The 57,671-nt window shown below is 53.8% G+C and carries 52 protein-coding genes and 1 tRNA gene (1 of these 53 running past the window's edge); 21 read left to right on the forward strand and 32 right to left on the reverse strand.

Features of this window, described 5'->3' with window-relative positions:
- Positions 1 to 459: 459 nt before the first annotated feature.
- The 5 genes from CIK95_RS12815 (at position 460) to CIK95_RS06035 (ending at position 7,775) form a co-directional block, all read left to right on the forward strand.
- Positions 460 to 681, forward strand: coding sequence for a hypothetical protein (locus CIK95_RS12815; RefSeq protein ID WP_144007755.1), 222 nt, complete (start codon positions 460 to 462; stop codon positions 679 to 681).
- Positions 682 to 1,365: 684 nt separating this feature from the next.
- Positions 1,366 to 2,772 carry an aminopeptidase P family protein gene (locus CIK95_RS06020; protein WP_022310719.1) on the forward strand — a complete coding sequence of 469 codons (1,407 nt, stop codon included), beginning with the start codon at positions 1,366 to 1,368 and terminating at the stop codon, positions 2,770 to 2,772.
- Positions 2,773 to 2,798: 26 nt separating this feature from the next.
- Positions 2,799 to 4,004, forward strand: coding sequence for an aminopeptidase C (locus CIK95_RS06025; RefSeq protein WP_094386027.1), 1,206 nt, complete (start codon positions 2,799 to 2,801; stop codon positions 4,002 to 4,004).
- Between the two features lie 152 nt (positions 4,005 to 4,156).
- On the forward strand, positions 4,157 to 5,887 hold the full coding sequence (gene recJ / locus CIK95_RS06030; protein ID WP_094466535.1) for a single-stranded-DNA-specific exonuclease RecJ: 1,731 nt from the start codon (positions 4,157 to 4,159) through the stop codon (positions 5,885 to 5,887).
- Positions 5,874 to 7,775, forward strand: coding sequence for an ATP-dependent DNA helicase RecQ (locus CIK95_RS06035; RefSeq protein ID WP_094466536.1), 1,902 nt, complete (start codon positions 5,874 to 5,876; stop codon positions 7,773 to 7,775). The genes recJ and CIK95_RS06035 overlap by 14 nt, the downstream gene beginning before the upstream one ends.
- Positions 7,776 to 7,784: 9 nt before the next feature.
- Here CIK95_RS06035 and CIK95_RS06040 read toward each other — a convergent pair whose 3' ends face one another.
- The 4 genes from CIK95_RS06040 to CIK95_RS06055 form a co-directional block, all read right to left on the reverse strand.
- Positions 7,785 to 8,552, reverse strand: a complete 768-nt coding sequence (locus CIK95_RS06040; protein WP_094466593.1) for an acyl-[acyl-carrier-protein] thioesterase — start codon at positions 8,550 to 8,552, stop codon at positions 7,785 to 7,787.
- Positions 8,553 to 8,642: 90 nt separating this feature from the next.
- Positions 8,643 to 9,701 carry an OmpA family protein gene (locus tag CIK95_RS06045; RefSeq protein WP_094466537.1) on the reverse strand — a complete coding sequence of 353 codons (1,059 nt, stop codon included), beginning with the start codon at positions 9,699 to 9,701 and terminating at the stop codon, positions 8,643 to 8,645.
- Between the two features lie 216 nt (positions 9,702 to 9,917).
- Positions 9,918 to 10,376, reverse strand: coding sequence for a MaoC family dehydratase (locus CIK95_RS06050; RefSeq protein WP_022310725.1), 459 nt, complete (start codon positions 10,374 to 10,376; stop codon positions 9,918 to 9,920).
- A 33-nt stretch (positions 10,377 to 10,409) separates the two neighbouring features.
- Complete coding sequence (locus CIK95_RS06055; protein WP_094466538.1) at positions 10,410 to 11,285, reverse strand: M48 family metallopeptidase; 876 nt, start codon at positions 11,283 to 11,285, stop codon at positions 10,410 to 10,412.
- 153 nt (positions 11,286 to 11,438) lie between these two features.
- Here CIK95_RS06055 and CIK95_RS06060 point away from each other — a divergent pair, with 153 nt between their 5' ends.
- The gene (locus tag CIK95_RS06060; protein ID WP_144007756.1) at positions 11,439 to 11,660 is read left to right on the forward strand and encodes a hypothetical protein; all 222 of its coding nucleotides are present in this window, start codon (positions 11,439 to 11,441) and stop codon (positions 11,658 to 11,660) included.
- Positions 11,661 to 11,737: 77 nt separating this feature from the next.
- Here CIK95_RS06060 and CIK95_RS06065 read toward each other — a convergent pair whose 3' ends face one another.
- Positions 11,738 to 13,894: a S8 family serine peptidase gene (locus CIK95_RS06065; RefSeq protein ID WP_094466540.1), complete on the reverse strand. Its 2,157-nt coding sequence runs from the start codon at positions 13,892 to 13,894 to the stop codon at positions 11,738 to 11,740.
- 126 nt (positions 13,895 to 14,020) lie between these two features.
- On the opposite strand from CIK95_RS06065, the gene CIK95_RS06070 reads away from it, so the two are divergent.
- Positions 14,021 to 14,671: a peptidylprolyl isomerase gene (locus CIK95_RS06070; protein ID WP_094466541.1), complete on the forward strand. Its 651-nt coding sequence runs from the start codon at positions 14,021 to 14,023 to the stop codon at positions 14,669 to 14,671.
- Positions 14,672 to 14,702: 31 nt separating this feature from the next.
- Positions 14,703 to 15,776 carry a chorismate synthase gene (gene aroC, locus CIK95_RS06075; RefSeq protein ID WP_094466542.1) on the forward strand — a complete coding sequence of 358 codons (1,074 nt, stop codon included), beginning with the start codon at positions 14,703 to 14,705 and terminating at the stop codon, positions 15,774 to 15,776.
- A 123-nt stretch (positions 15,777 to 15,899) separates the two neighbouring features.
- Here aroC and CIK95_RS06080 read toward each other — a convergent pair whose 3' ends face one another.
- The 3 genes from CIK95_RS06080 to CIK95_RS06090 form a co-directional block, all read right to left on the reverse strand.
- Positions 15,900 to 16,598 carry a response regulator transcription factor gene (locus tag CIK95_RS06080; RefSeq protein ID WP_022310730.1) on the reverse strand — a complete coding sequence of 233 codons (699 nt, stop codon included), beginning with the start codon at positions 16,596 to 16,598 and terminating at the stop codon, positions 15,900 to 15,902.
- Positions 16,599 to 16,652: 54 nt separating this feature from the next.
- On the reverse strand, positions 16,653 to 18,212 hold the full coding sequence (locus tag CIK95_RS06085; RefSeq protein ID WP_022310731.1) for a sensor histidine kinase KdpD: 1,560 nt from the start codon (positions 18,210 to 18,212) through the stop codon (positions 16,653 to 16,655).
- A 191-nt stretch (positions 18,213 to 18,403) separates the two neighbouring features.
- Positions 18,404 to 20,566, reverse strand: coding sequence for a translation factor GTPase family protein (locus tag CIK95_RS06090; protein WP_094386011.1), 2,163 nt, complete (start codon positions 20,564 to 20,566; stop codon positions 18,404 to 18,406).
- A 161-nt stretch (positions 20,567 to 20,727) separates the two neighbouring features.
- Here CIK95_RS06090 and hemW point away from each other — a divergent pair, with 161 nt between their 5' ends.
- Entirely contained in the window at positions 20,728 to 21,831 is a 1,104-nt protein-coding gene (hemW, locus tag CIK95_RS06095) for a radical SAM family heme chaperone HemW (RefSeq protein ID WP_094466543.1), read from the forward strand.
- Positions 21,832 to 21,837: 6 nt separating this feature from the next.
- On the opposite strand, the gene CIK95_RS06100 is transcribed toward hemW, so the two are convergent.
- Both CIK95_RS06100 and CIK95_RS06105 read right to left on the reverse strand, forming a co-directional pair.
- Positions 21,838 to 22,188: a hypothetical protein gene (locus CIK95_RS06100; RefSeq protein WP_094388513.1), complete on the reverse strand. Its 351-nt coding sequence runs from the start codon at positions 22,186 to 22,188 to the stop codon at positions 21,838 to 21,840.
- A gap of 19 nt (positions 22,189 to 22,207) precedes the next feature.
- Positions 22,208 to 23,068, reverse strand: a complete 861-nt coding sequence (locus tag CIK95_RS06105; RefSeq protein ID WP_094388514.1) for a formylglycine-generating enzyme family protein — start codon at positions 23,066 to 23,068, stop codon at positions 22,208 to 22,210.
- A 177-nt stretch (positions 23,069 to 23,245) separates the two neighbouring features.
- Here CIK95_RS06105 and CIK95_RS13150 point away from each other — a divergent pair, with 177 nt between their 5' ends.
- Positions 23,246 to 23,401, forward strand: a complete 156-nt coding sequence (locus CIK95_RS13150; RefSeq protein ID WP_158215102.1) for a hypothetical protein — start codon at positions 23,246 to 23,248, stop codon at positions 23,399 to 23,401.
- 159 nt (positions 23,402 to 23,560) lie between these two features.
- On the opposite strand, the gene CIK95_RS06115 is transcribed toward CIK95_RS13150, so the two are convergent.
- A complete protein-coding gene (locus CIK95_RS06115; protein ID WP_022310737.1) occupies positions 23,561 to 24,487 on the reverse strand; it encodes a hydrogen peroxide-inducible genes activator in 927 nt (308 codons plus the stop codon).
- A gap of 172 nt (positions 24,488 to 24,659) precedes the next feature.
- Between CIK95_RS06115 and rbr the strand changes: the two genes are divergently transcribed.
- Positions 24,660 to 25,202, forward strand: coding sequence for a rubrerythrin (rbr, locus tag CIK95_RS06120; RefSeq protein ID WP_094386048.1), 543 nt, complete (start codon positions 24,660 to 24,662; stop codon positions 25,200 to 25,202).
- Positions 25,203 to 25,542: 340 nt separating this feature from the next.
- Here the strand turns inward: rbr and CIK95_RS06125 are convergent, their stop codons facing one another.
- The gene (locus CIK95_RS06125; RefSeq protein ID WP_094388515.1) at positions 25,543 to 27,027 is read right to left on the reverse strand and encodes an alkaline phosphatase family protein; all 1,485 of its coding nucleotides are present in this window, start codon (positions 27,025 to 27,027) and stop codon (positions 25,543 to 25,545) included.
- A 492-nt stretch (positions 27,028 to 27,519) separates the two neighbouring features.
- Between CIK95_RS06125 and CIK95_RS06130 the strand changes: the two genes are divergently transcribed.
- Both CIK95_RS06130 and CIK95_RS06135 read left to right on the forward strand, forming a co-directional pair.
- Positions 27,520 to 27,906 (forward strand): L-rhamnose mutarotase, encoded by a 387-nt coding sequence (locus CIK95_RS06130; RefSeq protein ID WP_094385998.1) that lies wholly within the window; start codon positions 27,520 to 27,522, stop codon positions 27,904 to 27,906.
- 209 nt (positions 27,907 to 28,115) lie between these two features.
- Positions 28,116 to 29,450, forward strand: a complete 1,335-nt coding sequence (locus CIK95_RS06135) for an NADP-specific glutamate dehydrogenase (protein WP_094385996.1) — start codon at positions 28,116 to 28,118, stop codon at positions 29,448 to 29,450.
- Here the strand turns inward: CIK95_RS06135 and CIK95_RS06140 are convergent.
- The 3 genes from CIK95_RS06140 to htpG form a co-directional block, all read right to left on the reverse strand.
- Complete coding sequence (locus CIK95_RS06140) at positions 29,447 to 30,847, reverse strand: alpha-L-fucosidase (RefSeq protein ID WP_158215103.1); 1,401 nt, start codon at positions 30,845 to 30,847, stop codon at positions 29,447 to 29,449. The two genes, CIK95_RS06135 and CIK95_RS06140, sit on opposite strands and share 4 nt — an antisense overlap.
- A gap of 208 nt (positions 30,848 to 31,055) precedes the next feature.
- Positions 31,056 to 31,129 (reverse strand) — tRNA-Arg (locus tag CIK95_RS06145).
- A gap of 329 nt (positions 31,130 to 31,458) precedes the next feature.
- Entirely contained in the window at positions 31,459 to 33,513 is a 2,055-nt protein-coding gene (gene htpG, locus CIK95_RS06155; RefSeq protein WP_094466544.1) for a molecular chaperone HtpG, read from the reverse strand.
- Positions 33,514 to 33,897: 384 nt separating this feature from the next.
- Here htpG and CIK95_RS06160 point away from each other — a divergent pair, with 384 nt between their 5' ends.
- A complete protein-coding gene (locus tag CIK95_RS06160; RefSeq protein WP_094466545.1) occupies positions 33,898 to 34,431 on the forward strand; it encodes a 30S ribosomal protein S16 in 534 nt (177 codons plus the stop codon).
- 250 nt (positions 34,432 to 34,681) lie between these two features.
- On the opposite strand, the gene galE is transcribed toward CIK95_RS06160, so the two are convergent.
- The 8 genes from galE to CIK95_RS06200 are packed head-to-tail and all read right to left on the reverse strand — an operon-like array spanning position 34,682 to position 41,213.
- A complete protein-coding gene (gene galE, locus CIK95_RS06165) occupies positions 34,682 to 35,719 on the reverse strand; it encodes a UDP-glucose 4-epimerase GalE (protein ID WP_094385988.1) in 1,038 nt (345 codons plus the stop codon).
- A 39-nt stretch (positions 35,720 to 35,758) separates the two neighbouring features.
- The gene (gene rsxA / locus CIK95_RS06170) at positions 35,759 to 36,361 is read right to left on the reverse strand and encodes an electron transport complex subunit RsxA (protein ID WP_022310747.1); all 603 of its coding nucleotides are present in this window, start codon (positions 36,359 to 36,361) and stop codon (positions 35,759 to 35,761) included.
- Positions 36,362 to 36,364: 3 nt separating this feature from the next.
- Entirely contained in the window at positions 36,365 to 36,949 is a 585-nt protein-coding gene (gene rsxE, locus CIK95_RS06175; RefSeq protein WP_022310748.1) for an electron transport complex subunit RsxE, read from the reverse strand.
- Between the two features lie 6 nt (positions 36,950 to 36,955).
- Positions 36,956 to 37,561, reverse strand: a complete 606-nt coding sequence (locus tag CIK95_RS06180; RefSeq protein ID WP_022310749.1) for an RnfABCDGE type electron transport complex subunit G — start codon at positions 37,559 to 37,561, stop codon at positions 36,956 to 36,958.
- Complete coding sequence (locus CIK95_RS06185) at positions 37,558 to 38,553, reverse strand: RnfABCDGE type electron transport complex subunit D (protein WP_094388520.1); 996 nt, start codon at positions 38,551 to 38,553, stop codon at positions 37,558 to 37,560. Before CIK95_RS06185 ends, CIK95_RS06180 begins: the two co-directional genes overlap by 4 nt.
- 4 nt (positions 38,554 to 38,557) lie before the next feature.
- Entirely contained in the window at positions 38,558 to 39,910 is a 1,353-nt protein-coding gene (gene rsxC, locus CIK95_RS06190; protein ID WP_094466546.1) for an electron transport complex subunit RsxC, read from the reverse strand.
- Positions 39,907 to 40,755, reverse strand: coding sequence for an RnfABCDGE type electron transport complex subunit B (locus CIK95_RS06195; RefSeq protein WP_094466594.1), 849 nt, complete (start codon positions 40,753 to 40,755; stop codon positions 39,907 to 39,909). The genes rsxC and CIK95_RS06195 overlap by 4 nt, the downstream gene beginning before the upstream one ends.
- 5 nt (positions 40,756 to 40,760) lie before the next feature.
- Positions 40,761 to 41,213 (reverse strand): SoxR reducing system RseC family protein, encoded by a 453-nt coding sequence (locus tag CIK95_RS06200; RefSeq protein ID WP_158215104.1) that lies wholly within the window; start codon positions 41,211 to 41,213, stop codon positions 40,761 to 40,763.
- A gap of 289 nt (positions 41,214 to 41,502) precedes the next feature.
- Here CIK95_RS06200 and CIK95_RS06205 point away from each other — a divergent pair, with 289 nt between their 5' ends.
- The 3 genes from CIK95_RS06205 (at position 41,503) to CIK95_RS06220 (ending at position 45,283) form a co-directional block, all read left to right on the forward strand.
- The gene (locus CIK95_RS06205) at positions 41,503 to 41,943 is read left to right on the forward strand and encodes a hypothetical protein (RefSeq protein WP_022310755.1); all 441 of its coding nucleotides are present in this window, start codon (positions 41,503 to 41,505) and stop codon (positions 41,941 to 41,943) included.
- 469 nt (positions 41,944 to 42,412) lie between these two features.
- The gene (locus CIK95_RS13450; RefSeq protein ID WP_254046433.1) at positions 42,413 to 44,449 is read left to right on the forward strand and encodes a GH25 family lysozyme; all 2,037 of its coding nucleotides are present in this window, start codon (positions 42,413 to 42,415) and stop codon (positions 44,447 to 44,449) included.
- 78 nt (positions 44,450 to 44,527) lie between these two features.
- Positions 44,528 to 45,283, forward strand: a complete 756-nt coding sequence (locus tag CIK95_RS06220) for a head GIN domain-containing protein (protein WP_158215105.1) — start codon at positions 44,528 to 44,530, stop codon at positions 45,281 to 45,283.
- A gap of 71 nt (positions 45,284 to 45,354) precedes the next feature.
- On the opposite strand, the gene CIK95_RS06225 is transcribed toward CIK95_RS06220, so the two are convergent.
- Genes CIK95_RS06225 through CIK95_RS06240 form a run of 4 tightly spaced genes read right to left on the reverse strand, consistent with a single transcriptional unit; the run spans position 45,355 to position 47,739 of the window.
- On the reverse strand, positions 45,355 to 46,191 hold the full coding sequence (locus CIK95_RS06225) for a phosphatase PAP2 family protein (RefSeq protein ID WP_094388524.1): 837 nt from the start codon (positions 46,189 to 46,191) through the stop codon (positions 45,355 to 45,357).
- A 6-nt stretch (positions 46,192 to 46,197) separates the two neighbouring features.
- Complete coding sequence (locus CIK95_RS06230; protein ID WP_094466550.1) at positions 46,198 to 46,854, reverse strand: CDP-alcohol phosphatidyltransferase family protein; 657 nt, start codon at positions 46,852 to 46,854, stop codon at positions 46,198 to 46,200.
- Positions 46,855 to 46,858: 4 nt separating this feature from the next.
- A complete protein-coding gene (locus CIK95_RS06235; protein WP_254046012.1) occupies positions 46,859 to 47,272 on the reverse strand; it encodes a GtrA family protein in 414 nt (137 codons plus the stop codon).
- The gene (locus CIK95_RS06240) at positions 47,269 to 47,739 is read right to left on the reverse strand and encodes a phosphatidylglycerophosphatase A (RefSeq protein ID WP_173823809.1); all 471 of its coding nucleotides are present in this window, start codon (positions 47,737 to 47,739) and stop codon (positions 47,269 to 47,271) included. Before CIK95_RS06240 ends, CIK95_RS06235 begins: the two co-directional genes overlap by 4 nt.
- Positions 47,740 to 47,869: 130 nt before the next feature.
- On the opposite strand from CIK95_RS06240, the gene CIK95_RS06245 reads away from it, so the two are divergent.
- Complete coding sequence (locus tag CIK95_RS06245) at positions 47,870 to 50,428, forward strand: DUF5686 and carboxypeptidase-like regulatory domain-containing protein (protein ID WP_173823479.1); 2,559 nt, start codon at positions 47,870 to 47,872, stop codon at positions 50,426 to 50,428.
- 14 nt (positions 50,429 to 50,442) lie between these two features.
- Complete coding sequence (locus CIK95_RS06250; RefSeq protein ID WP_094385969.1) at positions 50,443 to 51,078, forward strand: response regulator transcription factor; 636 nt, start codon at positions 50,443 to 50,445, stop codon at positions 51,076 to 51,078.
- A gap of 43 nt (positions 51,079 to 51,121) precedes the next feature.
- Here the strand turns inward: CIK95_RS06250 and CIK95_RS06255 are convergent, their stop codons facing one another.
- From CIK95_RS06255 to CIK95_RS06265, 3 genes are all read right to left on the reverse strand, one after another.
- A complete protein-coding gene (locus CIK95_RS06255) occupies positions 51,122 to 51,757 on the reverse strand; it encodes a DUF4230 domain-containing protein (RefSeq protein ID WP_254046113.1) in 636 nt (211 codons plus the stop codon).
- Positions 51,738 to 52,433: a DUF4230 domain-containing protein gene (locus tag CIK95_RS06260; RefSeq protein WP_254046114.1), complete on the reverse strand. Its 696-nt coding sequence runs from the start codon at positions 52,431 to 52,433 to the stop codon at positions 51,738 to 51,740. Before CIK95_RS06260 ends, CIK95_RS06255 begins: the two co-directional genes overlap by 20 nt.
- Positions 52,434 to 52,567: 134 nt before the next feature.
- Complete coding sequence (locus tag CIK95_RS06265) at positions 52,568 to 54,832, reverse strand: inorganic phosphate transporter (protein ID WP_094466551.1); 2,265 nt, start codon at positions 54,830 to 54,832, stop codon at positions 52,568 to 52,570.
- 253 nt (positions 54,833 to 55,085) lie between these two features.
- Here CIK95_RS06265 and coaW point away from each other — a divergent pair, with 253 nt between their 5' ends.
- Together coaW and CIK95_RS06275 are read left to right on the forward strand one after the other, a co-directional pair.
- On the forward strand, positions 55,086 to 55,925 hold the full coding sequence (gene coaW, locus CIK95_RS06270) for a type II pantothenate kinase (protein ID WP_094466552.1): 840 nt from the start codon (positions 55,086 to 55,088) through the stop codon (positions 55,923 to 55,925).
- Positions 55,926 to 55,947: 22 nt separating this feature from the next.
- Positions 55,948 to 56,859: an endonuclease/exonuclease/phosphatase family protein gene (locus CIK95_RS06275; protein WP_094388527.1), complete on the forward strand. Its 912-nt coding sequence runs from the start codon at positions 55,948 to 55,950 to the stop codon at positions 56,857 to 56,859.
- A gap of 77 nt (positions 56,860 to 56,936) precedes the next feature.
- Here the strand turns inward: CIK95_RS06275 and CIK95_RS06280 are convergent, their stop codons facing one another.
- Together CIK95_RS06280 and nth are read right to left on the reverse strand one after the other, a co-directional pair.
- Complete coding sequence (locus CIK95_RS06280) at positions 56,937 to 57,647, reverse strand: DUF2461 domain-containing protein (protein ID WP_094388528.1); 711 nt, start codon at positions 57,645 to 57,647, stop codon at positions 56,937 to 56,939.
- Between the two features lie 10 nt (positions 57,648 to 57,657).
- Positions 57,658 to 57,671 carry the 3' portion of an endonuclease III gene (gene nth, locus CIK95_RS06285; protein ID WP_094420757.1) on the reverse strand. Its footprint extends 634 nt past the window's final position, so 14 of the gene's 648 nt are visible here — the last part of the coding sequence; its start codon lies off the right edge, out of view; the stop codon is at positions 57,658 to 57,660.

A 57,671-nucleotide genomic window follows, 5' to 3' on the forward strand; every position in this document is an offset into this window, starting at 1 on the left:
CCCCTCCCCAGGCCCTCCCCAAGGGGCGGGAGTCCTATCTTGCTGTGGGTTAGGATATTATAACTTGCTGTAGGTACGCATCTTTGGCAACTCTGTAGGAGTTGCGATTTCATAGCCCAGGGTTGAGGTGCGCAGCGCCTCTACCCTGGGTATATATAATAAGGTGTAGCAATGCTGTAAGTATTGCGCTTAGCCAAAGGCGTTATACTCAATCTGATAATATTTCCCTACCCATTTTTGCCTATCGTCCTGGTGCGGGTAACGCCTACGGCTAAGCGCAACTCTTACAGAGTAGCTATATTAGTGGGGGCGCTTACCCAGGGTAGCGTGCTTCGCCCGCAACCCTGGGCTGGGGAAACGCAACTCCGTCAGAGTTGCTGCTGCTTGCGGGGAGGCCAATTCCGGGGTTAATCCATTATTTACTCCTTCTGTAATAGGTTGATATAAATACAAAAAGCCATGGCGGCTGTTGTCGGCTTCGCCTTTTTGAGGTTGGCGGTGACGCCAGTCAGAAAACGAGTTTTCCTCCTTGTCGTCGCCACCATCCCCAACGCCATGCTTTGCATGACGACAACAGCCGGCATGGTTCAAAAAGCGGCCGTTGGCCGTAAAAAAAGGCCGCCGTTGGCGGTAAAAAAACAGCTGCTTGTGTTATTCCATCTGTTTGACTCCTGCCGATAAAAAATATGGTAATCATTTTTTGTACCGGCGTTAGCCGGACTTTTTTTACCGCCAACGGCGGCTTTTTGTTATTTGTGACTTTTCAGCCTGCCATCAGGCAGGCGCGGATGGGTGTGGCGGGGAATATCCGAGAGTCTGCTCTCGAGATATTATCCGACACACACGGGCGCAATAGGGCAAAGCCCTGAAAAGGCACAAATCTTTTTGTAGATTATTGTGATGGTATATTCAAGGATTGTGGAAACACACACGACAAGTAACGCCTTCGGCTAAACGCAACTCCTACAGAGTTGCAAGATTAGTGGGGCCAGCTACCCAGGGTAGCGCGCTATGCCCGCAACCCTGGGCTGGAGAAACGCAACTCCGTCAGAGTTGCTGCTGCTTGCGGGGAGAAGCCCCTCCCCTGGCCCTCCCCAAGGGGCGGGAGTCCTATCTTGCTGTGGGTTAGGACATTATAACGTGCTGTAGGTACGCATCTTTGGCAACTCTGTAGGAGTTGCTGCTGCTTGCGGGGAGGGGCGTCTGTTGGTGGTTTCCCCCATATACCTTATTATATATATAGCAAAAGTGATTTTTCCCCGTTTTTGTTTGGTTACGTTGCGCATTATCATTAACTTTGTAATTCATAGGCGGATAGCCGCCTGAATGATATGGATTATAGGACAACAAATAACACATAATACAATGTTTAGTAAAGAAACATATATCCGTCGTAGGGCTGAGCTGAAACGCTTGGTCAAGAGTGGTATCATCATCCTGTTTGGTAACAACGACTCGCCAGCCAACTTCCCCAACAACGGGTATTACCCCTTCCGTCAAGACTCCACATTCTTATATTATTTCGGTCAGCAGCGCGACGGCCTGGTGGGCGTGATAGACCTGGACGAAGACAAGGAAACGCTGATAGGCAACGACATTGACATAGAAGACATCGTGTGGTATGGCTCGGTAGACACCGTGGCCGACATGGCTGCACAGGTGGGCGTGGAACACTGGGCTCCGATGAAAGAACTCAAGACCATCTGCAACGCTGCACTGAGCCAGAAGCGCCCCATCCACTTCCTGCCTCCCTACAGATATGATATCAAGCTGCAGCTGTTTGACCTGATAGGCATACATCCCAACCAGCAGAAGGAATCGGCATCGATGGAGCTGATTAAGGCTGTGGTGAAGATGCGTTCTACCAAGGAACAGCAGGAGATAGAAGAGCTGGAGCGCGCCTCGGTGATAGGCTATAAGATGCACACCACCGCCATGAGACTGACTCGTCCGGGACTGACCGAGAAGTATATCGGCGGTCAGGTGGACGGCATCGCCCACTCGTATGGCGCCATGGTCAGCTTCCCCACCATCTTCTCGCAACACGGCGAGATCATGCACGGCAATCCCTCTATGGCTGAGCTGGAAAGCGGCCGCCTCGTGCTCTGTGACGCTGGTGCCGAGACCATCAACAACTACTGCTCAGACCATACCCGTACCTACCCCGTGAACGGCAAGTTCAGCCAGCGACAGCTGGAGATATACTCTATCGTAGAAGCAGCCCACGACCATGCCCTCGAGGTGGCACGCCCCGGTGTGAAGTATGCCGACGTACACTTCTCCGTATGCCGCCTCATCTTTGACCGTCTGAAGGAACTGGGGCTTGCCAAGGGCGACACCGAAGAGGCTGTGCGCCAGGGTGCCCACGCCATGTTCCTGCCCCACGGACTGGGCCACATGATGGGTATGGATGTACACGACATGGAGAACCTGGACCAGGTGAACGTAGGATTTGACGAGGAGACCCGCCCCAACCTCGAGCAGTTTGGCACCAACTGTCTGCGCATGGGACGCCGTCTGCAGGAAGGATTTGTAGTGACCGACGAGCCTGGCATCTACTTCATCCCCGCCCTCATCGACGAATGGCGCGCCAAGGGACACTGCAAGGACTTCCTCTGCTTTGACAAGCTGGAGACCTACAAGGACTTTGGTGGCATCCGCATCGAAGACGACCTGCTCATCACTGCCGACGGAGCCCGCTTCTTGGGCAACGAGCGCATCCCCTATCATCCCAAGGATGTAGAAGCATATATGGCTGAAAACAAACAATAATCAACAGAATCATAAAACAACGAGAAATGAAAAAAATCATGATGATGGCGCTCATGGCTATGGTGGCTTTGGGCGCAAACGCACAGGAGAAGAAGGCTGAGAAGGTAAATCCCAACAAGCCCGTATTCACTGTAGTCAAGGAGAATAAGATTACAAGTATCAAGGACCAGAACCGTTCGGGTACGTGCTGGAACTACTCTACCCTGAGTTACTTTGAGGCCGAAATCCTCAAGGCTACCGGCAAGGTCTATGACCTGGAAGAGAGCTTCGTGACCAACAAGACCTATATGGACCGTGCTATTCAGGTAGTACGTCTGCATGGTGACTGCCAGTTTGCTCAGGGCGGTTCGGCTTACGACCCCTTGTACTGCATCCAGAACTATGGTATCATTCCCCAGGGCATCATGCCTTTCCCCGGCAGTCTGTATGGCGACTCACTGAACAACTTCAACGAGTTCTTCACCGTGCTGTCTCCCTATGTCAAGGCCATTGCTACCAGCAACAGCAAGAAACTGTCGAACCAGTGGAAGGTGGGTCTGCAGGGCATCCTCGATGCCTACCTCGGCAAGTGTCCTGAGAACTTCACTTACGAAGGCAAGAACTATACTCCCAAGACTTTTGCTGCCAGCCTGGGTCTCGACTGGAACAACTACGTGACCGTAACCAGCTATACCCACCACCCCTTCTGGACACAGTTTGCCGTTGAGGTGCAGGACAACTGGCGCAACCCACAGTCATGGAACGTGCCTATCGACGACATGGCCCGCATCATCGAAAACGCCATCATGAACGGCTACACCGTAGCATGGGGTGGTGACGTATCGGAAGAGGGCTTCACCCGTCAGGGTCTGGCTTACTTCTATGACACCAAGAAGATGGAAAGCCTCGCAGGCAGCGATATGGCACACTGGCTCAAGCTGCCCAAGGCCAAGAAGACCAACCTCATCGACTCTCTCGGTGTAAACGTGCCCGAGCTTGTGCCTACACAGGAGCAGCGCCAGCAGCGTTTTGACAACTGGGAGCTGACCGACGACCACGGTATGCTCATCTTCGGTATCGCCAAGGACCAGAACGGCAAGGAGTACTATATGGTAAAGAACTCATGGGGCGAGTCCGGCGAATACAAGGGTATCTGGTACATGACCAAGAACTACATCGTGGCCAACACCATGGACTTTATGGTCAACAAGAATGCCATCCCCAAGGATATACGTAAGAAAATGGGCATCTAAGAACCATAGCACATAAATACATAAACGGCAGCTTCTCATAAATTTTTAGATGAGAAACTGCCGTTTTTTTGTATTTATTTTGTAACTTTGGGCTCAAATAAGGTCTATACCAGACTTGGCCCCCATTCTATTGATAATAAAAGAACGATATAATGCACTTTAAGTGGAATTACAAGTATCCTACACCCGAAGAGGAACAGGCTGCTAAGGAATTGGGTGAGAAGCTCAACATGAGCCCCATTCTCACCCTGCTGCTGATTAGGCGTGGCATTACCACCGAGTCGGCAGCCAAGCGATTCTTCCGCCCCCAGCTTGCCGACCTCATCAATCCGTTCCTGATGAAGGACATGGACATCGCCGTAGACAGGCTCAACGATGCCATGGGCCGCAAGGAGCGTATTCTCGTGTATGGCGATTACGATGTAGATGGGTGTACAGCCGTAGCGTTGGTCTATAAGTTTCTGTTGCAGTTTTATTCCAACATCGAATACTATATCCCCGACCGCTATGACGAAGGCTATGGCGTAAGCAAGAAAGGTATAGACTATGCCAAGGAGCAGGGCGTGAAGCTCATTATCATCCTCGACTGTGGCATCAAAGCCATCGACGAGATAGCCTATGCCAAAGAGCAGGGCATCGACTTCATCATCTGCGACCATCATGTGCCCGACGAGAAGCTGCCCGATGCCGTGGCCATCCTCAACCCCAAGCGTGAGGACGACCCCTATCCCTTCAAAGACCTGTGTGGATGCGGCGTAGGCTTCAAGTTTATGCAAGCCTTTGCCAAGAACAACGGCATCCCCTTCTCACGCCTCATCCCCCTACTCGACCTTTGTGCCGTAAGCATCGCTGCCGATATCGTGCCCGTAGTCGACGAGAACCGCATCCTCGCCTTCCACGGTCTGAAGCAGCTCAACCAGAACCCCAGCGTAGGACTCAAAGCCATCATCGACATCTGCGGACTCAACAACCGCGAGCTATCGATGAGCGACATCATCTTCAAGATTGGCCCGCGTATCAACGCCTCTGGACGCATGGAGAACGGCCGCGAAAGTGTGGACTTGCTTGTAGAAAAAGACCTTGGCATGGCTCTGCGCATGGCCAAGCACATCAACGAATACAACGAGCAACGTAAGGATATAGACAAGCAGATGACCGAGGAAGCCAACCAGATTGTGGCCCGCTTGGAGAACCAAAAGCACCAGTCAAGCATCGTGCTCTACGACGAGAACTGGAAGAAAGGCGTCATCGGCATCGTTGCCTCACGACTTACGGAAATCTACTTCCGTCCCACCGTGGTGCTTACCCGCGACGGCGACTATGCCACCGGCTCTGCCCGCAGCGTCACCGGCTTTGACATCTATTCTGCCATCAAGAGTTGCCGCCATCTGCTGGTCAACTTCGGTGGCCACACCTATGCCACGGGCCTTACGCTGAAATGGGATTGCATCAAGGAATTCCGCATGGCGTTCCAGCAGTATGTAGACGACCACATCCTGCCCGAGCAGACCGAAGCCAACCTGAAGATAGACTCTGTCATCGACTTCAAGGATATCACCAAGCGCCTGCACAACGACCTGAAGAAATTCTCACCCTTTGGCCCAGGCAACCCCAAGCCCCTCTTCTGCACCCTCAATGTCTACGACTATGGCACCAGCAAGGTCGTGGGCCGCGAGCAGGAACATATCAAGCTCGAGCTGGTCGACTCCAAGTCGAGCAATGTGGTCAAGGGCATAGCCTTCGGCCAGAGCGCATCGGCACGTTACATCAAGTCAAAGCGCAGCTTTGACATCGCTTATACGCTTGAGGACAATGTCTTCAAGCACAACGCCATCCAGTTACAGATAGAAGACATACGCCCTGCTGAGGATGAAAAGGTATGACGACATACTGAGAGAATACTGGGGCTATACATCTTTTAGAGGAATACAGGAGTCCATCATCGAAAGCATCGGCTCGGGCAAAGATACCTTGGGCCTGATGCCCACCGGTGGCGGCAAGTCCATCACCTTCCAGGTGCCTGCCTTGGCCCAGGATGGAGTCTGTATCGTCATCACCCCACTTATATCCCTGATGAAGGACCAGGTGATGCACCTGCAGAAGCGTGGCATCAGTTCGGCCGCCATCTTCTCGGGCATGTCCAGACAGGAAATCATCGTGACGCTCGAGAACTGCATCTTCGGTTCCACCAAGATACTCTACGTATCGCCCGAGCGTCTTTCTTCCGAGCTTTTTCTTACCAAGTTAAAGCACATCAACGTTAGTTTTATCACCGTCGACGAAGCCCATTGCATCAGCCAATGGGGCTATGACTTCCGTCCCAGTTACCTGCGTATTACCGACATACGCAGCATCAAGCCCAATGTACCTATCCTCGCGCTCACAGCCACCGCCACGCCCAAGGTGGTGATAGACATCCAAGACAAGTTGGGGTTCAAGGAACACAACGTGTTCAGCATGAGCTTTGAGCGCAAGAACTTGGGCTACATCGTGCGCAACACCACCGACAAAGACCACGAGCTGCTGCATATCCTCAGAGCCGTGCAGGGCTGTGCCATCGTCTATGTGCGCAGCCGCAAGCGCACCAAGGAGATAGCCAAGATGCTCACCGACGCCGGCATCAGTGCCAACCACTTCCATGCCGGACTCGACCCCGCCATCAAGGACCGCAACCAGCAGCAATGGCAGGACGACGAACGGCGGGTGATAGTGGCTACCAACGCCTTTGGCATGGGCATCGACAAGCCCGATGTGCGTCTGGTCATCCACTACGACTGTCCCGACTCCATCGAAGCCTACTTCCAGGAAGCCGGACGTGCCGGACGCGACGGCCAGCGTGCCTATGCCGTGCTGCTCTACGACACGAGCGACAAGGTGAAGCTGAAGAAGCGCATCGCCGACAATTTCCCTGAGAAGGAGTTCATAAGCAGTGTCTACGAGCATCTGGCCTATTACTTCCAGATAGGCATAGAGAGCGGCAAGGGATTTACCGGTGCCTTCGAGATAGACAAGTTCTGCCACATCTACCACCACTACCCCATCCAGACCGATGCCGCCCTGCGCATCCTGCAGCGCGCCGGCTACATCATCTACGAGACCGATCCCGACGCCCGTGCCCGCATCATGTTTCTGCTTCATCGCGACGAGCTATACCGTCTGCACGAGGGCACGCCCATGGAAGAGAAGGTCATCACGGCGCTGCTGCGCTGCTACGGCGGACTCTTCACCGACTATGCCTATATCGACCTGTCGCTGATAGCCCTGCAGAGCGGACTCGAGCACGAGCAGGTCTACACCATACTCAAGATGCTCTCGCAGCGGCATATCGTACACTTCATCCCACAGCGCAAGATGCCCTACATCACCTACCTTACCGACCGCGTGGACCCAGAGCAGGTGGCCCTGCCCAGAGAGGTATACGAGGAAAGAAAGGAGAATTACATCGAGCGTATCGAGGCAATGATAGCCTATATCGAGAACGATGAGACTTGCCGCAGCCGGCAGCTTATGGCTTATTTCGGGGAAGAAAACAAGAACGATTGCCACCGTTGCGATGTGTGTGCAGACCACTACGGACGCGTCACCAAGCAACAGGAGAAGACAGCTCGCGAGCTTATCCTGCAGCAACTGGCCGACGGAGAGCCCCATCACATTACTATTCTGCGTGATCTGCAGATTCCTAAAAAACAGTTCGAACAGGTTTTATCCGAACTGGTGTCTGAAGAGATAATCCTTGTCAACGGCTGTCAAATCTGCCTCAACAAGGATTGACTCCCCTCATTATTTTTCTATAAACACAGCCTTGCCGCGAGCCACCTCGGTCTCTGTGGCATCATCGTCGGCGCGCTTGGTGATGCGTATGCGGTAAGCGCCGTCGGCAGTTTGCTCCTGATAGAAAGTCAGGACATCGCCGCCATGGGCTTCAGCCACATAGGCTATCTCAAAGCGTTTCAGGAAATGAGACTTGTACCAATCGACGGGAAACAGGTCGAGCACATGTTCGATATACTTGACGCTGTTGATATGGCCATTGATATCGACATCATTATAGCGTGTCTTGAGTTCCATCACCTTCACTGCCTCATCACCCATCTTTACCCGCGACGGGCTGGCGATAGGACAGGGATAGTCTTTGTCTATATAGTTGTTGATGGCACCATCGTGGATACTGAAGATGTCGGTGGGCTGACGGCTCTGGGTATCAATCATCGCCCACACGCTGCGACCATAGCCAAGCATGTGGCCGTCGGCGGCAGAGATGGCATAGTTGCGCGAGGTGAAGTAGCGCATGGCACTCTCGACCCAAGTTTCTACATAGAAGTCGTCATACGAGGAGGGCATCTCGTCCATCTCTATCACCAGTCGCGACAGCACCCATGTCTTGTGGCGCGGCATAAGATAATTCATACCAAAGCCACGCTCTGTGGAATGGAAGTCGGCAGCATTGAGCAGATGATTACCCAGGTGTCCCATGAAGAGATGATTGGAGTAATCACAGTGGAAGGGCTCTGCCAAGAACTTGTATTTTGCTATTTTGGTCTGTTCCATATTCATACGTTTTACACAACAAAATTAACGAAAAAATCTCTGGTACCCAACGATACCAGAGACTTTTTTATTATCGGCGCAGTCAAACTGTCACTTGATATATACGATAGCCAGGCGATTGGAGGCAACTCCCTGCACACCCTTGCCGGTAGCCTCGTCGACGATGACGCCGCGGGCTCTGAGATAGTCGGCCACGACATCGGCACGACCCTGCGAGAGTCTCTTGTTGAACGCCTTGGAGCCCTCGGGCGAAGCAGTACCTACTACCTGCACGTGCTTGCCTTCGGCTATGGTGTTGAGGGCTTCCTTGGCCTCATCGGTGAGGTTCTGCTTGCCCTGTGCGAAGGTCACAAACACGAGGTTGCCCACCTGTACTTCCTGTGTTTTCACCACTTCCTTGACCACCTCCTTAGGTTTCTTGGCAAGTTCGCCGCGCAAGTCGTTAATCTGAGCATTGAGTGCATCGACCTCGGCCTGGTCGCGCAGCTGGGCAAGAGCGAAGTTGTGGGTACCATTGGAGTTTCTGAACTTGTAGTTGAATCCTACATTGAGCTGGAAGCCAGACTTGTTGACATTGTAAGCCACGCCCTGGTAGCCATTGCCATTGAGAGCCCAGTTGATAGACGGCTCAACATAGAACTGCCATTCCTTGTTGGCTCCGAAGTTGAAGGCGAAGTCCACGCCAAACTTGGAGGTCAACACGTCGGCTTTCCAGTCCTTGGTGGGCGAACCGAAGGTGTGTCCCCATCCCAGACCCATTACCGGGATAAGCTCAAAGCAGCGAGGCTCACCCTTGTAGCCACCAGCCCAGTTGCTCAGATTGATGGTAGCCAGCAGCGAGGTGTTCATGCTGTTGACGAGCGTACCCTGGAGATTACCATGATGCAGGTTCTTGAAATAGGCATTCCCCTCAAGAGCCAAACCGAATACGGGAGTAAACCAGCGGCCCAAGCGCAGACCGGCATTGGGAGTGATATCACGAAGCCAGCAATGGTTGGCTGCCCCCATGGTCGATGGATGGGTGGCGGTGATGACTCCACCGTTGACACCGAGATAGAAATTATCAGAAGACTTGCTTTCCGAGACTGTCTGAGCCGATGCTGAAACTGCCAGCAGTGCGGCTGCGAACATTAAAACCAGCTTTTTCATTGTTACGTCTTATTTTAGATTTATACTGTTGTTATTGGTCGAGATAGCAAAGATATAAAAAAAGTGAATGGCTGCAAACAGTTTTCCCGAAAATCGACATGAGAAGACCCAAAAAAGTAATAAACAACCCAATTCACACGACTTATTGAACCAAAAAGAGTTCCCCTTCCGCTCGTGATGACGGATGGGGAACTCCTGTTGACTGCCGCTTCGTTATCAGTTGAAGTAGTAGAGGAAGGTGGCGATGCCCTCAAGTGCGGGCTTGCGCTGGCCTTCGATTTCAATCTTAAAGGCGATGCTGGCCTTGCAGATACCGCGCAGGTTGGCTATCTCGTGCAGCTTGGTCACCATACGCAGACGGCTGCCCACGGGCACAGCCTGACCGAAACGCATCTTGTCCATGCCATAGTTGACGAGCATCTTCAGGTTGTTGACCTTGATAATCTGGTTCCAGAAGTAGGGCAACAGCGAGAGGGTAAGATAACCATGCACGATGGTGCTCTTGTAGGGGCTCTCGGCCTTGGCGCGCTCTACGTCTACATGTATCCACTGGTGGTCGAGGGTGGCATCGGCAAACTGATTGATGCGGTCCTGGTCGACGGTAAGCCACTCAGAGGTACCAATTTCCTCGCCCAAGTGAGCGGCAAACTCTTCATAAGAATTAATTTCCAACATAGTCTTGTCGTTATTATATATTAATAATGTGTATTACTTCCTGCGCTTGGTAGTGGTGGTGGTCTTTGTCGTGGTCGACGTAGAGATTCTCAGAGTCTTGGGCTTGCTGGCCTCATAGTATCTGAGCGCCTCGGGCATATCGCGCTGCAGCGCGGCTATACGCTTTGCGTCGGAAGGGTGGTCTGACAGGAAATCGTCCTGATTGCCTTTGCCGCCCGACATGCGCTGCCAGAAGGTGATGGCTTCCTGCGGGTTGTAGCCGGCCATAGCCGCAAAGATAAGTCCCATGTGGTCGGCCTCGGTCTCATGGTCGCGGCTGTACTTCAGATTGCGCAGCTTCAGACCCTGCTGAGCCAGCACGGCGGCATAACTGCCCACATTGGTGCCGGTGGCAGCATTGAGCACGCTGCTGAGCAATTGGGTGCCATACTGCTGCTTGATCTGCTTGGAGATTTGCTCGGCGCTGTGCTTGCCCACGGCGTGGGCTATCTCGTGACCCAGCACGATGGCAAGTCCATTCTCGTTTTTGGTGTAGGGCAGCAGTCCCTCGAAGACCACTATCTTGCCACCAGGCAGACAGAACGCGTTGGCGCTCTTGTCCTGCACCAGGTTGAACTCCCAGCTGTATTCACTCACTTCGGCAGCCATGCCGTTGTTTCTCAAGTAGTTTTCTACGGCAGTAGCCAGTTTCTTGCCTACCCTTACTACCATCTCGGTATTGGCGGCATTGGTCGATTTCTTGGCCGACTGCATGTACTGGCTGTACTCCTTGTTGCTCAGGCTCATTATCTCCTGATTGGACACCATCAGACTCTGCTTGCGACCGGTAATGGGCACCGTGCGCGTGGTGCCGCATGCTGCCAAGAGGGCCACAACCCATACCAGCAGCATCACTTTAAGCTGTTTCATAAAATTCCTTTCTTATACTGGCGCAAAAGTAACCATTTAGAACGAATATGCCAAACAAAATGCCACTTTTTTGGCTCCCACATGCGCCCTCGGGGCTGGTATGGCAAGCTGGCGCAAACAAGCGCGCGCTACGCCACACGCCACAAAACCGCAATGATGGCAGAGAGGTTGAAGGCGGGGCGGGAATTAAGTATTGCGAGGTTGGAAACAATGATTGCAGGGCAGGAAACGATGGTTGCAAAGTCTGAAACCAATTATTCTACGGCCACGGGCAGGAATGGGATGAAGGGAGAAAGGGGGAAAAAGATTAGAGGAGAGTGCATGACCACTGTCACGCCTCTCCTCTCTACAATTATACAAAACATCATGATCTAAGTGGTTACGATCAAACTTTCATCCAGTTGCAAAGGTACTGCTTTCTGACGCTATGTGCAATACCCAAAAATGATGATTTAGTGTCTGATGAGCTGGGAACCCGTCGTAGCCCGGGAGCCGGTATTGACCTGGACGGCATAGACGCCTCGGGGAGCGCCAGCCAGCGAGATGTGATAGCTGCAGCCCTCGGGCGCGAGTCTGTGGGAAGCCACGCGGCGGCCGTCGACCCCATAGACATTGACCACAAAGGTGTGGCTGGGAGCAGAGTCGAACCTCAACTCTACCCCATCGTCCACGGGCCGTATCGCCACGCCCTGGGCCTGACGCTGCGACACATCGGGGATGGCTGTAAAGCCGAGCAGGCGGAGCAATCCGGCATAGACATCTATCTCGCCATAGCCATAATAGTTGTTGGGATAGTCGAGCGACGGGTCGTGGCGACGGGAGGTGGCGGCAATGAGCTCGCGCACCTGGTCGGGGGTAAGCGTAGGACAAGCCTGGAGCCACAGGGCGATGGCGCCAGCGGCAGCGGGGGTAGACATAGACGTGCCCGAATTGTAGTTCCAGGCATAAGTACGGCCGTCAAAGTCAAAGTGTTCCTTGTCTGAGTTGACGATATCCCACGCCGAGGGATGGTGCTCGAGATAGTAGCTGCTGTACGAGGAGACGATGTTGGTGCCGGGAGCCATCACATCGGGCTTGATGCGCTCGTCGACCGTGGGGCCTATCGACGAGGTGCGGGTGCGCTCGCCGTCGTGCCCCATGTCGTAGACGCGATGGGCGCCGAGGTAGGTGTAAATGTCCTGGCGATAGGCGGTAGAGCCCACGCAGATGGCTGCCGGCGAGCTGGCGGGCGAACCGATGCTATGGCTATACTCGCCGGCAGCGAGGCTGGGGTTGGCGGGATTGGTGATGAGGGTGCCACGGCTCTTGTAGAAACTGGCGTCGGTGCCCTCGCCCACAATCTCGACCGACAGCAGGCGCCCGTCGGTCTGGCGTAGAGAGACATCCATCACCGTGTCGGCAGCCTCGTAGGCCGACGGATAGGCGCATGCCATGACGCTCATGCCGCACCACTGCTCGAGGCGCAGCGTGTCGGCAGCCACCTGACGCGAGGAGATGAGCAGCGTGTCGCGGGTGTCGCCGTAGGACACCAGGCGCACCTCGAAACTCCGGTTGCCACGAACCATGAACGACACACGGTCGCCCTCTGACCGCAAGAACGACCCCTCGCTCTGCAGCGACGCCGGTTTGTGGAAGTAGGTCTTGACCAGGCCGTCGTTACCCGCCGAAGCCACGAGTATACGACCAGGGCCAACGAGCGAATCGAGCACCTGGTAATAGAGACGGTCGTCGCCACGGAAGTCCTGGCCCGAGCCTTCGCTGAAGGACGCCACACAGGGCATGTCGCGCTCGGCAGCATAGTCGAAGAGATACTTGAACCCGAGCGCATCGAGGGCATAGGTGTAGAGATTGAGCCGCTCGGGAGGAATCATCGAGGCATTGTCGCCCGTGGCGTTGGCCACAAGGCAGATGTCGCTCTCGTAGGCCACGCCGCGGTAGGCCGAGCGGTAGCCATTGCCGGCAGCGATGCCCGTGGTGTGGGTGCCGTGGGTCTGGTCGTTGCCGTCGGCCGAATGTCGGCAAGCCAGCACATCGTCGCCGTGATAGGTGGCGCCCACGGGCATAGTCCCGTCGTCGGCAGCGAGCATGTCCCACACCGAGCTGATGCGGCAGCGGTGGCTGAGGGTATCGAGAAAGGTGGGATGGGTATAGTCGAAGCCTATGTCCTGGACACCTACCACTACGCCTTTGCCGGTAAAAGCCTGGGGCAAAGACTCTGCACGGTAGGCCTTGTCGGCACGGAGTATGACCGCCATCGTATCGAGGGTGGCGCGGTGGGAACGGTTGGCCTCGATGCGCTTGACCTTAGGAAGCGAAGACAGCCGCGCGATGCTGCCCACGGGGATGCGGGCGATGTGGATGTTGCCAAAGCGGGCAAGCGACTCGCCGCCACAGGAGTCGAGCACAGCGGCTCCGTCGCCGTCAATCTCGACAAAGGCGCAAAGCCACGAGGCCGCATGGCCACCCACGCCCTGCACGCGGGCTGCCGACGAAGAGGCGTCGAGAGCCAGCGAGCGCACCATGGCAGACATCTTGGTAAAATCGGGACGCTGGGCATAGACAGCCGTCACCATGACCCATAGCAAAAACATAAATACGGTTCGCTTCATATTGCAAAATAAATGAAAATAAACGAGCCACGCAAGCCAAAGTCAAAAAAATCAAGGAGAAAGCCCCGTAACCCCTGTTTTTTTAGTACCTTTGCATGAACAGCAAACAATAATACTTAAATAATAATGGAACAAAAGGATTACAAGTATATCAGCGTGGCCTACAAGCTCTATGATATCACCGACAACAAGCAGGAACTGATAGAAGAGACAGCTAAAGACAAACCATTTGTGTTTCTCAGCGGTTTCGGAACCACTCTCGAGGACTTTGAAAGCAATCTCGTGGGTCTGGCAGAGGGTGCCGACTTCGACTTCGTGCTCTCTCCCGACAGAGCTTATGGCGAGCATGTAGACACACGCGTAGTGGAACTGGACAAGCAGATATTCAGCGTCGACGGCAAGTTTGACAGCAAGAACATCTACCCCGAAGCCATCATTCCGCTGCAGAACGAGGACGGCAACCGTTTCCTCGGACGCGTGGTAAGCATCGGCAGCGACAAGGTGCGCATAGACCTCAACCACCCACTGGCTGGTATGACGCTCAACTTCAAGGGCACCATCCACGAGTCGCGTCCTGCCACCAATGCCGAGATAGAGCAGATGGCACGCATGCTGAGCGGTGAAGGCGGATGTGGCGGACACTGCGGAGGCGGCTGCGGCGGTCACTGTGGTGACGGCGGTTGCGGCGACGGCCACTGCGACGGTGAGGGTCACTGTGGCGGAGAAGGTCACTGCGGAGGCGAGGGCCACTGCGGAGGCGGACACCACAACCACTAATAGGCCAATAGGCAACAAAACCACCCACAACATGAGCAACACAATAGGAAACATACTGCGCCTCACCACCTTCGGCGAGAGCCATGGTGAAGCGATAGGCGGTGTCATCGACGGTTTTCCGGCTGGGATAGACATCGACATGGACTTCGTGCAACACCAGTTGGACCGTCGTCGTCCGGGTCAGAGCCGGCTTACGACGCAGCGCAACGAGAGCGACCGGGTAGAGATACTCAGTGGTGTATTTGAGGGCAAATCGACAGGTGCGCCCATCGGATTCATCGTGCGCAATACCAACCAGCACTCGCATGACTATGACAATATGCGCCGTGTGTTCAGACCCTCGCATGCCGACTATACCTATTATAATAAGTATGGCATACGCGACCATCGTGGGGGCGGACGCTCGTCGGCGCGGGTCACGATAAGCCGCTGTGTGGGTGGCGCGCTGGCTATGCTGGCGCTCAAGCAGATAGGGGTGAGCATCACGGCATATACCTCGCAGGTAGGAGGGATAGCGCTGGACCGCGACTATCACCGATACGACCTCAGACGCACTGACGACAACGACGTGAGATGTCCGGATGCCGACAAAGCGGCACAGATGGAAGAGCTCATCATGCAGGTGAAGAGCGACGGCGACACCATCGGCGGCGTCATTACCTGTGTGGTCGAGGGATGTCCTGCCGGGCTGGGCGAACCAGAGTTCGGCAAACTGCACGCCCAACTGGGCAGTGCGATGCTGAGCATCAATGCCGTCAAAGGTTTTGAATATGGAGACGGCTTTGACATGGCCTCACACAGAGGCAGCGAGGTGAACGACCTCTTTGACCCCGACGGCAGCCACGTGACGCTTACCAACCACAGCGGAGGCATACAGGGCGGCATAAGCAATGGCGAAGACATCTGTTTCCGTGTGGCGTTCAAGCCTGTGGCAACACTGCTCCGACCGCAAGCCACAATAGACACAGACGGCAATGCTACGCAGCTGGAGGTCAAAGGTCGACACGACCCATGCGTGCTGCCACGCGCCGTGCCGGTGGTGGAGGCTATGGCTGCCATGGTGATACTCGACAGCTATCTGGTCAACAAGACCACACACCTGTAGGAAAGCGGGCGGAACACGGCAGACGTGACGCCCAGCATGACTCATAAAGATACGAAAAAAGGTTCTTCTGTCTTTGCCAATGGCAAGCAGAAGAACCTTTTTCTATGTATTACGCGTCAAGCCTTAATCGGCATCGGGAACGATGAGCTTGTAGCCCTTGCCGTGGATGTTGATAATCTCAATCTGGTCATCGTCTTTCAGATGCTTACGCAGCTTGGTGATATACACATCCATCGAGCGGGCATTGAAGTAGTTGTCGTCAATCCAGATGGTCTTGAGGGCAAAGTCGCGCTGCAGAATCTCGTTGGAGTGAGCGCAGAGCAGAGCCAGGAGCTCGTTCTCCTTGGTGGTGAGTTTGGTCTGCTTCTCACCGATGGTGAGCAACTGCTTCTGGGCATCGAACACGAAGCGACCGATACGGAACACGGTAGCATCCTTGGCCTTCTTGCCATGGACACGGCGCAGGATGGCCTCTATACGCAGCACGAGCTCCTCCATAGAGAATGGCTTGGTGATATAGTCGTCGGCACCAATCTTGAAACCTTCGAGGATATCGTCCTTGAGGGCACGGGCGGTAAGGAAGATGATAGGAATCTCGGTGTTGGCCTGACGAATCTCCTGGGCCAGGGTGAATCCGTCTTTCTTGGGCATCATCACGTCGAGAACGGCGATATCGAACTTGCCCTTGGCAAACTCTCTGTAGCCGACCTCACCATCCTGGCAGAGAACTGCCTGATAACCTTTGGCCTGTAGATACTCGCGGAGCAACATTCCCAAATTCTCATCGTCTTCGCAAAGCAAAATTTTCAACTTCTCGTCCATAGTTGTATTGTTTAAATGATTATTGATATTGTTTCTATTGATAATTGTGATTGATTAATCTTCTATCTTTGGCAACTTGATGGTAAAGGTGGTACCCTTGCCCACTTCACTTTCTACCTTGATGGTGCCGCTATGCAGGTCGATAATCTTCTTGACATAGGCAAGTCCCAGACCGAAGCCCTTGACATCGTGCACGTTGCCGGTATGCACGCGGTAGAACTTCTCAAACACCTTCTTCAGGTTTTCCTTCTTGATGCCGATGCCGGTATCTCGCACGGAGAAGCAGAGATGGGTATCGTCGTTCCATGTGCGCAGATAGATATTGAGCGGCTTCTCGGGCTTGCCATACTTCACGGCGTTGTCCATCAGATTGAAGAGGGCGTTCTGGAAGTGCACCTCGTCGACATAGATGGCAGAGTCGACAGCCTCAATCTCGGTGTAGATTTTTCCGCCGGTATGCTCTACACGCAGGGTAAACGAGTTGGCCATGTTCTCGACCATCTCGTTGAGGTCGAGGTGCTTCTTCTTGAACACAGCCTTCTTGCGGTCGAACATACTCATCTGCAGCACCTTCTCCACGAGGAAGCGCAGGCGCTTGGACTCGTCCTGCACCACTCCCGACAGATGCTTCATCATGGTCTCGCTCTTGGTGACGCTCTGGTCGTTCATCATCTGCGCCGCAAGCGAAATGCTGGCGATAGGCGTCTTGAGCTCGTGGGTCATATTGTTGATGAAGTCATTCTTAATCTCAGACAATCTCTTCGAGCGGAATATCGTGACTATCGTGAAGATAAAGGTGATAAGCAGCACCACGGTGAAGATCACACTGGGAATCATGAAGCGGATAGACGAGTAGATGTAGCTGTTCATATCGGGGAAGTGCAGCTTGACAACTCCCATCTTGCTGACCGGGTCGTTGCGGAAGAGTATCTGGGTGTAGGTGTACTCTTCTCCCTCGTCGGAATAGTCGGGACAACGATAGACCTCGCGACCGTCCTGGGTAGACACGGTGAAATGGTAGCCAATGTTGACGCCATTGTTCATCAACTCTGCCTTGAGGTCCTGGTCGAGCAGCTTGAAGTTGATGCGCTCCTTCAGCGGTTTGTCTGATGCCGAGTAGAGTATAGACACCACCACCTCGTCGAGCAGCGCCTTCTGATAGACGTAGCGGTTCTTGACAATCTCCTGCAACGACCTCGAAGCCTCGGAGATGCTGCCCTTGTCGTTTTCGAGAATCATTCCCTTGGGCTTGGTGGCAGGATTGGATGATATGGTCTTGAGCTCGAACGAGGTATAGATAGTGCCGTCCTTGCCCACGGCAGCATACTGATGCGACTGCTGCACTGTAGCGTCGGGATGGCCGGAGCGCGTGCCCACAGAGTCCTTCTTGAAGGCCTTACGCTCAGTCTCGTTGACGTCTTTCTCAAGATAACGCAGGGTCTCGTTAAGCTCCAAATTGCGCGAGGCCTGATAGAGAGAACGGTTGACACTCTCGTCAAACTGCTCTTTCTTCATATCCACCATCTCCTGGATATACTTGAGCTGTAGGAAAAGCAGAATCAGGAAGCTGACGCCCATGATGACTGCTATGGTCCATATTGTTTTCTTTTTCATAATGCAAATATACGTAAATACTTAAAACGTTAACATTAAAAGGTTAATTATTTACACTGAGTTTAACATTATTAACTATAAATACACAGATTACTTACGCATTTGTAATTATCGTGATGACGGATAGGATAAAAAAAAGGAGGGATATGGCTTTACCCATTCCCTCCATCATTTTCGGATTTTATACTCTGTTATTCGTCATCGTCTTTCTGCTCTGCCTCATGCTCGGCAATCAGCTTGGATTGAACATCATTGGGCACGAGTTCGTAGCTGGCGAACTTGGTGGTAAACGAGGCACGTCCGCCAGTAAGGCTACTCAGAGAAATAGAGTAGTTGGCGAGCTCCTTCAATGGAATCTTGGCCTGAAGTTTCTGGTAACCAGCCTCTGAGTCCATACCCATGATGAGGGCACGACGTCCCTGCAGGTCGCTCATCACATCGCCCATATAGTCTGACGGTACATAAACCTCGAGGTCATAGATAGGCTCCAGAATCTTAGGACCGGCATTCTTGAACGCATCAGAGAAAGCGTGGCGGGCAGCCAGGGTGAATGAGATTTCATTGGAGTCAACCGGGTGCATCTTGCCATCATAAACGATTACGCGTACATCGCGGGCGTAGCTACCAGTAAGAGGTCCGCGCTCCATGCAGTCCATAATACCCTTGAGGATAGCGGGCATGAAACGAGTATCGATGGCACCGCCGACAACCGAGTTGAGGAATACGAGCTTGCCGCCCCACTCCAAATCAACTTCCTGACGGCTCTTGATGTTCATCTTGAACTCCTGACCACCAAAGTTGAACACGGTAGGATCGGGCATACCCTCGGCATAAGGCTCGACAATGAGGTGAACCTCACCAAACTGTCCGGCACCACCACTCTGCTTCTTGTGACGATACTCGGCCTTGGCTTTCTTGGTGATGGTCTCACGGTAAGGCACGCGGGGCTCATCGAAGACTACACTCAGCTTCTCGTTATTTTCCAGGCGCCACTTCAGCGTACGCAGATGGAACTCTCCCTGGCCGTGAACGATGGTCTGGCGCAGCTCCTTGCTCTGTTCTACCACCCATGTGGGGTCTTCCTGACGCATCTTGAGCAGGGCGACCATGAGTTTCTCCATATCCTGGGCATTGGTAGTACGGATAGCACGCGAATACTTGGAATTGGGATACTTGATGAAGTCGAAACGCCACTCACAGTCCTTGCCGTTGAGCGTGTTGCCAGTCTTGACATCCTTGAGCTTCACGGTACAGCCAATGTCGCCAGCCTCGAGACGGTCTACAGCGATACGGTTGGCACCGGCGCAGGCATAGATGGTACCCAGACGCTCCTTGGAACCACGGTCGGCATTGGTAAGGTCGTCACCAGGCTTAACCGAACCACTCATAACCTTGAAGTAAGATACTTCACCGATATGGGGTTCCATACCAGTCTTGAAGAAATACAGACTCTCTGGTCCAGCGGCGTTGGCCTCAACCTCTTCACCACGGGTATTGTGCATCTTAGGCATCTCGCTTACGAAGGGAACTACATTGCCCAAGAATTCCATCAGTCGGCGAACGCCCATGTCCTTGCCTGCACATACGCAGAATACAGGGAAGATAGAGCGGGTTACCAGACCCTTGCGGATACCTTCACGCAGCTCGTCCTCGGTGAGGGTTTCCTCTTCGAAGAACTTCTCCATCAGAGACTCGTCGTTCTCGGCAGCAGCCTCGACCAGAGCCTTGTGCAGCTCCAGAGCCTTGTCCATCTCCTCGGCAGGAATGTCCTCGATGATGGGTGCACCACCCTCGGGCTTCCAGCTGTACTTCTTCATCAGGAGCACGTCGATAAGCGCATTGAAACCAGGACCGGTAGACAAGGGGTACTGTATCTGTACGCACTTGCTGCCATAGATTTCATGCATGCTGTTGATGATATTGTCGAAGTCACACTTGTCTGAATCCAACTGGTTGACAAGGAAGATAACGGGCTTCTTGAGTTTCTCGGTATAACGGAAGTTATTCTGTGTACCCACCTCAGGACCATACTGGCCATTGATGAGAATCACGGCCTGATCAGTAACGTTGAGGGCAGTAATGGCGCCACCCACAAAGTCGTCGGAACCGGGGCAGTCGATAATATTCAGTTTCTTGTTGTTCCACTCTACATGGAATACTGTGGGGAATACAGAGTAGCCATACTCCTGCTCTACGGGGAAGTAGTCGCTCACCGTATTCTTGGCTTCCACTGTACCACGACGTTTGATGATTCCAGCTTCAAAAAGCATACTCTCGGCAAGCGTGGTCTTGCCGCTACCCGCACTGCCAAGCAGCGCGATGTTCTTGATTTCATTTGTTTGATATACTCTCATATCAAAAAGATTTAAGTTGTTAGTAATGTTCTTAGTCATGGCATGTGTTGCGATACACTTGCCCTTATCGATGCTAAAGTTATATATTTTAGGAGAAACACCAAAAGAAAACGGCAAAAATCTTCATTTTTTTTCAACTTATTAGTAATTTTGCGCCAATTATGGCTGGTTTATACATTCACATACCTTTCTGTGCATCGCGTTGTGCCTACTGTGGCTTTTACAGTACCACACGGGCTGATATGCAAGATAGTTATATCGACGCCGTGTGCCACGAACTTGACATGCGCCAAGCCTCTGCCGACAGCATCGATACCATCTATCTGGGGGGAGGTACGCCCAGCATGCTCTCTGCCGGCAATCTCGACAGACTCATCTCCTATATATATAATAGGTATAGGGTGAGCGACGCCGCCGAAATCACCATCGAATGTAATCCCGACGACGTGTGTCGCACAGGTTTCCGCCTGCCGCCACAAGTAAACCGTGTAAGTATGGGAGCCCAGACTTTCAGCGACAGCAGGCTCCGTCTAATTCGCCGACGCCACACTGCCGATGAGGTGATACGGGCTGTAGAGACACTGCATCGGCTGAACATCGGCAATATCAGCGTAGACCTCATGTTCGGTTTTCCCGACGAGACTCTGGCCGACTGGGAGAGCGACATAGACCATGCTCTCGCTCTCGGCGCCCAACACCTGTCGGCCTACTCCTTGATGTATGAAGAGGGTACCCTGCTCTACCGGTATCTGGAACAAGGGAAGATAAAAGAAATAAGCGACGAACTGTCGCTCGACATGTACAACGTGCTTATCGACCGGCTTACCGCTGCCGGATATGAACACTATGAGATAAGCAACTTTGCCCTACCGGGCTTCCGAAGCCGCCACAACAGCAGCTACTGGCACGACACGCCCTACATAGGCGTAGGTGCAGCCGCGCACTCGTATGACGGAAATACAAGGAGTTGGAATACAGCCAGTCTGGACGACTACATCAGCTCGATAGAAGATGGCATTCGCCCCTGCGAATACGAGACGATAGATGCCGAGACCCACTACAACGACCTTATCACCACTGCTCTACGCACGCGAGAGGGGCTGCAGCTCGAGCACCTTTCGCCCGAAGACCGGCAGTTTGCCCTCGACGCCGCCAGACCACACATCGGCCGCGGCCTGCTGGCTGTCGACGACGACCGGCTCCACCTCACCCGCAGCGGCATCTACCTCTCCGACAGCATCATGAGCGACCTGATGCGGATATAGCCATCCTTACAGTTCTATCTTTCCGTCGCGGCGATACTGCTCGTAGTAGTATTGCTTGATTTCCTTGTCTATTTCGGCCACGCTGCGTTTGCCCGTGACATAGGGACGCACCATCTGGCACACCACCACGCACACCACGCAGATGACGAGCAAGATAAGGAAGTTAACCAGGCTGCTCGCCACAAACTTGTAATCCATCAGACACACCACCACGCCCACGGGCACTATCCAGAGCAGCCAGTCGCCCAGAGTGTTCATCCCCAAGCTATGGGTTCGCTCTTCCTGCCAGCGCTTGGGGGCTCGCGCAATGAGTTGTTTGCTATGAGCGGTCCAGAAGTCTTCAAATTCTTTTTCCATAATCTATCTTTTTGCAACGCTACTCTGACAGTGCAAGCCTCAGCCCCGTAGTATGGCGCGAATCGGGCACTGCCGAGCCTCGGGCACATATATAGCACCCTATCTGCGCACCATTCCAGTAATTGCCACGCACCACGCGGAAATCGCCCGTAGCCGGTCCTTTGGGGTCAACGGCCAGACTGGCGGTATAGTCGCCCATAAAGTCGCTGCACCACTCAGACACATTGCCTGCCATGTCATACAGCCCCAGTTCGTTGGGTTCCAGGCCTCCCACATCGTGGGTGGTCATGTCGCTATTGCCCTTGTACCAGGCCACGTTATTCAGGTTGTCACTACCGCTGAACACATAGCCACGCGACCTGTTACCACCGCGTGCGGCATACTCCCACTCGGCCTCGGTGGGCAGACGGAAACTGTAGCCGGTAAGTGTTCTGAGGCGCGACAGAAACAGCTGGCAGTCATCCCAACTCACATGCTCCACAGGTCTGTTGTCGCCCTTAAACCGCGAAGGGTTACTGCCCATGACGGCACGCCACAGCGCCTGAGTCACCTCATACTTACTGATAAAGAAAGAGCTTACCGTAACTCTATGAGCCGGCGAGGCCCACCCTACTGCATCCTGCATACCCTTGGTAAGTCCCATTGTATAGGTGCCGCCCTCTACGCGTACCATATCATGTACAGCCTGATCCAGCAGTTGCTTACGCGACGGCCCACTCTTTCGGGTCTGCACCGTACGCTTCTGTGTCTTAGACTTTGAGGGTGTGGTATGCGTAACATTCGGAGCAGGCGTGGTCTTAGGGCGTATAATGCCCTGTGCCCCCATTTCTATCGATACGGCCAGTGCCAGTATCGCCATCATGCTTCTTACTGTTTTCATCCTATATGTATTAAAAGACGAGGACAAAAGTACAAAAAAAAATGATGAAGCAGTCTATTATTCGGGAATAATTGCACAATGCTTCTCATAACCGCCAACATAATAGTAAAAAAAACAATACACTCACATAACGATAATGGGAATGCGCTATGGGGCAGACGCACGAGCCCAAAGACGGTGAGAAACAGATACAGTGCATTCTCGCTGGTTGTTACCATGGTTGGATTCAAGCTCATGTACTATGTCGATTTTATCGCTTTCATGGAAGACCCCGAGAAAACATGGAATGATATTCTTGCAAAAAGAGACGCAAAAAGCGCCGCCACCACCTAATCTTTTCGATTAAGGGGGCTTATTGTTGGAAAAAGAAAGCCCGAAGTCAAATTTACTGGGCTTCGGGCGAGATTTTATGCTATTTTGATTTTTACCGGACAGCAATATTTTCCATAATCATCTGTTTTAATCGTTTCTTCATCAGGTGCAGGCCTGCGGCTACACCCTCTGCTCGGTATTATTGAACTGGAGCATACGTTGGGGCACGCTGCGGCGCACGGCGTCGGCAATGAGATTGAGCACCGAGTGGCGCACAAAGGCACGCGTGGTAAGCAGCACCACCTCGCGCACAGGTATGGGCAGAGCAAAGGGGCGCACCAGTTCGTGCTGAGCCGGAGAGAGCTGTTCGAGAGCCAGCTCGGGAATGAAGGTGACACCCTGGCCGCCCTCCACCATGCGCATGAAGGTCTCGATACTACCGAGCGAATAGGTCTTCTTGCTGCTGTCGGCCGACTTGAGTTGGCAGAACTTGACCAGCTGGTCGCGGAAGCAGTGACCCTCTTCGAGCAGCCATAGGAACTCGTTGTTCAGGTCGCTGGTCTTGATGGCCTTGTGGGAGAAGAGGGCATCGCCACGCGACACGTAGGCCAGAAACTGCTCATAGAAGAGCGGTGTCTGCACATAGTGGTCCATATCGTCGAGGCTCACCAGGATGGCGGCGTCGAGCTCGCCCCGGTTGAGGGCACGCTTGATGTCGGCAGTCTTCATCTCCATCACGCGGATATCGGCCTCGGGGTGCTCGCGCTGCAGACGGGTGAAGAACCGAGGCAGCAGATATGGGGCTATGGTGGGCAGGATACCCAGACTGAAAGTGCCTGCCAGCGACTGGCGCTCTTCGTTCACGATGTCGTGGATGCGGTTGGCTCTCACCAGCACCTTCCATGCCTGCTCTACCACCTTGCGGCCTATCTCGGTGGGTATCACCTGCTGCGACGAGCGCTCAAATATCTTCACGCCCAATTCGGTTTCCAACTTCTGTATCATGGCGCTCAGCGTGGGCTGGGTGACCCCACAATGCTCGGCGGCACGGGCGAAATGGCGAAGCCGATATACCGCCACAATATATTCCATCTGTTGTAATGTCATGGCCTATTTACGCGTTAAAATTATCATTTGTATGGGCAAAGTTAATAAAATAATCAACGGCAGAGCACACTATTATAGATTTTTTCTATGGGCAGATAGAAAAAAACGTTTGGAGGCTGTCGGATATATGGTTAACTTTGCATCCAGAATAACAAACAAAACAGAAATGATTATGAAAGAACTTAAAGGAACCAAAACAGAGAAGAACCTCATGGAGGCTTTCGCAGGTGAGTCTATGGCTCGCAACAAATATACCTATTTCGCATCACGCGCCAAGAAGGACGGCTTCGAGCAGATAGCTGCCATCTTCGAAGAGACTGCCGCCAATGAGAAAGAGCACGCCAAGTTGTGGTTCAAGTACCTTGAAGGTGGCGCCGTAAAGGATACCAGAAGCAATCTGAAGGCTGCCGCCGAGGGCGAAAACTACGAGTGGACCGACATGTACGACCGCATGGCACAGGAGGCCGAGGAAGAGGGCTTCACAGAGATTGCTGCCAAGATGCGCGGCGTGGCTGCCATCGAGAAGCTCCATGAAGAGCGCTACCGCAAGTTGCTGAAGAACATCGAGGATGCCCTCGTATTCTCACGCGAAGGCGACGCCATCTGGGTATGCCGCAACTGTGGCCACGTGGTAGTGGGCAAGCAGGCTCCCCAGGTATGCCCCGTGTGCAACCATCCGCAGAGCTACTTCGAGCTCAAGGCCGAGAATTATTAAGCAATGGCCCTCTGCCGCAAGGCGAGGCCAAGAAGATAACTGCCCAGGACTGTCGAGGAATTTTCCCCACAGTCCTGGGCTTTGTCGTCACTACAACCATCATTCCCGCCACCACACTCCCCCATCCCACCACACGGAAGAAGGTGGTGATAATGGCTTTGGGAAGTTTTTCGGGGTTGGATTTTATTGTTTCGTGGTTTGCTTTTATGATTGCGCGCCACGATTTCTGCATTTCATGCTTTGAGATAAACTTAGGGGTGGTGGCGGAGATGTTGTGGATATGAAAAAAGCCACTCACGGCATGGGTGAGTGGCTTGATGGGGTGAAACTAAAACAGGGATTATTTGGGATTAACTATCTCGTTGACTGCGTCGCCTATGCAGGCGTTGGGCATCTGGATATGCAGCATCTCGCACACGGTGGGGGCGATATCGACGATGCGGGTAGGTGTGGAGGTCTGTCCGTGGGGTACCTTCCATCCCATAAATACCATGGGGATGTGTGAGTCGTAGGGGTTCCACACGCCGTGGCTGGTGCCGCGGTATTCGGGGGTAACCACGCCATCGACATGATGGGGCTTGGGCACCACAAAGAGGTCGCCGCTGCGCTCGGGGTTCCATCCGTTGACGATGCGCTCGCGGATGAGCTGAGGCAGACTGGTGTTGACGGCATTGGCATAGTCGACTACCATGTGTACCTTGGGGTTGCGAGCCAGGAAGTCGGCAGCCTCTTTCTTCACGGCGTCGAGCTGGAGCCCGGCCTTGGCGATGGCAGCGTGGTCGAGGTAGATGCGGTTGGCATTGGCCATGAGCGCCACGGTCTCGATGCCATACTTGGTGCGGAAGGCCTCGTTGAGCGACTTGATTTCGTTCCATGCAGCATAGCCGTCGGCGGGTATCTTGTGCTCCTTCATCACATTGGCGTTGTGCATGCCACCGTGGTCGGCGGAGAGGAAGAAGAGGTAGTTGCCCTTGCCCACCTTCTGGTCGAGATAGGCGAGGAAGTCTGCCAACTCGGCATCGGTACGCATATAGGCAGCCTTATTCTCGGCGCCACGGGTGCCATAGGCATGGCCGATGATGTCGGTCGAAGAGATGCTGATGGCGAGCATGTCGGTGACATCGTCCTGACCCAGCTGCTCATTGTCGAGCACGGCTTTGGCCATCTGGAAAGTCTTGGTGACACCCTCGGGGCTGCACTTGATGTCGGTACCAGGCTTCACGCGCACGGTCTTATTGAAGCGGTTGACCCACTCGGGCAGCTTGTCCATATAATAGGAGCTGGAGATGAAGTGTCCTGCCGAGGTGTCCCACCAGTAGGCGGCGTCGGCAGCATGGCCTGCGGGCAGGATGGCTGCGCGGTCCTTGAGCGCAACGCCAAAGACCTTGGCCTTGTAGTCGGTGGCTATCTTGAGCATATCGCCGATGCCTGTAGCAAGGAGGTTGCGAGGCGACATCTTGCCCTCTCTGCTCGACGAGCCCACGCTATGCACGGTGGAGTCGGACACGCAGTACATCTTCTTGCCGGCAATCATAAAATCGTTGCCGGCGATGCCGTTGAGGCCTGGCACTGAGCCGGTATAGATACATGAATGGCCGATGGCGGTAACGGTGGGCACATAGTTGATCATGGTGTTCTCGCAGCTGAAACCTTCGCGCAGCAGGCGCTTGAAGCCGCCTTCGCCAAACTGGTCATTATAATAATAGAGGTAATCCCATCTCATCTGGTCGACCACGAAGCCTACCACGAGCTTGGGCCGCTCTACCTGGGCGAAAGTCGCGGTGCAGGCAAAGACCATCATCAAGAAAGAAATCAATCTTTTCATTGTAACTTGTTTTATTGTTTGTTAATTGTTTGTAGAGAAAAAGTCCGGCCACATGCCGAAATCGGATACAAAGGTAAGGATAATCAACATATCAGGGCATAGAAATTTGACAAAAAAGGCCCGGTTTCTTTCAAAACCAGGCCTTTTCCACCTAAATTATTATAATTGTAACACCAATGGTGTTTTACCTTTCTTCGCAAGGGGCTTACTTGCCCATGTCGAGGTTGTGACCCAAACTGATGGCCTTAACCAAAGCGACTGCGATAATCATTACAAATCCTAATGTCAACATAATCTTTTTACCTTTCTTTTTTAAGTTGTTAATGTTATCCTTTTGTTATCGAGTGCAAAGTTACGCTGTTTGCGCACACAGTCCAAACAATTCGCACTAAAATGGTATGAAATCCCACTTTTGTTGACCTCGGTCAAAATAAAAATCGAGGACTTGCGTTATATCAATAAAAGGCAATTAATAACTACATAACAACAACTATGATGACGGAAGGATATATCGTAAAGCGCTTCGGCCAACCCGTAAAGCGTTATGTTCAGATTTTGGAGCTCAAGGACGACCCTGAGTCGCTGGCAAGCTATCGTAAAGCTCATTCGCGCGAGGACTTCTGGCCCGAAATCAAGCAGGGAATACAGGAAGTAGGCATCCTGGAGATGGAACTATATATTATAGGTACGCGCGAGGTGATGATCGTAGAGACTCCCCTCGACTTCGACTGGGACAAGGCTATGGCCAGACTCGCACAGCTGCCTCGCCAGCAGGAGTGGGAAAACTTTGTCGGCCGTTTCCAAAAGTGCAAGGAGGGCGATACCTCTGACGAGAAGTGGCAGATGATGGAGCGTTTCTTCTATCTGTACGAAGACTGATGACTGGCAACGGTCGTAGAAACGGCTGCAGACTTAGCGGCATAATGGTTGGAAAAAGTGGGGATAATGATGACAATCCTTACTTTTTTCAACCTTTTCATAAATTTCATTACAATTTGTGCTGTTTTTAAGTAAAAATGTGTAACTTTGCCCAAAAGATTGAGAGAAATTGTATCAAGGTTAACATTTTTACTTAAAACATTAACAGAATGAAAGCTACGGATGTTGTGGAAAATCTTAAGAGAAGATTTCCAAATGAGCCTGAGTATATCCAGGCTGTCAGCCAGGTTTTGGCTACCATTGAGGATGAATACAACAAGCACCCCGAATTTGACAGGGCCAACCTCATCGAGCGCCTTTGTGTTCCGGATCGCATCATCCAGTTCCGCGTAAACTGGGTCGACGACAAAGGCAATGTGCAGACCAACATGGGTTACCGCGTCCAGCACAACAACGCCATCGGCCCCTACAAAGGCGGCATTCGTTTCCACTCATCGGTAAACCAGTCTATTCTCAAGTTTCTTGCTTTTGAGCAGACTTTCAAGAACTCGCTCACTACCCTGCCTATGGGCGGCGGCAAAGGCGGCAGCGACTTCTCGCCCCGCGGCAAGAGCAATGCCGAGGTGATGAGGTTCTGCCAGGCTTTCATGCTCGAACTCTACCGCCACATCGGTCCCGATGAAGACGTTCCGGCAGGTGACATCGGCGTGGGTGGCCGCGAGGTGGGCTATATGTTTGGTATGTACAAGAAGCTCACCCATCAGTTCTGTGGCATCCTCACAGGAAAGGGTCAGGAGTTTGGCGGTTCGCGCATCCGTCCCGAAGCCACGGGCTACGGCAACATCTACTTCCTCGAGAACATGCTGAAGACGCGCAACATAGAGCTCGCCGGCAAGACGGTGCTCGTATCGGGTTCGGGCAACGTGGCACAATATACTATGGAGAAACTGCTCGAGCTCGGCGCCAAGCCCGTCACCTGTTCTGACTCAGACGGATATATCTACGACCCCGACGGAATAGACCGCGAGAAGCTCGACTACATCATGGAACTCAAGAATATAGAGCGTGGCCGCATACGCGAATATGCCGAGAAGTACGGCGTGAAATACGTGGAGGGCGCCAAGCCTTGGTTTGAGAAGGCCGACATCGCCACACCCTGTGCCACCCAGAACGAAATCAACGAAGAGGCTGCGCAGGCACTGGTGGCCAACGGCGTGATAGCCGTAACCGAGGGCGCCAACATGCCCACCACTCCCGAGGCCATCAAGGTGTTCCAGGATGCCAAAATCCTCTACTGCCCCGGCAAGGCAAGCAATGCCGGCGGTGTGGCAGTATCGGGACTGGAGATGACGCAGAACTCGGAGCGTCTGCGCTGGTCGCGCGAGGAGGTGGATGCCAAGCTGCGCGAAATCATGAACGACATCCACGCCAACTGTGTGAAATATGGTACACAGGCCGATGGCTACATCAACTACGTGAAGGGTGCCAACATAGCCGGCTTCCTCAAGGTTGCACGAGCCATGATGGCACAGGGCATAGTCTAAAACAAGATGCGCACCACCTCGTCCATGGGCAGACGCTGCTCTTTGGGCACCGCAAAGTAAAGGTGGCTGTCGCGATAGATAAACGATAACTTCTGGCCAGTGCGCAAGACGGTGACACTGGCAGGCTTACGGGCAGTAATCAGGTTGACCTGGTTGCTGCCCTTTGGCATTACATGGGCATAGAGCGTATCGCTGCCGCGCGAGGTGAGCTTGACATTGCAGAGCTCGGGCCCGGGCGTGATGCCGGTGCCGAAGATTGACTCGCGACCATACGTCATCCACTGCGACAGACTGTCCATCTTGGCATAGAACTCCCGCGGCATATCGCCGTCGGGCCGGGGACCCACATTGACCAGGAAGTTGCCACCAAGGGAACGCGCCTGGGCCAAGCGGTTGAAGAACCAGGCCATAGGGCGGAACTTCTCCTTGCGGTCGTAGCCCCAGCCGCCGCCATAGGTCCACAGGTCCTGCACCTCCCACCAGGGCGAAGGGATATAGGTAGGCTCGCCGCACTCAAAGGGCGTGGTGAGGTCGCCTATGCGCACGCTGGTTCCGTCGGGGTTGTCGGGGTCTACCAGGTTGGCCCATCTGTCGTTGATGACGATACCGGGCTGCATGGTTCTAATCCAACTGTATATCTTCTCGGTGTTGTTCTCAGTGATGCCACGCCACTCCATACCGTCGAGCCACAGCAGATCTATCTTGCCATAGTGCGTCAGCAGTTCTTCCAGCTGGCGCATCACATATCCCACAAACCTTACATACTTCGCGCGATTGGCTACACTGTCGGTTATGGCTGGCACCTTGCTTCGGGTTCTGACATTAAACTCACATGGCGCCATTGCCTCAGGATAATGCCAGTCGCGGGGCGAAAAGTAAAGGCCCACCTTGAGTCCGGCGGCACGACACGCATCGACATACTCGCGCACGAGGTCGCGGCCGGGCAAGTCGTGGCGCACGCCTATACCATACTTGGATGGCCAGAGAGCATAACCGTCGTGGTGACGGGTGGTAAGCACGGCATAGGTGAACCCGGCGTCATGGGCTGCCGTGAGGAAACTGTCGGGAAGAATGGTGGGCTTGAACTTGCGGGCAAGCCGGTAATAACGCTTGGGACTGTGATAACGCTTGCCGCCATAGCGGTAGTGCTTTATCATGTTCCAGGACGGCTGGATGCCGTCGACACTGTGTATGCCCCAGTGCATAAACAGGCCGAGCGCCGCGCCGGGATACCACTGGGCGTCAGGATGGCGCGTGGGCATCACCACGTCGTCGGGCACCGGAGCGGCAATGAGCTTCTCGGCCCGCTGCACGTCGGCAGCGTCTATCTTGTAATCATCGGGGTTGATGCGGGGCTGCGCATGGAGCATCGACGCCGCCGCACAGATAGTCAGCAAAGTATTGATTTTTCGCATTAGGCTTGGGTATTGTTAAGTATTATAGCTGCAAATTTACACATTATTGCAAATACTCTACCTGTAATATTTGCTATTTCGCTTGTGGCACATGACACAATGACAACAACTGCGACCACCCCTAAAAAAAGAAATGCAGCCTTGCGTGCGGACATAAAAAAAGGACTGAGAAAACCTCAGTCCTTGGTAGTGATTCCGGCGGGATTCAAACCCACAACCTTCTGATCCGTAGTCAGATGCTCTATTCAGTTGAGCTACGGAACCATTCCGTTCTTTGCTTCTTAAGTAGTAGGCTAACCTTGTTCCTTAATTGCGAGTGCAAAGGTACAGAGTTTTTCCTATACCGCCAAACATTTCCTCAATTATTTTTCAAAAAACTGCATTTTTCCTGTTTTCGGCCATATTTTACCCCATATTTGGCGATAATGACTGCCCGGGCCATGTCTGCCGGGCGCAACCTGGCCTCGCCACATAGGAACTGCACCCAGAGACCGGAAACGACAATCTGCGCCCTGGTGACCACGGCGAACCTAAAAAAAAGAGCCGTATCCACTACAGATACGACTCTCTAAAAAGAAATTTAGATAATTCGATTACTTAATCAGGTCAACCGAACGCTTGAGGAAGTCATTCAGACGCTGTCCCTTCAGCATGCCGTTCTGGAGCAATGCCAAGTCGATGAGCTGATGTACCACCTCATTGCCAGCAGCGTATTCGCTCAGAATCTGGGTCTTCTTGGCGCGCTGGTCGTTGATGGCCTTCTGCGTATTGGCCTTGTCGTCCTTCTCCTCCTGACTGATTTCCTCGTCTTTCTTGCCACTCTGGCTCTGATTGATGGCAGCCAGACGAGCTTCCTGACCACGCAATTCGGCCTCAACCGGCTTCAGAGCATCTGCGGTAGCCTTGTCGGTCTCGTCAAGTACACGCTTGATGAGCGGATGGTCGCTGTTGAGTACTACCATATACGAATCAGGCATCTGCATATAGAAACTCATGCCAGGCTGATACTTGCTGGTCTCCTTCATACGACGCATATATTCATTCTGGGTGACGAGTACAGGCTGTCCATTCTCGCCCATAGGCTGGACCTCGACCATGAACTCGGCCTTGTCTATCTTGGGCATCTGGGTCTTGAAGACCTCTGACAGCTTGGCGCTCTCATCCTCGCCCAACTCGTTCTTCTTCTCGTCGTCCTTGGTGATAAGACGGTCGGCGATGTCGGCATCGACACGTGTGAAGCGGCTCTTTTCAAACTTCTGCTCCAACATGGAGATGGCAGGAGTATCGAGTTCACCATCCATCAACAGCACGCTGTAACCCTTGGCCTTGGCTGCCTCGATATATGAATACTGCTCGGTGGCATCGTTGGCGTAGAGATATACCAGATTGCCATCCTTGTCGGTCTGGTTGTCCTTGATGAGGGTCTTGTATTCCTCGAAGGTGAAGTACTTGCCGTCGGTGTCCTTCATCAGGGCAAAGTCCTTGGCGCGGTCATAGAAATCTTCCTGCGACAGCATGCCGTAGTTGATGAAGAGCTTCAAGTCGTCCCATTTCTCCTCAAAAGCCTTGCGGTCGGCCTTGAAGAGCGACTGCAGACGGTCTGCCACCTTCTTGGTGATGTAGGTAGAGATCTTCTTCACGTTGGCATCACTCTGTAGATAGCTTCGGCTTACGTTGAGGGGGATGTCGGGAGAGTCAATCACACCATGCAGGAGAGTGAGGAAGTCGGGCACGATGCCTTCGACCTGATCGGTCACAAACACCTGGTTGCAGTAGAGCTGTATCTTGTTGCGCTGGAGTTCTATATTGCTCTTGATGCGTGGGAAATAGAGAATACCCGTAAGATGGAAGGGATAATCTACATTCAGATGAATCCAGAAGAGGGGCTCATCGTGCATGGGATAGAGCGTGCGATAGAACTTCTTGTAGTCCTCGTCCTTCAACTGACTTGGGGTAGCGGTCCAGAGAGGCTCCACGTCGTTGATGATATTGTCCTCGGCAGTCTCCACCTGCTTGCCGTCCTTCCACTCGGTCTTCTTGCCAAAGGCTACGGGCACAGCCAGAAACTTGCAGTACTTGTTGAGCAGCGACTCGATGCGGGCCTTCTCCAGGAATTCCTTGCAGTCGTCGTCGATGTAGAGGATGATGTCAGAACCACGGTCTTCCTTCTCTGTTTCTTCCAGTGTATATGAAGGGCTGCCGTCGCAAGACCATTTCACGGCCTTGGCGTCATCCTTGTAGCTGCGGGTAACAATCTCTACCTTCTTGCTTACCATGAAAGCAGAGTAGAAACCCAAACCGAAATGACCGATGATGGCATTGGCCTTGTCCTTGTACTTCTCCATGAAGTCGTTGACGCCAGAGAAGGCTATCTGATTGATATAGCGGTCAACCTCGTCGGCAGTCATACCGATACCGCGGTCGCTGATGGTGAGCGTACCCTTGTCCTTATCCAGGTTTACATGCACGGTGAGGTCACCCATCTCGCCCTTGAAATCACCCTGGGCAGCCAGGGTCTTCAGCTTCTGGGTAGCGTCTACCGCATTGGAAACCATTTCACGAAGGAAGATCTCGTGATCAGAATAGAGGAACTTCTTGATGACAGGGAATATGTTCTCTGTCGTTACTCCGATATTACCTTTTTGCATAGTTATATGTATTTTATAAAGTTTCGTTCACTTTAATCATCTGCAAAAAACGTGCCACAGCCATCTGGATGCTCCATAAAATCATATTGCCGTGTTGCGCTTGCTCCTTATATATATAATAAGGTATAGGGATGCAGGAAAAGTGATGACTGCTGATTGCCCTACCCTACCAGCTACGAGTGATATGACTCAAAACACGCGCAACAATCGCCTTGATACCCACAAACCCAGCAATCATAAAGCCCAAATAGACAAAAATACGATGAAAACCATCACTTTTCCACTAATTTTCTTTCGTTTTCCAAAAAGATGTAGTACCTTTGCACCCGCTGTCACGTGATGGCAGCAATAAAATTCAAACCTAATCATAATTTTACATTAAAAATGGCAACAAAGATCAGATTACAGCGCGGCGGTCGTAAAGGCTATGCTTTCTACAGCATCATTATCGCTGACGCAAGAGCACCACGTGATGGTAGATTTACTGAGAAGATTGGTACTTACAATCCTAACACCAATCCTGCAACTGTAGATTTGAATTTCGAGCGTGCACTCTACTGGGTAGAGGTTGGCGCACAGCCCACCGATACAGCTCGCAACATCCTCAAGGGCGAGGGCGTTTACCTGATGAAGCACCTCAAAGGTGGCGTAAAGAAGGGCGCATTCGACGAAGCTGCTATGCAGCAGAAGTTTGAGGCCTGGAAGCAGGGCAAGGACCAGAAGACCATTACTACTCGTGAGAACGTAGCAAAGGGTAAGAAGGAAGCTGCTGCCAAGGAGCTCGAGCAGGAGAAGAAGATTAACGAGGCTATCGCCAAGAAAGTAGCTGACAAGAAGGCTGCTGAGGCTGCTGCCAAGGCTGAGGCCGAGGCTGCTGCTCAGGCAGAAGCTACCGAAGAGGCTCCCGCTGAGGCTTAATTCTTCACCGGAAAAGAAATTGATATAGGCTGATTTCCGCAAGGAAGTCAGCCTATTATCGTTTGTATGCATCACAATGACGCTACCCCATCCTATCTCCATGATAAAAGTGATAGCTTTGCCGAGTTCCCGTACCATCGTAATGGATTGCCGAGTTGTGGCAACCAACAAATGAAAATTGCTTCTATACAATGACAAGGCATCACCGTATAGAAGCAATATATGGGGACGAGTCTATCCCGTAGAGTTATTACATCACGCCGTCTTCACGGAGCTTGAGCTGCCAGTTCCATGCACTGCGCATGACGTCATCAAGAGGAGTATCGGCCTTCCAACCCAGCACCTCATTGGCGTGGGTACAGTCGCCCCAAATCTTCTCGATATCGCCTTCACGACGAGGACCATACTTCCAGTTAAGCTTCACGCCGGTGGCACGCTCAAAAGCCTCGACAATCTCGAGGGTAGAATTGCCCTTGCCTGTACCGATATTGAAATACTCGATAGGCTCGGTTTCCTTGTCAAGCACGCGCGCCATAGCAGCCACATGAGCCTTGGCCAGATCCACTACATAGATATAGTCGCGGATACAGGTACCGTCGGGAGTGTTATAGTCGTTGCCGAAGATGGTGAGCTGCTCGCGCACACCGATAGCGGTCTGAGTGACAAAGGGGATGAGGTTGTTGGGCACACCATTGGGCAGCTCGCCGATGAGAGCCGATGGGTGGGCACCGATAGGATTGAAGTAGCGCAGCACGATACTCTTGATGGGAGCGCCACTGTTGATATCGTCGAGGATAATCTGCTCGTTCACCTCCTTGGTATTGCCATAAGGCGAAGTAGCCTTCTGGTGAGGAGCCTGCTCGGTAACAGGCAGATTCTCGGGCTTGGGCTGACCGTATACGGTGCATGAAGAAGAGAAGATGATGCCCTTGACATTATACTTAGGCATGAGTTCCAGCAGGTTAACCAGCGAGATGATATTGTTGTGATAATAGAGCAAAGGCTTCTGCACACTCTCACCCACAGCCTTGGAAGCGGCGAAATGGATGATACCCTCGATGTCAGGGTATTTCTCAAACACCTTCTCTGTAGCCTCCTTGTCACGGAGGTCAACCTTCTCAAAGGCAGGACGGATACCTGTGATTTTCTCAATACCGTCGAGCACTTTCTCATTGGAGTTAGACAGATTGTCTACTACAACTACCTTGTAGCCTGCCTGCTGCAGTTCAACTGTGGTATGAGAGCCGATAAAGCCAGTACCACCTGTTACCAGAATTGTCTGTTTCATATTGTTTGATGTTATGATAAATAATCGTTATTCTACCGTTTATTCGAGCCCCAATGCGGCCTTCAGACCGCTATCCACGCCGCCGAAGCCCATAAATGCGAGACTCAGCAGGCCGGCTGCCACGAGCACGATGGCCATACCACGCATGCCCTTGGGTATCTGCACCAGAGCCATCTGCTCTCTCATTCCGGCAAAGACGGTGAGCGCCAGGGCAAAGCCCAATGCGGTAGAGAAAGCATAGGCGATGCTCTCCGCCAGCGTATAGTCTTTCTGAATGACGAGGATGGCCACACCCAGCACCGCACAGTTGGTCGTGATGAGTGGCAGGAAGATGCCCAACGCCTGATAGAGGGCGGGCGAAACCTTACGCAGGATGATTTCAACCATCTGTACCAGTGCCGCGATGACCAGAATGAAGGCCAGCGTCTGCAGATACTGCAACCCGAGCGGCACAAGCAGTCCATACTGGATAAGATAGGTCACGATGGTAGCCAGCGTGAGCACAAAGGCCACTGCCATACCCATGCCCAGAGCGGTGTCTATCTTCTTGGAGACACCCAGGAACGGACAGATGCCCAAGAACTGGGAGAGAATGATGTTGTTGACGAATATCGCCGAGATGAATATCAGGATATATTCCATAGTCTATGCCTTTTTGAAATGGTTGAACACTGCGACAAGATAACCCAAGGTGATGAATGCACCCGGAGGAAGCACAAAGAGCAGGATATTGGTAGTCTCGGGCAAGAGGGCACACCCGAAGAGCGACCCTGCGCCCAGAATTTCACGCACGGCACCGAGCAGAGTCAGTGCCAGGGCAAAGCCCAGACCGATACCCACACCGTCGGCGATGCTCGCCAGCGGAGTGTTCTTGCAGGCGAAGGCTTCAGCACGGCCCAATATCACACAGTTGACCACTATCAGCGGGATATAGATGCCCAGACTCTTGTTGACATCGGGCAGATAAGCCTCGATAAACATCTGGAGAATGGTGACGAAGGTAGCGATGACCACTACGAAGACAGGTATGCGCACCTTGTCGGGGGTGATGTTCTTGATGCAGGAGATGACAAAGTTGGTACATATCAGCACTGCCATCGTGGCCAGACCCATCATCAGTCCGTTGGTGGCACTTGTGGTGGTAGCCAGTGTGGGACACATGCCCAAGAGCAATACGAATGTGGCATTCTCCTTGATGATGCCGTTTTTGATTATATTGAGTAGATTCATCGTTGTCTATCCTTTCTTTATTTTGGTTGCGCCGGTGTGGGCGTCGGCAGACTGCTGCATATAGGCGGCATACGCCTGGTTTACGGCTTTCAGGAAGGCTCTCGAGGTGATGGTCGAGGCGGTGATGGCGTCTACCTCACCTCCGTCCTTGCTCACGGCGAGTGGCTTCACGGCCTTCTTGCCGATGATGTTTCCCTTGCCGTCTTTCTGAAACCACGTGGCAGCCTTGGCGCCAAGTCCTGGCGTCTCAGCGTGCTGCAATACGGTATAACCGGTGATGGTGCCGTCATCGGCAAAGCCCACCAGCACACGCAAGTCACCGCCAAATCCCATCGTCTGGCTCTCCACGGCAGCACCGCCGCCAGCCACACGATGCACTATCAGTTCCGTCGGTTTGCCGTTGACCGTCATACATACGGTGTCTGTCTTGCTCACCGTCACGTCGCTGTTTCCCATCACGGTGCGTATGCCCTCAGCCAGAGCCAGAGTCTTCTGCGCAGCCTTCGGACCCTCTGTGATGTGGTTGACCACTGCCAGCAGGCATCCTGTCACCAGTGCCACTCCCACCAGCACCACTATCATGTTGGTGAGTGTCGATTCCATCTTCTTCATCGGCTTACCTCCCCAAATCGTTTAGGTTTGACATAGAAGTTGATGAGGGGCGTAAAGGCATTCATGATGAGTATGGCAAACGACATACCCTCGGGATAGCTGCCCCAGTTGCGTATCACCACGGTGAGCACACCTATGCCCACGGCATAGATGACCTGTCCGCGATGGGTCATGGGCGAGGTGACGTAGTCGGTAGCCATAAAGATGGCACCCAGCATCAGTCCGCCACTCAGCACCACTGCCATAGGATGGGCGTAGACCGGATTGGCCGCATGCAACGCCCCGCTCAGCACGAAGACGGTGGCCAGAATGGTAACGGGGATATGCCAGGTAATGACGCGACGCCAGAGCATCCATATCAGTCCGGCTATCAGCGCCAGGGCACACACCTCGCCTATGGTGCCTGCTCCATAGCCATTGGCCACATTGCCCAGCAACATGTCGACCGTATCGGGCAAGCCCTGCAACACGCTTACGTCGCCAGTCTTGATGGCGGTCTTCATCAGGCTCAGCGGAGTGGCTCCAGTCACTGCATCGGTGTACGCCATCTGCTGTCCTGCCACTGGCCATGACGTCATGGCTGCCGGAAAGCTGACCAGGAGGAAACAGCGACCCACGATGGCTGGATTGAAAGGGTTGCAACCCAGTCCGCCAAAGGTCATCTTGCCGATGCCGATGGCTACCAGTGCGCCCACGATAATCATCCAGATGGGGAAATTGCTGGGCAGGTTCATGCCCAGCAGCAGACCCGTGATGCAGGCCGACCCGTCAAGCAGCGTGGTGGGGCGGCGCAGCATATAGCGTGTTATCGCCCACTCAAAGAAGACACAGGCCGCCACGCTTACCGAACAGACTACCACCGAGCCCAGCCCGAAGTAATAGAACGACACCAGCAGGGCCGGCACCAGCGCTATCAGCACATTATACATATTGCGCTCTACGCTGTCGCCGCCGTGGGCGTGGGGCGAAAGGGATATTATCAATTTACTCATTATCTTATTTCTTCTGATTACGTGATTTGATATTGGCCATCACCCTACCCTTGCCGATTACGATGTTGTCGAGGATAGGCCGGTGTGACGGACAGGTAAACTGGCAGCTGCCGCAGGCTATGCACGATACTATCTGCTCCTGCTCGGCACGGTCGTACATATCGTTGGCAGAGAGCGTAGCGAGCAGATAGGGCTCGAGACCCATAGGGCATACCTCGACACACTTGCCGCAACGGATGCAGGGCTGCACCTTGCCGCGATGGGCATCGCTGCCACTGAGCACGGTCACGGCATTGGTACCCTTGCATACGGGCACATCGAGTGAGGCTACAGCCTTACCCATCATGGGACCGCCGGCCAGCACCTTGTTGTCGCCCTCGGGCAGACCGCCGCAGAGGTCCACCAGTTGGGTAAAGGGGGTGCCCATGCGCACCAGATAGTTGGCCGACTTGCCCATAGCCAGACCCGACACCGTGGTATAGCGTTCGAAGAGAGGCTTGTGCTTCATCACTGCCTGATAGACGGCATAAGCCGTGGCCACGTTCTGCACGATGGCACCCACACTGACGGGGATGGCAGGCGGCGCCGGAACTTGTCTGTCGATGACGGCATCGACCAGCTGCTTCTCGCCACCCTGCGGGTACTTCATCTTCAGCGGCACAATCTTTATATCTTGCCTGTTGGCAGTCTTCTCTTGCAAGAGACGGATGGCGTCGGGCTTGTTTTCCTCGATACCGATATAGCCACGCTCTACGTGGGCAGCGCGCATCAGCAGGTCGAGACCCACCAGTATCTCGTCGGCATGCTCCAGCATGAGCCGATAGTCCGACGTGATGTAGGGTTCACACTCCACGCCGTTGAGTATCACGCACTCTGCCTTAGCAGTAGGCGGCGGACAGAGCTTGACATGACAGGGGAAGCCGGCACCACCCATACCCGTAATACCGCCCCACTTCACGCGGGCCACGATCTCTTCGGCAGTGAGTTCGGGGTGTTTGTCCAGGGTTTCGAGCGCCGCACTGCGGTCTATCGTTTCTTCCCACTCGTCGCCCTCTACCTTGATGATGATGGCGGGATGGCGGTAGCCCGTGGCGTCGACGACGCTGTCTATGCGGGTCACCGTACCCGATACCGATGAATAGATGGGTGCCGACACAAATCCGCCGGCCTCGGCGATGAGCGTACCCACCTTCACCTTGTCGCCCTTGGCTACCACAGCCTTAGCGGGTGCGCCGATATGCTGTGAGAGGGGGAATATGGCCTCTGTGGGCAGCGGCGCCTGGACGGTGGCCACGTCGGCAGTGATTTTGTGCTCTGCCGGGTGCACGCCACCTATCTTGAATGTATGCAGTTTCATGCTTCTGCCTCCTTCTTCTTTATGGGGAAATTGACTTTGACGATGGCACCGGTAGGACACTCAGCCACACACTTGGTACACATACGGCATTTGTTGTAGTCGATATACGACAGATTGTTCTCTACAGTGATGGCGCCAAAGGGACAGACCTTCTCGCACTTGCCACAGCCTATGCAGGCAGCCTGACACGACTTGCGGGCTATGGGTCCGCGGTCTTGGTTGACACAGCACACATAGACGCGACGCCCCTTGGGGCCCTTCTTGCGCAGTTCGATGACATGGCGAGGACAGGCCTTGGCACAACTGCCACAGCCGGTACACATCTGTTCGTCGACTTCGGGCAGTCCGGTAGCTGGATTGATGACGATGCCGCCAAACTGGCAGGCATCGGCACAGTCGCCACAGCCCAGACAGCCATAGCCACAACCGCTCTCGCCTGCTCCGGCAGCATTGACAGCCGCACAGGTGTGCAGACCTTCATAGACAGCCACCTTGCCACGCTTGTCGCAACTGCCGTTGCAGCGCACCACCGCCACCATAGGTTCGGCAGCCTGGGCAGCCATGCCCAACACATCGGCAATCTTGCCCATAGCCTCGTCGCCACCTACCGGACAGCGCAGTCCGTCCAGACTTCCCTTGTCGGCGCCTTTGACCAGCGCTTCTGCCAAGGCTGCACATCCGGCAAAGCCACAACCGCCACAGTTGGCACCAGGCAGACACTCCTGCACGTCCTTGACGCGAGGGTCTTCCTTGACGGCAAACCTGCGCGACACGATGTACACCACCACTGCTGCCAGAAAACCCCCCCCGCGGAGGGTCAGCACCGCCACTACAATATAGTTCATTTCATTCATAGTCTCTCAATAATGCTTATTTGGATACGTCTGCCCACAATATTACGGCAGAGGTATAGTAATATATAATAAGGTATAAGAACCAGCAGACTGTACAGCGCCGCCGCCATTTCGCTGGTTCCGGCCATGGCTCTACAGACGCCAAATACCGCCATCATCAAGAGCAGCGGCATTGCAAATCCCAATGCCAGAGCCACCTTGACCGATGACGAAGAGGTGACAACTCTCACCCTGTCGCCCACGCTGCAGGCTACCGATCTGTCTACGGGCACGCTGATGAGCGTCTCCCTGCACTCCGATGCGTTGCAGTGCCCCGACAGACCGCATCCGGCACAAGCCGACGACCGTACTACCCGTACGCTGACGCTTGTCGGGGTTATCTGTTCTACGATGCCTTCCTTACTGACGGCATTGACAGACTTAGGGGATGAACTTGCTGATGTTGTCAAACCAATCCTAAACACAAAGGCAATGGCGACATTGCCCATATATTAATAATGTGTGCAAAATTAACTATTTTTTCTGACTTAGCCACACACTTTGGCCATTAAATGAGCGTTAAACTTTGATTAAACGATGACCTTCCCACGCCTGTTCATTCCATTTTTGCATACAATGATAAAAAACTTAGGTTTTTTCTTTGTGTTTTATCCCACATCCATTATCTTTGCATATAGATAAACACCATGGAGCCGGCCTGCCGGTACCCTGGAAGACTAATAATACAAAGCCTACGGCATGAAAGCGACAGAACAAACGGTGCAACAGATAGAGCGCGCCATCCGAAAAACAGCACAGAAGTTTCCCACTGACAGCGAGAACTCGGTGATTACAGACATACACATCAAGGTATCGCCTGAGAGCGGCGAGATGGTCTCGTTCGACGACGATGACATGGAGCTCAACCGCTGCGTGGTAGAACAGTGGATAGACTGCAACGACGACGATTTCTACACCCATGTCACCACCCTGCTCACCAACACGCTGAAGCGCATGAGCGACACCATCGACCAGATGGGTATCATGAAGCCTTTCAGTTTTGTACTGGAAGACGACGACCGCAACACCGTAGCCGACCTGTATCTCGCCGACGACGATACCGTTATCATTGGCGATGACCTGATGAAGGACCTCGACTCAGACCTCGACTCCTTCTTCGACAATCTGATGAAGGAATAGACCGGAGCATTATCCACCCTTAAGATACCAGCCCCCACAGTGCCAGTCATGGCGTTGTGGGGGCTGTCGGTTGCAGACCGCCCATTGGCGACCGAAGGGAAAACCGCCTTGATGCGGTTTATCTGCGTTGCAGGGCGCGAAATGGCAAATGCGGGGCGCGAAACGAGTATGGCAAAGCACGATTTCAGCATTTCAGGGTTTGAAACCATCGCCAACGCGGTCGCCGCAGAGAATTGCCGGTACGGTATACACTTTATGCCGTGTGCCAGGGCGACGGGGAGAGACTAACGGCGAGTCTGGCTGACTGCGGAAGACCAAGTGCTGACTGCGGAAGACCAAGCGCTGTACAGCGCCAGCGTGCAGCCCAATGCGGCAGCCACGACATCGGGCACAAAGATTTTGGCGTTTTGTTGTCCGTTCTCATAAATTATTTATAATTTCGCCTTTCAATTGACAATAGCACATAGAGATGAAGAAAACCATAAGATATATAGGTGGCATCGTGACGGCGGCAGCACTTGCAGCGGCAGCGGCATGGTGGCTGAGCCTGCCCGCCCCCGAAGACCAGCACCGCTGCATGGCGATGATAGAGCAGCAACGCTGCGCACAGCTGTCTGTAGGCACGCTGTCTATGCCACTCATCAGCAACATCGACGACCGCGACACCACGCGACCCTACCGCAACTTCGACACATGGACTCCTGCCTATACCGATACCATCTACACCCCGGCGGTGTGGGTAAACCGTTGGGCGCTGCTCCCCTCCTGTCACGGCAGTCTTGCCACTCCCATTGCCCGCCCCATCTATGGCGGCGACAGCATAGCCACAGCCCTTCACCTGCGCCGCGAGCTGGCGCTCTACGAAGATATGCTCCACTACTATCGGGGCGACGAAGAGGGCGGCTATACCCTGAAGAGAAACATCGACGAGCAGCGCCGCGAGACAGCCAATCTGAAATACTATCTGCGGGTACACGGCGTGCAGGACGAAGGCTATCACGACATTACACGCTATTACCGCCGCCAGGACCGACAACTGCAAAGACTGCTGTCGCTGCAGCGCGACACTAAGCGCCAGACGGCCATCATCACTCAGCGCATATCCATCCTCCGCAAAGCACTCGCCAACCTCTCGGGTGCCAAGTTTACCACCCAGGCCCGATACGAAGCCATTGTGAAAGAGGGAAAACAACGGCAGCGCTACCCGCTGCACGCTGTGGCAGAGCGCAGCAGGCAAGGCTATCTGCTGCTGCAACGTACAGACAGCATTACCCCCGACAGCGCAAGGGCCGTGAGCATGGTGGCATGGCCGAGGATGCTGGACGAAGAGGCACTGGTCACCACCTATCGCGACCTTTACGCCCGCCACGTCATACGCGACAACAGGCTCAACATCAGCCGCAGACTGGGTATCGCCCCCATCGGTCCCCTACCTGCCGGCTATACCGGCTACTGGCTCAGCCGCCAGGACAATGGCTCGGTCACTGCCGGATATTGGGTCAAGGGTCGCCGCCAGGGCGAGGGCCTCATCTTCTGCCCCGACAGTGTGGAGCTATGGGGACGCTTCAATGCCGACACCCTCTGCTACGGCATCAGCCGCCACCGCACCGACTGGTACAGAGGCGACATGGACCGCCGTGGGCGCCCCCACGGTCACGGCACTCTCTGCTATGACGGTTGTCGCACATACTGCGGCAGCTGGAAAGCCGGACACAGAGAAGGTTTCGGCTATCAGACGGGGCTCAACACGGCACTGCAAGCGGGTGAATGGGAAGCCGGAAACTATCGCGGCGAGCGCCTCACCTATACCTCCGACCGCATCTATGGCATAGACATCTCGCGATTTCAACACGAGAAAGGCAAGAAGAAATTCGGCATCGACTGGCAGCGGCTGCGCATCAGCCATCTCGGCACGTCGAGCCGCAAGCGCATCAACGGGCATGTGGACTACCCCATCTCCTTCATGTACATCAAAGCCACTGAGGGCATCTCCATACGCAACCGCTACTACGCAGCCGACTATCGCCAGGCACGAAGCCACAATATACACGTGGGCAGTTACCACTTCTTCTCGACCACCACTCCGGGAGCAGCACAGGCACGCCACTTTCTGCGCCACGCCCGTCTGTCAAAGGGCGACCTGCCTCCGGTGCTCGACATAGAACCCTCGACGGCACAAATCAAACGCATGGGCGGCCCTGAAGCCCTCTGGCGCGAGGTGAGAGCATGGCTCAGGGTGGTAAGACAGCGCTCGGGCGTGGCACCAGTGCTCTACATCAGCCAGATGTTTGTCAACACCTATCTGCCCTACGCCCCCGACGTGCGCAGCAACCATCCGGTGTGGATAGCACGCTATGGCGAATACAAGCCCGATGTGCGCCTGGCCTACTGGCAGCTGTGTGCCGACGGCCGCGTCAATGGCATCAGGGGCGAGGTAGACATCAATGTGTTCAACGGCTATAAAGACGAGTTCAGACTCTTTCTGGAGCAAAACTGCATACGCTGAAAAAAAAATCGGCATCGGTGCAACTTTTCCTGCCGATGGTTCGTCCAATAGTCAGAAACCAATAAAACAATGACAAATATGAAAAGAATAATCATTATGGCACTGGTGGCGCTGATGACTTGCACCACTATGCAGGCAGCTAAGAAAAGCGTACACGCTACTGAAGGCAACACCGTATCGCAGCGCAGAGTACCTAACTTCACAAGAATAGAATCTGTAGGAAGTATAGACATCGTATACACCCAGGGCAACAGACCGAGCGTCAAGGTCGTGGGCAAGGCCAAAGAGGTAGACTGCGTCATGACCTACGTGAGGGGCAACATACTCAGAGTAGGCTACAACAGCGGATCGCGTATGTTCAACTTCAGCTCAGGAGATGATGTCAAGGTATATGTGACCTCGCCCGACCTGGTAGGCGTAACGCTTAGGGGCAGCGGCGACTTCGAGTCCAAGGGCAAGATAGACAGCGACAACCTGACGGTAGAAATCGTAGGCTCAGGCGATGCCGACATGAAATACGTAATATGCGACAACTTTACCGTCAATCTGCGCGGTTCGGGCGATGTGGAAGTCGACTATCTGCGCTGTGCCACATCGAACATCTGGCTGCGCGGCTCGGGCGACATCGAAATCAAGCAGGACAGGGTCAAGAATACCAACATCATGCTCTATGGTTCGGGCAGCATCGAGGTCAAGGCGCAACGCTGCGGAGTAATCAACGCCTATACATACGGTTCGGGCGACATCACGCTGAAAGGTTCGGCACGCCACCTCAACAGGAGAGCCAACGGCTCGGGCAGCATCGATGCATCACAACTGATGGAAACGCGATAAGAATGTATCATCATAACCCAAAAGACCATCTTCACCACTGCGGAGAAGATGGTCTTTTGGTTTGTAGCGGGTCAGCGCCTTATCCACGACATGTAGCGGTCGGTCCAGCGGCGCCCTCGGGCTGTATGGGCAAGTACCCACTCGGTAAGCGCCACACCCACAAGCGCCGTGACGATGCCCAGCAAGACATCGATGATGTAATGGTGGCAGGTGTAGACAGCCGTAAACCAGATGCCGATGCAGATAAAGGCGAAGAGCGCGACAAGCCAACGGCGGCTGCGACCCAGGACGGCATAGACAGTGGCTACCAGCATGTAGGCGGCATGCAGCGAAGGCACCGCGGCAAAGACATTGGCATTCTGGCCATACAGGGCATGGAAGACGGGCAGCCCGGTGAGGGCATCAAAACGCGCGAGACCCGCCATATTGCCCGGCGTATGCAGAACGGGGGTAAATCCATAGTCAAGAGCATACCATGGCGGGGCGGCGGGATGGATGTAATAGACGCAAAAGCCTATCAGATTGACCACAAGGAAGGCAATGGAGAAGCGGAGATAGACCGAATATCTACCACGGAAATAGAGACACAGCGCAAAGGCCAAGGGCACAGGCACCCAGCAGAGATAGAAGAGCCCAGCCATGACATCGGCTACGACATGATGGTGCTGGGCAAACCAGGCGCCCGGGATAACCGTCTCGCCGGAGGACAGGGCTATGCCAAACCATCTGAGCTCGGTATCATAGAGCTGGCGCACGTCGATGTCGTTGACCATATAGTTGGGATAGAGGCGCATGGCATCGTAGGAGCAGGCGAAGATGACCCAAGGCATCAGCGCCAGCGCCACACGGCGGGTGGGTCTGAGGGCAACGAGCGCCACATAGACCACAAGAATATAGATGCTGAACATAGGGGGTTACTGCTTCTTGCCGGCGTTCAACACTTTGTAGCAATGGGCTATGCGCCAGCAGGCAGTAAGATTGGCAAGGACGGCGATGACCAGCATACCGCCAGCCAGCCACCACAGATTGCCGGTCGCTCCGCTCGCGATAGCCGCCAGGGCGGTGATGACCACGCGCTCGGGACGCTGGAGGAGTCCTACCTTGCACTCGATGCCCAATCCTTCGGCTCGGGCTCGCACATAACTGACCATCACCGAACCCAGGATGGCTGCATAGGTAGCGATGCCCATCCAGAACCAGTCGCAGTAAAGGAATACGACCGAGACGCCGAAGAGCGAAACCATCTCGCTATAGCGGTCGAGGGTAGAGTCCCACAGGGCGCCGAAGACCGAAGACTTGCCGCTGACGCGGGCCAACCGCCCGTCCATCATGTCGAAGAGTCCGGCAAAGAGTATGGTGGCACCACCCCATCCTACCATCTCCATGGCCTGGGCCATATCGCCGCTGCGGACCATGAGGGCTGCGATGACAAAGAGTGAGGTGGCAGCAAGATTGCCCACAAATCCTATGGTGGTCACCATATTGGGGGTAATGCCCACCTTGACCATAGCCTGGATAATGGGATTGATGATAACGTAGATTACGCGTTGAAGAAAATCTCTGTAATTCATATTTCTATTGATTATTATCCATATTGTCATGACGGCACGCGAAGACATAGCAACGCTGCATCTGATAGTTCCACAAGACTGCCACCAAGCAGGCCACAACCACCTTGGACACGATGAAATTGCAACCGGCGAGCTCGGTGACGAGATAGGTAAGCCCCGTATTGAGCCCGATGCTGCCCGCCCATACCACTATATAGCGCAGAGCAAGCCTCATCTTGCCCAGACGCTGTGCGGAGAAGACCCATCGATAGTTGACCATGCAGTTGACCACACCTCCCGTGACGGCTCCGATAAAGGTGGCGCAGACATACCATAACCCCAGAAGTTCAGCAAGTATCAGCGTGACGGCGAAGTCGGCTGCCGAAGCCACAACCGCCGAAGCCTCTGCCTTGCAGAAAGTCACGAGCTGTGTCTTCATATCATCCATATCACCAGTAACAGGACGAGAAGAGAATAGATGCCAGCCAGAATATCGTCGGCCATAACCCAGAAAGCGCCACGGCGACGGTCAAGGGCACGGATGCCCAATGGTTTGACGATATCAAAAAACCGGAAAAGGACAAACGCCAGCGCCGCATAGAGCCAGTGGCCCGCGGGGCACACGATGAGCGGAATCCAGACTCCAACCATCTCGTCGACAACCACACGGGAGGGGTCGTCGCCCCAGAACGGCTGCAACTTGTGGGTAGCCCATGTGCCCAAGCCGGTGAAGACCACAGCGGCAGCAAGCGTGACCCACGCCAGAGAGACAGCGTCGAGCCAGAACGATGCCCCCATCCACAGCAAGGTGGCAAAGAGGGCTCCCATGGTGCCAGGGCCCCACGGCCAGAAGCCACAACCAAAGCCCGTGGCTATCAAGGTAGGAACAAAGGGTATATGCCTAATCATGAGTGCAAAAGTACTGATTATAAAAATAATGTAAAAGCTATTTAACGAAAAAAACATAAAAAGACAAAAAAGTTTTCTCGCATCCCAACAATATGCTTACCTTTGTATTTCGAACAACGTAAAAGAAATGGATGACAACAACATACTCTTAATTCGCAGGACTACCCTCGTGCTATTGCTGGTGATGCTAAAACTCACCATGATGGCACAGGCGATGCTCACGGGGCGGATAGTGGACGCTGACGATGGCGGCCCGATACCCTACGCCAGTGCCTCATACAAGGGACAGCACAAGGCGGTGTCGAGCGATGCCGATGGCAAGTTCAGCATCGAACGCCACGAGGGCTGGACACTGACATTCAGTTCGGTAGGCTACACTCCTGTCTCCATCACCGTCAACGCCGCCACCAAGGAGTTGACCATCAAGCTGAAATCGGAGTCGCGCAAGATAGACGAAATAGTGGTCAAGGCACGCAGAGGCAAATACCGCCGCAAGGACAACCCTGCCGTGGAGCTCATGCGTCGTGTCATCGCAGCCAAGAAGCGCACCCATCTCGATAACCACCCCTACTACCAGTTCAACAAATACCAGAAGATAACCTTCGGTCTCAACGACATCAGCGACAGCGACCTGGAGCAGGGGCTCTTCAAACGCTCGCCGTGGCTGGTGGACTTTGTGGAGACCAGTCCCTATAACCACAAGCGCATCCTGCCCATCTCGGTCGACGAGACGGTGACGCAGCATGTGTATCGCAAAGACCCCAAGTCGGCAAAGACCATCATCAAGGGCCAACGTAGTGATGGCATCAACAACGTATTGCAGACGGGCGAAATACTTAATACTATGCTCAAAGACGTGTTTACCGACATAGACCTCTATGACAACCACATCCGTCTGCTGCAACACCCCTTCACCTCGCCTATCGGTGAGACAGCCATCTCCTTCTACCGCTATTATATAGAGGACACAGTGTATGTGGACCGCGACCTGTGCTATCACCTGCAATTCATCCCCAACAACCAGCAGGACTTCGGCTTCAGGGGCGACCTGTATATCCTCGCCGACTCGACACTGCATGTCAAGAAGTGTAACATGACTATCCCCAAGAAGAGTGACGTCAACTTCATCGACGACATCAAGATAATACAGGAATATACCCGTCTGCCCAATGGAGACTGGGCGCTGACGACCGATGACATGGTGGCAGAGCTGAGCATCATAGCCAAGGCAGCCAAGGTGGTATGCATACGCACGACGAGGCTGAGTGACTATGCTTTCGACGAACTGCCCAACAAGATATTCAAGGGCCGTGCCAACACGCGGCATGAAGCCGACGCCATGATTAGGGACGACGCTTTCTGGAACCAGTACCGTGCTGTGGAACTGACCAAATGTGAGTCGTCGATGGATGCATTTATCCACCGTATGGAGCAATCGCGCAACTACAAGTGGGTATTGTTTACCTTGAAAGCCTTCATGGAGAACTACATCGAGACCGGCAGCAAGAAGAACAGCAAGTTTGATTTCGGCCCAGTCAATACCATTGTGTCGAGCAACTTCGTCGACGGCCTTCGTTTCCGTGTCAGCGGCCGCACGACAGCCAAGCTCAATCCGCACCTGTTCTGGAAAGGATACTACGCCTATGGCTCGCGCTCGAACAGGCATTACTATTCTTCGGAACTTACCTACTCGCTCAACAGCAAGAAGAATGTTCCGTTTGAATTTCCCCAGCGTAACATCATCTTTGAAACTACGCGCGACGTGATGTCTCCCGCCGACAAATACCTCCTGCACAACAAGGACAACATGTTCATGGCGTTTCGTGTACAGAAAGTGGAGCAGATGTACTTCTACAACCGTCAGCGTCTGGCTTTCGACTACGAGACCGACTGGGGTCTGAAGATGAGCGCGCAGATAAAGGCGGAGAGCAACAGCCCTACGGGCAATCTTAGCTTTATCAATAATGTCGACGGAAGCAATGTATCGCAAATCCGCACCACTGAGGTGAAAGCCGGACTGAAATACTGCCCCGGCCAGACATACATCAACACCAAGCAACAGCGTCTGCCGGTCAACTTCGACGCTCCCGAATTCGGCATCAGTCATACCGCAGGTTTCAAACACATGCTGGGTGGCCAATACAAGCTCAACCTTACCGAAGCCAGTATTTACAAACGGTTCTGGATGGGCAGTTGGGGATATATAGACAACCGCCTCAACGTGGGGGCACAATGGAGCAAGGTGCCATTCCCACTGCTGATTATGCCACCGGTCAATGTATCGTACTTTGAGCATGAGAACACGTTCTCGATGATGCGCAATATGGAGTTTCTCAATGACCGCTACGCCTACTGGTCTATCAGTTGGGACCTCAACGGCAAGGTGCTCAACCGTATTCCGCTCATCCGCCATCTCAAGTGGCGCGAGTACATCAGCTTCAAGGGCATGTTTGGCAAACTCACTGACAAAAACAACCCTATGGTTAACTCGGCCGACCCTCTGCTGTTCAGATTTCCTGCTGAAAGCCACGTCATGGACAGCCACACGCCCTATATGGAAGTGGTGGCTGGCGTACACAATATCTTCAAGTTCTTCGGTGTCGACTACGTAAGAAGAATCAATTACAACAACAATCCCGACATCAAGAAGAATGGTATAAGATTCAGTTTCTCCATGTCGTTCTAAACACAAAGACCATCATGCAGATATTGATAGCAGACAGACAGGGCATCACAAGGGCAGGGCTCATGTTCCTCTGTCATGAAGCGGGATATGAATACCGCTACACCGATGACAAAACCGAACTGATAGAGGCTCTGTGTGCCGACGGTGACGCCATCGTGATACTCGACTACACCCTGTTTGACATCGGCGACGCTGCCGAACTGCATATTCTCAACCAGCGCTTCCCGCAGGCGTCGTGGGTACTGTTCAGCGAAGACCTGAGCGTAGACTTTGTCCGCATGACTGCCGCCGGAAACAACCGCTTCAGCGTGCTGCTCAAGGAGTCGCCCCTGGAAGAAATCCGAGAAGGACTGGCAGAGGTGGCAAAAGGCAGGAGGTATATATGCAGGAGAATGACAGAGATGCTGCTCACACCGACGCAGACCACACAGGAGGAAAACAGGCTCACGCCCACAGAGACAGAGATACTGCGCGACATCGCCTTGGGGCTCACCACACGCGAAATAGCCGAGAAGCGCTACTCCAGCTTCCACACCGTCAACACCCACCGCAAGAACATATTCCGCAAGATAGGCGTCAACAATGTCCACGAAGCCACGCGCTATGCGCTGAGAGCCGGACTGGTGGACAGCGCTGAATACTATATATAAAACACAAAAGGACAAGCTCTCGGGGCTTGTCCTTTTGCTTTTGTCATTTGCCGACAGTGATGCGCACATGCTCGAAACCCATAGCATGAAGCAGTTTGTCCATCTGGGCTTCGGCTTGTTGGCTGGCTTTGTTCAGGTTATCCCTGTTGACAACGCGCTGACGCATGATACGACTGGCTTTGAGGTAGAGGCGCTTGCGGTCGGCAGCTGTCCAGGTGCCGGTCTCATAGAAGGTCTGGGTGCGGGCCTCATCGATAAACTCATTGCCCAACAGGCGGACGGGAGGCAGGTCGGCACAGACTGTATCGCCCTCAAGCCTAATCCATCCCTTACGGGCCTGACGCAAATCGATACCCATACGGAGGGTACCATAATAGATGCGTATCAGTTCGGAATCGCCAAAGAATCCATGTGAGACCGTATCGACAATCTCTTCATCGCTGACGGCGAGGAACTCCCATTCGCCGATGCTCTCAATAGACTTTATCTGCGTAGGCGTGAGCGTCACCCGCTCCACGCGCTCTGTGGTGACCACATTGCTTTCGCCTGGGCCATAGACCATCCAAAGCAGCATCAGGGCGATGCCCCCCACCACAAAGAAGGCTATCCACGCATTGACGGGAATGGCGCCGAGGATGCGGCGCGCCAATGATTTCTTCTTATTGTCTTGCTTTGCCATGTTCGGAGGTTTGACGGGTAAGACGTTTGATAAGGTCGGCAGGACCGAAGTCTTGTCTGAACGTAATGGTGATATGGTCGCGCTGGAAGCCCATCTGCTCTATCATCGGTATGAGCAGGGCGGCAGCATTGGCGCGGGCAGACTCGATGATGCCCATTTGGGGTATGCTGCTGATAATGGACTGGCGGCCGCGACGCTCAATGGCGCTGAGCTCGGCGTCGGTGTAATGGGTGCGCAAGAGGGGCACGCGCTCCTTGGCATTGTCGTGGTCTATGCGGGTCGAGGTCATCACCACCTGAGGGTCGGGCAAGACTATCTCAATCCTATCTCCACTGCGGGTGATATTGGAGGCCGAGAAGTCGGAAAAGTCTATATAGCCCTTGATGGTGGCATCGATGGGAATAGCCACCGAGCGCTTGCCAGTGGGCAGAGTCACGCTGAAGGGACGGCCAAGCAACTTGCCACTCACCGCCTGTTCGTCGTCTTGGGTTATTATCTTGCGCACCTTATACTCAGTGGTATATAGACGCGAACACTGCTGTATCTGCATCACCATCATGGGGATGGAGTCGATGGGCTCAGCAGCTTCGGCCACCGGCTGTGTAGCTCTGTTATCGCAGCCCACAAGGGCAGTCGCGACACACAGGGCGAGAATATATCTTATGACTGTCATCATCTTAACTATCTATATCGATGCAAAGGTAGTGCATTCACGGGGGACGACCAAGAAAACCGACAAAAAAATGGAGAGCGTGCTCCCACCGTCAGTGGGCAACACGCTCTCCATATCTATTATTATAGCGTATGTGGCTACTCCATAAACTTCTTGGCTGCACGCAACTGGTGACGCAGGTTGCTCAACAGCTGCTGACTCTCTTGCAGCAGATTGAGATAGAGCATACCTACCTGCAGCTGGCCGTTGTCCTCGATACCCTGCAGACGGTCTATCTGGCGATGACGATACTGCGAGAGTTCGTCCTTGAGCTGGTCGGCAGCGGCAAGGGTATCACGATAGCGGTCGAAACGGCCTGTGGAAATCTGGGTCTCGGTGTCGCGCATCAGTTCGACGATTCTAATCTTAATCATCTGATACTCGGTGCAGACATACATAGGAACAGGGGTGAAGTTGTTATCCACGTGCTCCTTGATTGGCTCGAGCATACGCTGCATGCAATAGATGAGCTGCTGGCTGGCATTGACACCGACGTGGAACCAGGTGTTACGCTCCATAGCCATCTCAATGGGCACACGCTGCAGCGCCACGAGCTGCTGCTTGCGCACGTTGCGCAGTTCCTGCTTGGCGCGACGCAGATGGCGCATCACCTTGCGCAGGGGCGAAGGACGGTTGCTCTCAAATCCATCAATGAGCATCTCATAGTCATCGAGCAGTCTGGCGGTAATGGCGCTCTGGGTGTGACGCACATACTTCTTGAGCAAATCCCAAACTATCTCGGGCTCCTGGGCACGCATCATCAGACGGAAGAGGTCTTTGCCGTCGGCGTCGCACTCGCCACGTTTCTTGCTTTTGCCAGAGAAGAAGAGGATATAGACCACCAGGGCGATGAAGCCTATCTGCACAGCCAGGCCTCCATAGTACATTGCGGCGCAAACCACGGCGGCTGCGATGAAGGCGGCACCGGCTGTGATAAACCATCCACCGATGACCGACAGCACGCCGGTGATGCGGAACACGGCACTCTCGCGACTCCAAGCCCGGTCGGCAAGCGATGAACCCATAGCCACCATGAAGGTGACATAGGTGGTACTGAGCGGGAGGGCGTAGTTGGTACCGATGGTGATAAGCATTGACGCCAGCACCAGATTGACGGCTGCACGCACCACATCAAAGGCAGCTGCATCGTTGGACTTGACCGATACGGGGGCAAAACGGCGGTTTATCCACTGGTTGATTTTATTGACAACCGGGATGTGCTGAACCACAGCACCCACGCTGTCGCTCACACTCTGCACGGTGCGCACGATGGCGCGGGCGGCACGTGACGAGCCGAACATCTCGTCGCCCTCGTCCTGACGGGCCAGGTCTACCGAGGTCTGTATCACGCGCTTGGCCTTCTTCGAGGTAGCCATAGCCGTAATCATCACCAGACCGGCTATGAGCAGGAAGACCACGGGAGTCTTGGCAGGCTGCATGAGCGAGGTCATCATGTACTGGGTGGGGGCCACGCCCGTAGAGAGACCATTGTTATAATAGTCGAGATAACTGTCGAGTCCTGCCAGAGGCACACCGATGAAGTTGACCAGGTCGTTGCCGGCAAATGCCATAGCCAGGGCAAAGGTACCCATGAGCACCACGATGCGGAAGACATTGACACGCAGCAGATGGAGCACGCCCATCAGCACCGTGGAGACTCCGCCGATGGTGAGCAGCAGCATGGGGATGTGCATGCCAATCCAGGTTCTCACGCTCTCAGAGATATAGGGCGAGCCACCCATTCCCTTGAGGAAGATGAAGTAAGCCAGAGCGGTGAAGGCAATGCCGCCAAAGAGCGCCACAGCCACCAGGCCGCCACCGGTCTGACGGAAGGTGAACACCAGGCGAGCTATCCACTGCACAGCCACACCGAAGACGAAGGCTACAGCCACCGACACAAAGATGGCAAGGATAACGCTCAGCGCCTTGTCTGTATTGAGCAGATCATTGATTTGCAGACTGCCGTCGCCCATCATCTTGACAGCAGCGAGGATGGCAGCGGCTCCCAAGAGCTCGAATACCAGCGACACGGTGGTAGAGGTGGGCATGCCGAGCGAGTTGAACACGTCGAGCACTATCACATCGGTCACCATCACCGCCAGAAAGACCACCATCACCTCGCTCATGGCATAGTGGTTGGGCATCATGATGCCATGGCGTGCCACATCCATCATGCCCGACGACATCACGGCGCCTAATATGACACCGGCAGATGCCACAAAGAGAATGGTGCGAAAGGCGGCAACGCGCGCACCTACCGCAGACTGCAGAAAGTTGACTGCATCATTGCTTACGCCGACATAGAGGTCGAACAGCGCCAAGCAGAGCAGAAACACTACAATGAGAAAATAAATTGCACTCATATTTCTTGTTTTTGTTTTACTGCCGCAAAGGTAGGCAACAGTTATTACAATCGTGTTAAGGCACTATGACAATGGAGTGAAATGTAAAGAGACCGCGGCCAGGCTGTCTGCGAAGGCTAATCATGCCGATTGCGTGGGGCCCATGCTATATATAAATATGTTTTTTGGGTTATTGGCATACATTTTTGGCGCAAAGGGCTCATAATCCAGCTTTTTTGGCTACTTTTGCACCATAATAATCACAACCCGGACAATGGCTATTGTAATAGGTATAGATGTGGGCATAAGTACCACCAAGATAGTGGGAATTAACGACGAAGGCCAAGTGGTAGCGCCCAAGCGCATCAAGGCCACCGACCCGGTGGCTTCGCTCTACGGCGCCTTCGGCAAGTATCTCTATGACAACAAAATCAGTCTGAGCGACGTGGAAAAGGTCATGATTACAGGCGTAGGCGCAGCTTACATCGACTCGCCCGTCTATGGTCTGCCCACAGCCAAGGCCGACGAGTTTATCTCCGACGGACTGGGCGCCAGCTACGAGACCGACATCGACCGGATGATAGTGGTATCGATGGGCACAGGTACGTCGCTCGTGCAGTGTATCGGCGACGACATCCGCCATATCGGAGGTATCGGTGTGGGCGGAGGCACCCTGATGGGACTCTCGCGCATCATGCTCCAGACCGACGACATACACACCATCAACAAGCTGGCAAACGAGGGCGACCTGAAGAATATAGATGTGCAGATAGGCGACATCAGCCCCAACCCACTGCCCGGACTGCCCAAAGACGCGACCGCAAGCCTCTTCGGCAATGCCAAGAGCAACGCCACGCGGGAAGACATCGCGCTGGGCATCATCACCACCGTACTGCAGACCATCGGTTCGACCACCATACTCTCGTCGCTTGGCAGCGGCATCAAGGAGTATGTGCTCATAGGCAACCTCACGCTGCTGCCTCAGTGCAAGACGGTGTTCCCCTCAATGGAGAAGCTGTTTGGCGTGCGGTTCATCATCCCCGAGTACAGCGAGTTCTGCACAGCCATCGGTGCTGCGCTGGTCTACGTGAAGGGAAAGAAAGGCAAGGAGTAAACTTATAAACCATATAATAACAATGAAGAAAAACTTTTTGATTGTCATGTGCCTCATGATGGCCCTCATGGCCTCGGCACAAGACCTGGTAGTGTGCAGCTACAACATCCGCAACGCCAACCGCGGTGATGCCAAGAACGGCAACGGCTGGGAGAAGCGCTCAGTGTATATGTGTCAGCAGATACAGTTTGAAGACCCAGGCGTATTCGGTTGCCAGGAAGTTAAGAAAGAGCAGATAGACGATATGCTGCGCCTCATGCCCGAGTATGCCTACGTAGGCGTAGGCCGCGAGGACGGCAAGGAGGGCGGCGAATATTCGCCCGTATTCTACAAGAAGGACCGCTACAAGCTGCTGGACAGCGGCACGTTCTGGCTGGCCGAAGACCCCACCAAGGCAGAGCTGGGATGGGACGCCGCCTGCAAGCGCGTGTGCTCATGGGGCCACTTCAAGGACCTCAAGACCAAGCATACCTTCTATTTCTTCAACACCCACATGGACCACATCGGTGTGACAGCACGCCGAGAGGGCGCCAAGCTCATCGTGAGCAAGATGCGCGAACTGATGAAGAAGAATGACCCCGTTATCCTTACCGGCGACTTCAACGTAGACCAGCGCAGCGAGCCCTTCCAGGTGTTCATCAACTCCGGATTCCTCAACGACTGCTACGAGGTGAGCAAGTATCGCTTTGCCACCAACGGCACATTCAACGACTTCAACCCGCTCAACTGCAGCAACAGCCGTATCGACCACATCTTTGTAAGCAAGAGCTTCAAGGTGGACCGCTACGCCATCCGCACCGACGGTTACTGGGACAATGTGGAGATGTATGAAGCCAAACCATCACCCAACGCTCCTATGGATGTAAAACTCAAAGAGGGTGTACGCCGCAATCCTTCTGACCACTATCCCGTGGTAGTAAAGATGCGCTTCTAACATACACGCCATTTACAGGAAAGGCTCTACCCATGCTGATGGGTAGAGCCTTTTTTATGTCTCGTCGCAACGGAGGGCTACTCGTAATCGTCGATGACGCTGTTCATCATGTCCATCATGGGTTTGGCAGCCTCGAAATACTTGAGCAGTTGGTGGGGCCAGTCGGGAGCGTCGAAGAGACTGTCGGGCACACGCTTCCAGCAGCAGTAGTCCTTCATGCGCAGATAGTCGATGTAGGGATAGTCGCGCGGGAAACCCTTGGGCGCCGTCTTGAGCATGGCAATGCCAAAACCGCGGTCGCTCATCTCGTCGTCGTTCATCACGCCCTCGCCGGGATAACCGAAATAGCGCACGAAGGGACCCGCCTCGACAGCCTTGCGCCAGAGGTCGATGTTGCCCATAATCTCGTTGCGGCATGCGGTAAGGATAGGAGTGGGCAGCCAGTAGGAGCCGATGGCTATGAAACTGTGGCCCGGCTGCAGATGGATATAGTAACCGCCGCGGAGCGACTTGCGGCCCTTGGCACAAATCATGGCACCGAAGTGGCGCTTGTAGGGCGACTTGTCGGGACTGAAACGGGTATCGCGGTTGAAGCGGTAGATGCAGTCTTTGGCCGTGAGATGTGCCACCTCGGCGTCGATGGTAGCTATCTCGGCAATGGCACGCGTGATATCGGCCTCAAAATCGGCTTTACATATATTGTATTCTTTCTTATGTTCGAGGAACCAAGGTCTATTGTTATTGCGAGCCACGGTATCGAGAAATCCAAGTATGAGTTTAGTATTCATAATCCTTATTTTATAATTTTGAAT

Source organism: Prevotella sp. P5-108, from assembly GCF_002251385.1.
Lineage (GTDB): Bacteria > Bacteroidota > Bacteroidia > Bacteroidales > Bacteroidaceae > Prevotella.

What these genes read in the sequence shown, in the direction of transcription:
- CIK95_RS06160 (WP_094466545.1), top strand. Translation starts at nt 33,898, where the DNA reads ATGGCAACAAAGATCAGATTACAGCGCGGCGGTCGTAAAGGCTATGCT.
- CIK95_RS06185 (WP_094388520.1), bottom strand. Translation starts at nt 38,553, where the DNA reads ATGAGTAAATTGATAATATCCCTTTCGCCCCACGCCCACGGCGGCGAC.
- CIK95_RS06060 (WP_144007756.1), top strand. Translation starts at nt 11,439, where the DNA reads ATGATGGCAGAGAGGTTGAAGGCGGGGCGGGAATTAAGTATTGCGAGG.
- CIK95_RS06250 (WP_094385969.1), top strand. Translation starts at nt 50,443, where the DNA reads ATGCAGATATTGATAGCAGACAGACAGGGCATCACAAGGGCAGGGCTC.
- CIK95_RS06040 (WP_094466593.1), bottom strand. Translation starts at nt 8,552, where the DNA reads ATGGAACAGACCAAAATAGCAAAATACAAGTTCTTGGCAGAGCCCTTC.
- CIK95_RS06255 (WP_254046113.1), bottom strand. Translation starts at nt 51,757, where the DNA reads ATGGCAAAGCAAGACAATAAGAAGAAATCATTGGCGCGCCGCATCCTC.
- recJ (WP_094466535.1), top strand. Translation starts at nt 4,157, where the DNA reads ATGCACTTTAAGTGGAATTACAAGTATCCTACACCCGAAGAGGAACAG.
- CIK95_RS06070 (WP_094466541.1), top strand. Translation starts at nt 14,021, where the DNA reads ATGGAACAAAAGGATTACAAGTATATCAGCGTGGCCTACAAGCTCTAT.
- CIK95_RS12815 (WP_144007755.1), top strand. Translation starts at nt 460, where the DNA reads ATGGCGGCTGTTGTCGGCTTCGCCTTTTTGAGGTTGGCGGTGACGCCA.
- aroC (WP_094466542.1), top strand. Translation starts at nt 14,703, where the DNA reads ATGAGCAACACAATAGGAAACATACTGCGCCTCACCACCTTCGGCGAG.
- CIK95_RS06280 (WP_094388528.1), bottom strand. Translation starts at nt 57,647, where the DNA reads ATGAATACTAAACTCATACTTGGATTTCTCGATACCGTGGCTCGCAAT.
- CIK95_RS06275 (WP_094388527.1), top strand. Translation starts at nt 55,948, where the DNA reads ATGAAGAAAAACTTTTTGATTGTCATGTGCCTCATGATGGCCCTCATG.
- CIK95_RS06180 (WP_022310749.1), bottom strand. Translation starts at nt 37,561, where the DNA reads ATGAAGAAGATGGAATCGACACTCACCAACATGATAGTGGTGCTGGTG.
- CIK95_RS06135 (WP_094385996.1), top strand. Translation starts at nt 28,116, where the DNA reads ATGAAAGCTACGGATGTTGTGGAAAATCTTAAGAGAAGATTTCCAAAT.
- CIK95_RS06220 (WP_158215105.1), top strand. Translation starts at nt 44,528, where the DNA reads ATGAAAAGAATAATCATTATGGCACTGGTGGCGCTGATGACTTGCACC.
- hemW (WP_094466543.1), top strand. Translation starts at nt 20,728, where the DNA reads ATGGCTGGTTTATACATTCACATACCTTTCTGTGCATCGCGTTGTGCC.
- CIK95_RS06235 (WP_254046012.1), bottom strand. Translation starts at nt 47,272, where the DNA reads ATGAAGACACAGCTCGTGACTTTCTGCAAGGCAGAGGCTTCGGCGGTT.
- coaW (WP_094466552.1), top strand. Translation starts at nt 55,086, where the DNA reads ATGGCTATTGTAATAGGTATAGATGTGGGCATAAGTACCACCAAGATA.
- CIK95_RS06265 (WP_094466551.1), bottom strand. Translation starts at nt 54,832, where the DNA reads ATGAGTGCAATTTATTTTCTCATTGTAGTGTTTCTGCTCTGCTTGGCG.
- CIK95_RS06055 (WP_094466538.1), bottom strand. Translation starts at nt 11,285, where the DNA reads ATGAAACAGCTTAAAGTGATGCTGCTGGTATGGGTTGTGGCCCTCTTG.
- CIK95_RS06035 (WP_094466536.1), top strand. Translation starts at nt 5,874, where the DNA reads ATGAAAAGGTATGACGACATACTGAGAGAATACTGGGGCTATACATCT.
- rsxE (WP_022310748.1), bottom strand. Translation starts at nt 36,949, where the DNA reads ATGAATCTACTCAATATAATCAAAAACGGCATCATCAAGGAGAATGCC.
- CIK95_RS06085 (WP_022310731.1), bottom strand. Translation starts at nt 18,212, where the DNA reads ATGAAAAAGAAAACAATATGGACCATAGCAGTCATCATGGGCGTCAGC.
- htpG (WP_094466544.1), bottom strand. Translation starts at nt 33,513, where the DNA reads ATGCAAAAAGGTAATATCGGAGTAACGACAGAGAACATATTCCCTGTC.
- CIK95_RS06230 (WP_094466550.1), bottom strand. Translation starts at nt 46,854, where the DNA reads ATGAATTACAGAGATTTTCTTCAACGCGTAATCTACGTTATCATCAAT.
- CIK95_RS06260 (WP_254046114.1), bottom strand. Translation starts at nt 52,433, where the DNA reads ATGATGACAGTCATAAGATATATTCTCGCCCTGTGTGTCGCGACTGCC.
- CIK95_RS06130 (WP_094385998.1), top strand. Translation starts at nt 27,520, where the DNA reads ATGATGACGGAAGGATATATCGTAAAGCGCTTCGGCCAACCCGTAAAG.
- CIK95_RS06195 (WP_094466594.1), bottom strand. Translation starts at nt 40,755, where the DNA reads ATGAACTATATTGTAGTGGCGGTGCTGACCCTCCGCGGGGGGGGTTTT.
- CIK95_RS06020 (WP_022310719.1), top strand. Translation starts at nt 1,366, where the DNA reads ATGTTTAGTAAAGAAACATATATCCGTCGTAGGGCTGAGCTGAAACGC.
- CIK95_RS06125 (WP_094388515.1), bottom strand. Translation starts at nt 27,027, where the DNA reads ATGAAAAGATTGATTTCTTTCTTGATGATGGTCTTTGCCTGCACCGCG.
- CIK95_RS06045 (WP_094466537.1), bottom strand. Translation starts at nt 9,701, where the DNA reads ATGAAAAAGCTGGTTTTAATGTTCGCAGCCGCACTGCTGGCAGTTTCA.
- rbr (WP_094386048.1), top strand. Translation starts at nt 24,660, where the DNA reads ATGAAAGAACTTAAAGGAACCAAAACAGAGAAGAACCTCATGGAGGCT.
- CIK95_RS06205 (WP_022310755.1), top strand. Translation starts at nt 41,503, where the DNA reads ATGAAAGCGACAGAACAAACGGTGCAACAGATAGAGCGCGCCATCCGA.
- CIK95_RS06100 (WP_094388513.1), bottom strand. Translation starts at nt 22,188, where the DNA reads ATGGAAAAAGAATTTGAAGACTTCTGGACCGCTCATAGCAAACAACTC.
- galE (WP_094385988.1), bottom strand. Translation starts at nt 35,719, where the DNA reads ATGAAACAGACAATTCTGGTAACAGGTGGTACTGGCTTTATCGGCTCT.
- CIK95_RS06065 (WP_094466540.1), bottom strand. Translation starts at nt 13,894, where the DNA reads ATGAAGCGAACCGTATTTATGTTTTTGCTATGGGTCATGGTGACGGCT.
- rsxC (WP_094466546.1), bottom strand. Translation starts at nt 39,910, where the DNA reads ATGAAACTGCATACATTCAAGATAGGTGGCGTGCACCCGGCAGAGCAC.
- CIK95_RS06025 (WP_094386027.1), top strand. Translation starts at nt 2,799, where the DNA reads ATGAAAAAAATCATGATGATGGCGCTCATGGCTATGGTGGCTTTGGGC.
- CIK95_RS06105 (WP_094388514.1), bottom strand. Translation starts at nt 23,068, where the DNA reads ATGAAAACAGTAAGAAGCATGATGGCGATACTGGCACTGGCCGTATCG.
- CIK95_RS06225 (WP_094388524.1), bottom strand. Translation starts at nt 46,191, where the DNA reads ATGTTCAGCATCTATATTCTTGTGGTCTATGTGGCGCTCGTTGCCCTC.
- CIK95_RS06245 (WP_173823479.1), top strand. Translation starts at nt 47,870, where the DNA reads ATGGATGACAACAACATACTCTTAATTCGCAGGACTACCCTCGTGCTA.
- CIK95_RS13450 (WP_254046433.1), top strand. Translation starts at nt 42,413, where the DNA reads ATGAAGAAAACCATAAGATATATAGGTGGCATCGTGACGGCGGCAGCA.
- rsxA (WP_022310747.1), bottom strand. Translation starts at nt 36,361, where the DNA reads ATGGAATATATCCTGATATTCATCTCGGCGATATTCGTCAACAACATC.
- CIK95_RS06050 (WP_022310725.1), bottom strand. Translation starts at nt 10,376, where the DNA reads ATGTTGGAAATTAATTCTTATGAAGAGTTTGCCGCTCACTTGGGCGAG.
- CIK95_RS06090 (WP_094386011.1), bottom strand. Translation starts at nt 20,566, where the DNA reads ATGAGAGTATATCAAACAAATGAAATCAAGAACATCGCGCTGCTTGGC.
- CIK95_RS06080 (WP_022310730.1), bottom strand. Translation starts at nt 16,598, where the DNA reads ATGGACGAGAAGTTGAAAATTTTGCTTTGCGAAGACGATGAGAATTTG.
- CIK95_RS06115 (WP_022310737.1), bottom strand. Translation starts at nt 24,487, where the DNA reads ATGACATTACAACAGATGGAATATATTGTGGCGGTATATCGGCTTCGC.